This is a genomic window from [Pseudopropionibacterium] massiliense (genome assembly GCF_900607225.1).
In the GTDB taxonomy this organism is placed as follows: Bacteria; Actinomycetota; Actinomycetes; order Propionibacteriales; family Propionibacteriaceae; genus Arachnia; species Arachnia massiliensis.
In genome coordinates this window covers 595,636-645,986 of the sequence record NZ_LR027842.1, presented here as the reverse complement: position 1 = coordinate 645,986, position 50,351 = coordinate 595,636, and the positions used below count along the sequence as shown (strand labels likewise).

The following is a 50,351-nucleotide window of genomic DNA, read 5'->3' as shown; positions in this document are numbered from 1 at the left end:
GAAGGACCGGGTGGGGCTGGCACAATGGGTGGCCCACGATCCGAGGAGGAACCCATGGCAGCGGACAGCTCTTTCGACGTCGTCAGCAAGGTTGATCGCCAAGAGGTGGACAACGCGCTGAACCAGGCCGCCAAGGAGGTGTCGCAGCGCTTCGACTTCAAGAACACCGACTCCTCCATCCGCTGGTCCGGGGAGGCCATCGAGATCGAGTCGAGCGGGGAGGAGCGCGCGAAGGCGGTGCTGGACGTGTTCCAGTCGAAGCTGATCAAGCGCGGGGTGTCGTTGAAGGCCCTCGACGCCGGTGAACCCCGCATCTCCGGGAAGAAGTGGAAGATCACCTGCACCACCAAGCAGGGCATCAAGCAGGAGGACGCGAAGAAGATCTCCAAGCTGGTGCGCGACGAGGGCCCCAAGGGCGTGAAGGTGCAGATCCAGGGCGACGAACTGCGGGTCAGCTCGAAGTCACGCGACCACCTCCAGGAGGTCCAGCGCCTCATCAAGGAGGCCGACTACGACTTCGCCGTCCAGTTCGTGAACTACCGCTGAACCAGCGGGGTCGCCAGCTCGGCCGCCAGCGACGACGCCAGGTCGCCCCAGTCCTGGACGGCGAAGGCGTCCAGGCCCTGCCAGGCCGCGGCCGTCCTCAGCAGTTCCGCGATCCGGGGCGCGGCATCGCGCGGGGCGTGGGTCTCCGACCACGCCGACTGGACGCGCAGCACCCCGTTCCTGCGGTCGTTCTTGAGGTCGACGCGGGCCGCGAGGCGATCCCCCAGCAGCACCGGCAGCGAGTAGTAGCCGAACCGGCGTTCGCGGGCGGGGGTGTAGATTTCGATCCGGTAGTGGAAACCGTGGATCCGTTCCGCGCGGGGCCGGTGCCACACCACCGGGTCGAAGGGGGTCAGCAGCGCGTCCCGGTGCACCCGGGAGGGCACCGCCGCGTCCCGGTGCAGCCAGGCGGAAACCGGCGCGCCGCCACGCGAGTTCCAGCCCTCGACCACCACCGGCAGCAGCTCCCCCGCCGCCTGGAGTTCCGCGACGGCCGGTCTGGTCTCGGCGGGGCGCAGCCGGAAGTAGTCGGCCAGGTCGTCGAGGGTCGCCACCCCGAGCGCGACCGCTGCGCGCCGCACCAGCTCCATCCGCGCCTCGTCCTCGGGCATCCCGGTCCCGATCAGATGCCCGGGCAGCACCTGTTCCGGCAGGGCGTAGCGGCGTTCGAACCCGACCCGGCCCGCCGTCGCCAGCTCCCCGAAGAGGAACTGGTACTCCAGCAGCCGTTTCACCCTCGACAGCCCCCACCACGGCCCGGTGCGACGGTTGTGCTCGTGGTCGATGTCGCTGGCCCGCAGCGGCCCGCGTTCCGCGATCTGGGCCAGGAGCCAGGCCCGCAGCCGCGGATTGTCGCGGTAGATCTCGCGATCACCGTGGCGGGCGCGCATCCGGGCCCGGCGGAACTCGAACAACGGGTGATCCTCGACCGGCACCAGGGCAGCCTCGTGGGCCCAGCACTCCGTCAGGACGGGAGGATCCCCGGTCAGGGCGTCGAGCCGGGTCCTGTCGTAGAGGCCACACCGGGAGAACACCGGCAAGTAGTGGCTGCGTTCGAAGACGTTCACCGAGTCCAGTTGCAGCACCCGCAGCCCGCGCACCACCCTCTCGATGCCCGCCCGCGACGGCGCGGAGGCCGGTCTGCGGCCCGTGAACCCCTGGGCCGCCAGTGAGACGCGCCTCGCCTGGGCGGCACTCAGGGAATCGGTCATGCAGGCATCCTCCCACGAGTGGATGACCTGTCTCCCCCACCGCGTTCCCGTCCGCCCCGCAGGTGCTCCACGCGCTCAACCGGGTTCCCGCGCCACTGGCGCTCGCGGCTCCTGCCGGGCTCAGGGCCTCGCGATCGCCAGGAACAACGGGAAGTCCAGGCGCTGGCCGCCGGCCACCTTCTTGTTGGCCACCCCGGCGTCGTGGAAGCTGATGTCGCGGTATCCCGCATCCTCCAGCCAGCCGCGCAGCTCGTCACACCGGAAGCCGTGGTGGCCGTGGAAATCGACGGATGTCGAGTGGTAGAGGCCGTCCGCGTCGTGGTCGAGGTCGGCGATCGCCACCACACCCCCGGGAACCACGAAGCGGCGCAGCGTCCTCAGCAGGGCCGGAACGTCGTCGACGTGGTGGAAGAACAGCTGCGCCAGCACCAGCTCGTAGGGTCCGCCCGGGATCCCCTCGGACAGATCGGCCACAGCGGTGTTCCAGTCCTTCAAACCGGCTGCCGCCAGGGCCTTCGAGGCGGCCTCGACCATCGCCGGCGAGGCGTCCAGCAGGGTGGTGGGTCCGAGCACGTCGGCCAGGCAGCGCGACAGCAACCCCGTCCCGGCACCGAGCTCCACGGTGACCGGCCGCCCGGTCAGGGGCAGGTTCGTCCTGATCGTTTCCGCCACCTGACGGGCCCGGGCCAGGCGCGCCGGGTCGTCGTCCCAGGACGCGGCCCGCGAGTCGAAGTTCTCAACCATGCCCCGAGCCTATGCCCTGTTGCGAAAGTCGCGCCCCGGTCTTCCGGCCCTTCAGGCCCTCGCGAAGGCCAGGAACATGGGGAAGTCCTGGCGTTCGCCGTCGACCTCCTTGCCGACCACCCCTGCGTCGTGGAAGCAGGCGTCGCGGTATCCCGCCTCCTCCAACCGGCCACGCAGCTCGCCGCGGCAGAAACCGTGGTGGCCGTGGAAATCGACGGCCGTGGCGTGGGAGCGCTTCGCGGCGTCGTGGTCGAGGTCGGCGATCACCACCACCCCTCCGGGGGTCATCGCCCGGCGCAGCGCCCTCAGCAGAGCCGGCACGTCGTCGACGTGGTGGAGGAACATCTGCGCCAGCGCCAGCTCGTAGGGTCCGCCCGGGATTCCCTCGGACAGGTCGGCCACAGCGGCGCTCCAGTCCCCCAGCCCCTCGGATGCCAAGGCCTTCGACGCGACCTCGACCATCGCCGGGGAAGCGTCCAGCAGGGTGGTGGGCCCGAGCACGTCGTGCAGGCAGCGGGCCAGCATACCCGTCCCGGAGCCCAGCTCGACGGTCACCGGATGCCCGTCGAGGGGCACCACCGAACGCACCACGGCAGCGACCCTGCGGACCCTGGCCATCCGCTCCAGGTCGTCGTCCCAGGTGGCGGCCCGTTCGTCAAAATCTTCGCCCATGGCCTGAGCCTACCGGGCGGGTTCGGCGGCCCGCTTCGGGATCAGGTGAACAACCGCGACGACCACCGCTCCGACCGCGAGGCCGAGCACCGCGGAGCAGGCGGTCTCCACCACCCATTCCAGCGTCTCGCCGGCCACCGGAACCGACACGGTGGCGTGGGCCAGGCCGTGAACCAGCCCCAGGGGCGCACCCCAGCCGAGCTTGGCGGCACCGTCGAGGAGGATGTGCCCACCTACCCACAGCATGGCGGCGATCCCGATCACGGACAGTGCGGCCAGCAGCTTCGGCATGGCGGCCACCAGGAGGCCGCCGAGCGCACGACCCGCCCCCTCGCCCTCCTTCAGTTTCAGGCCGACATCGTCCATCTTCACGATCAGCGCCACCACACCGTAGACCAGCGCCGTGATCAGGACCCCGACCAGCGCCAACGTGATCGCGCGGCGCCAGAAACCCTCCTCGGCGAGGGAGTTCAGGGAGATCACCATGATCTCCGCGGACAGGATGAAGTCGGTGGTGACGGCCCCGCGCACCAGGGTGTTCTCGTCCTTCTCGCCGCGATCCGCGGCCGGTTCTTCCTCGCTGTGGTGCCCGGAGACGGCCTCCCAGACCTTCTCGGCGCCCTCGAAACACAGATAGGTGCCGCCGAGCATCAGGATCGGGGTCAGGATCCAGGGAATGAACTGGCTCAGGGCCAGCGCCACCACCAGGATGATCGCCTTGTTCCGCAGCGATCCTTTTGCGATCCGCCAGATGATCGGCAGCTCCCGGGCCGGGCTCAGGCCTGTGACGTAGCGGGGGGTGACGGCGGCGTCGTCGATCACGACCGCCATTGCCTTGGTGCTGGTTGCGCTGGTCAGTTTCGCGATCATCGCCACGTCGTCCAGCAGCGCGGCCAGGCCTCCGGCCATGTGTTTCCTCCAACTTTTCGGGTCGCCAAAGAAGGTAGCATCCCAGCCATTCATGCCCGCCGGCATTAGCATGCGACGCCATGAGCAACCTGCGTCTGATCTCCCACAACGTCAACGGCATCCGCGCCGCCCTGCGCCGGGGCCTGCACGAGTTGTGGCGACGCGAGAAGGCCGACGTCCTGTGTCTGCAGGAGGTGCGCTGCCGCCTCAGGGACCTGCCCGCCGGCGCCTTCACCGGGCATCACGTCGCCTGGTCCATCGGCGAGCTGGCGGGTCGCAACGGCGTGGCTGTCCTGACCAGTGACGCGCCGGAGCGGATCGCCACCCTCGACGGCACCGCGGTGATCGTCGCGCCTGACGGCACACCCACCGAGTCGGAGGTGGAACGGGTGGGCAACCGCGACCTGGCGGCCTTCGCCGGTGAGGGCCGCTACGTGGAGGTGGACCTGGCCGGGCTGCCCATCCGCGTCGCCTCCCTCTACCTGCCCAAGGGCGCCGTCCCGGAACACCACGCCCGGAAACCCGAGGAGGCCGACACCCCGAAGTACGAACGGAAGATGAAATTCCTCTCGGGTCTGGCACGTCACCTGACCCAGGCCCGCAGGTCGGCAGCGCAGGCCGGGCGCGAGTACGTGATAGTCGGGGATTTCAACATCGCCAACACCCGGCACGACCTCAAGAACTGGCGTTCCAACCAGCGCACCGACGGTTTCCTGCCCGAGGAACGCGACTGGTTCACCGCCCAGCTCGGTCCCCGCAGGCTGGTCGACGTGGTGCGTTCCATGCACCCGGACCAGGACGGCCCCTACTCGTGGTGGTCGTGGCGGGGCCAGGCGTTCGCGAACGACGCGGGCTGGCGCATCGACTACCACCTGGCGACGCCGAAGCTGGCGCGGGCGGCGGTCAGGGCCGAATCGCTGCGCGAGGCCGACTACGATTCCCGGGTCAGCGACCACTGCCCGGTCGCCGTGGACTACGACGCGGCCAGGCTCTCCTGAGGGGCCTTGGCGTCCCATCTCTGGGTGAGTTCGTGGGCCTTCACGGACTCCCAGACCGCCCAGATCAGCAGCAACGCGACCAGCCAGGTGCCGTTGCGGACCGCGAAGACCATGGCCTCGTAGGCCAGCAGGACCGCGGAAATGATGATGGCGATCCGGAGCCGGCGGGTGTTGGGGCGGGTCATGGGGAACAACACCCCGCCCCACAGCAGGTACCATGAGTGGAGGGCCGGGAGGGTGAACGCCGACAGCAGCAGTCCCCACCCGGTGAAGTTGAGGGGGCGGCGTCCGAGGTGCCTAAGGGCCAGCCACACGATCCCGATGGCGCACACCAGGAGCCCGAGGGAACGCATCACGGTCACGGCCATCTTGCCACCCTGGTCGATGCCCACCTGGTTCAGGAGGTACTCGACGGCCTCCCCCAGCAGGTTGAACGGTGAGGCGCTGGTCACCTTGCCGGGAACGTCGACCGCGTTCACCCATCCGAATCCGAGCCCGGTCACGACACTCAGCAGCGCGAACACCGCCACCGAGATCGCCAGCGAGGCCAGGGCCCGGGCCGCTGCGGCGGCCAAGGGACGCAGTCTCCACGACGTCCAGGGGTGGGTGATGAACGGCAGGGCCACCGCGACGAAGACCGCGGGTTGTTTGATGGCCGCCCCCATCCCGACCGCGACCGCCCCCCACCACCAGGTGCGCCACTTGGTGGTGATCCAGATCCCCATCATCGCCAGCCCCATCATGAGGGCGTCGTTGTGTGCACCACCCACGAAGTCGATGATGACGATGGGATTGGCCAGGACGAACCAGCTGGCAGCAGCCGGGTTGATGCCGAAGCGTCCCGCGATCCGCGGCACGCACCAGCCGATCATCCCCACCCCGATCAGCGCGGGCAGCCGCATGATCACCGTCGACCAGTAGGGATCGAACCCGACCAGCACTATCAGCCAGTGGTTCATCCTGAGCGCCAGGGGTCCGTAGGGGGCGGGTGTGTCGCGCCACACCCAGGCAACCTGGTCGGCGAACTGTCCGGGCAGGATCCCGGGACCCACCAGGTAGGGGTTGAGGTTGTTGTTCAGCAGCCACCCCTGGGCCGCGTAGGAGTAGGCGTCGTGGCTGAAGATCGGCGGGGCGACCAGCATGGGGGCGGCGACGATCGCGAGCATCGCCCAGTGGCGCAGCTGCGGCTGCCCCCGCGACTCCCGCCGCGCGGGACGCACCCTCAGCCAGAACTCGAGCATCAGGGCCAGGCCGGCCATGGTGATGACGGTGCCGATCCACGTCCACTCAACGCCGGCCAGTCCGTACGACGCCATCGCCCGGGTCAGGGGGGAGACCCGCGGCAGGTATGCGGGGGTCAGCGATCCCAGCACCAGCAGCACCGAACCCAGACAACCCACCAGCACCGCACGCGCGCTGAAGGCGTCCCTGAACGCCTTCAACCCTCGTGACGCCGCGGCCAGCACCACCGGCATCAACGCTTCTCCCGCTGCCGCGTCCGGTGGGCGAGACGATCAGCGCGGATGCCCGGTGCGCGGGATGTCACGCTCCTCCCGCGCGGCGCGTCGAGGGGACGCACCGGCGATTCACGAGGGAAGTCGTTCGTCCGGGTCATGGAAGGCATACTACGGGGCGGCGACATCAAGAGGGTTCCTCGTTCCCGGAGCCCCGCCCGTACGGGTTGGTTCCGTTCGGGCTGAGAAGCAACAGGATGTGCCGCTATACACTTGCCCGGAGCTTTGAGACTGAGAGGGTTGTTCGTGGCTGAGACGCGGTCGCTGGATCGGGTGGTGATCCGATTCGCCGGGGATTCCGGCGACGGAATGCAGTTGACGGGGGATCGTTTCACTGCCGAATCGGCCTCGCTCGGCAACGACATCGCCACCCTGCCCAACTATCCCGCGGAGATCCGCGCCCCGCAGGGCACCCTCCCCGGGGTTTCCTCCTTCCAGGTGCACTTCGCCGACTACGACATCGTCACCCCCGGCGACCGGCCCGACGTGCTGGTGGCCATGAACCCGGCTGCGCTGAAGGCCAACCTCGGCGATCTGCCCAAGGGCGGGGTGATCATCGTCGACGAGGGCGATTTCACGAAACGCAACCTGGCGAAGGTCGGATGGGACGCGAATCCGCTGACCGACGGTTCCCTGGCCGACTGGAAGGTTCATTCCCTGGACCTGACGGGCATGGCGACAGCAGCGGCGAAACCCTTCGGGCTGGGCCGCAAGGACGCGGGCCGCACGAAGAACATGTTCGCCCTGGGGCTGTTGTGCTGGTTGTACTCCCGCGACACCTCCGGGACCATCGACTTCCTGAAGACCAAGTTCGCGTCAAAACCCGAGATCCGCGACGCGAACCTGGCGGCCTTCCGGGCTGGGCACGCCTACGGGGAGACCACCGAGGTCTTCGAGCACCGCTACCACGTGGCCTCTGCCCCCATGAAACCCGGCCGCTACCGCCAGATCACCGGGAACCTCGCCACCGCTTACGGTTTGATGGCGGGCGCCGACCGCGCCGGGATGCAGCTGTTCCTGGGTTCCTACCCGATCACCCCCGCCTCCGACATCCTCCACGAACTGAGCCGCCGCAAGGACGTCGGCGTGGTCACGGTGCAGGCGGAGGACGAGATCGCGGGCATCTGTTCCGCGCTGGGCGCCTCCTACGCGGGCCTGCTCGGGGTGACCACCACATCGGGTCCCGGCATGGCCCTGAAGATGGAGGCCGTCGGCCTGGGTGTGATGACCGAACTGCCCCTGGTGATCGTCGACGTGCAGCGCGCTGGGCCGTCGACGGGCATGCCTACCAAAACCGAGCAGGCCGACCTGTTCCAGGCGGTCATGGGTCGCAACGGTGAATCGCCGGTGGCGGTGCTGGCGGCCCGCTCCCCCGCAGACTGTTTCGCCATCGCCGTCGAGGCCTGCCGGATCGCGGTGAAGTACCGCACCCCGGTGATCGTGCTCACCGACGGCTACCTGGGCAACGGGGCGGAGCCGTGGCGGATCCCGGATCTCGACGACATCAACCCGATCGTCCCCGGTTACGCCACCGAACCGAACGCGACCGATCCGAAGGGGAAACCCGTTTTCCATCCGTATCTGCGCGACGAGAACCTGGCGCGCGCCTTCGCGGTGCCCGGCACCCCGGGGCTGGAGCACCGCATCGGAGGGTTGGAGAAGAACTCCGCCACGGGGGCGATCTCCTACGTTCCCGACAATCACGACCTGATGGTGCGCACCAGGCAGGCGAAGATCGACGGCATCGTCCGCGACATCCCCGACGTCGAGGTCCACGACCCCTCGGGACGGGCCCGGCTGCTGGTGCTGGGGTGGGGTTCCACCTACGGGCCCATCACGGCCGCCGCGCGCCGGGTGCGGCTGGGTGGCCGCGAGGTGGCGACGGCGCACCTGCGTCACCTCAACCCGATGCCCGCCAACCTGGGGGAGGTGCTGCGCGGCTACGACAGGGTGCTGGTGCCCGAGATGAACCTGGGGCAGCTGGCCTTCCTGCTGCGCGCCCGATACCTGGTGGACGTCCAGAGTTATTCACGGGTGCGGGGGCTGCCCATCTCGGTGGGTGAGCTGGAGGCCGACCTGACCGCCGAGATCGACTCGCTGGAGGTGGAGTGATGCACGGGCTCGCCGGGATTCCCCTCGCGCAGGCACCGCAGACCCGGAAGGACTACACCAGCGACCAGGAGGTGCGTTGGTGTCCCGGCTGCGGCGACTACGTGATCCTGTCCACCTTCCAGGCCATGATGGCCGACCTCGGCATCGCCCGGGAGAACACCGTCGTGGTCTCCGGCATCGGGTGCTCGTCGCGGTTTCCCTACTACGTGGACTGCTACGGGATGCATTCCATCCACGGCCGTGCCACCGCCATCGCCACCGGGGTAGCGGCGGCCCGCGAGGACCTCAACGTGTGGGTGATCACGGGCGACGGTGATGCGCTTTCGATCGGCGGCAACCATCTCATTCACGCGCTGCGGCGCAACGTGAACATCAACATCCTGCTGTTCAACAACCGCATCTACGGACTGACGAAAGGGCAGTACTCCCCCACCTCGGAGCAGGGCAAACTGACCAAGTCCACGCCCTACGGCTCCTTGGACGTGCCGTTCAACCCGGTGGCGTTGGCGCTCGGCGCGGAGGCGTCGTTCGTGGCGCGCGCCGTCGACTCCGATCGCGCGCAGCTGACGGAGGTCATGAACGCGGCGGCCCGGCATCGCGGCGCCGCCCTGATCGAGATCTACCAGAACTGCCCGATCTTCAACGACGAGGCCTTCGACGCCCTGAAGGGCCCGGAGTCGGCGAACGCACTGATCCGGCTCCGCGACGGCGAACCCGTGGTTTTCGGCACCGAGGAGCAGTTCTGCGTGGTCCGGGAACCCGACGGGGGACTGCGGGTCACCGAAACCGCCACCGCCGCCCCGGAGAGGATCGTCGTCCACGACGCGGGACGACGGGACCCGTCGCAGGCCTTCGCCCTGGCGCAGCTCACCGACCACGGCGTGATGCACCGCGCCCCGGTCGGGATCTTCCGGCAGGTGGAGCGTCCCGCCTACGACGACCTGCTGCGCGCGCAGGTGGCCGAGGCCCGCGCGGAAAATCCGCACGACGCACTGCAGGCCGCCATGTCGGGAAAGACCTTCTGGGAAATCGCCTGAAAACCCATTGAAAGGGCGTGGCCCGGCGATCCCACGAATCACCGGGCCCACTGTGAGGGAAGTTGTTCTACCTCTCTTCCCAGACCACCTTGGGATCCTCCTCGGCAACGTTGAGTGTCGCCTTCGGGAATCTCGATCCCTTGCCGAATCCCCAGAGATCGCACGGCCCTGTTCCGCTCGAATCAGTGCAGGTGGCAGACAGGCTTATGCTTCCCAGGTCCCTGGAGGAGATGATCGTCGGCACCGACGAACCGGGTTCAGGAACGACATTCTCCAGTTTGGAGGCATTCTCGGCATCCTGGGTGCGCGTGATGCTGCCTTCAGCGATGGTGCCGCCGCTCCGCAGTGTGCCGCTGATGGCCATGTTGCAGCCTGGATCGAGGTTCTTGGACTCCAAGCACGCCTTTGCCTCCGGGATGACCTTCTCACGGAACAGATCGATACCGGCCTGGCTCACCTTGAGCTTGAGGTCCGGCGATGACGTGTGGGCTGTCCCGCTGGTGACGATGACGGTGGCATCTCCATCGACTTCAAGGTATTTGTTGACGGAAGCGACGACGTAGCTGCCGGGGAACACCGGCCGGCTCGTCTCGCCGCTCTTGACGGCCACCCCGTTCACGGTGATGTCGATCCCCTTGAGAGAATAGAGTCCCAGACTGGGAGGCGACGTGAACATCTTGCCGGATTTGGGGTTAATCGTGTACTCGTCGCTGGCCGACTCACTGCCCACCTTGTAGGTGACGGGAACTTTGTAGGAGCTGTATTCATTCGTGGCTTCACCGACCGTTATCTCGGTGATCGGGGCCCGGGTCAACGAGTCCTTCAAAACCTCATCGGTAAGCAACGATGTGTCGGTGGAGGAGGACCCCAGAAGCTTCTTGGCGTCCTCGGCACGTCCCTCGGAGATCGCGGTGAGGTAGTTCGTGGCAATGGTTTTGGCGGCTTCAGCAGGGTCCTGGGGCAGGCCGGCGCCTTCCCCCTCGGCAGTGCTCCTGTTGGAGAAAACCCCTGAGAAAACCAGCACCAGTGCCACGACCACCACCACGGCAGCAGCGCCCAGGCCGATCCACAGCGGCGTCCTCGACTTCTTCGTGGAGCCTCCGATCCCCTGCTGAACACGGCCGGTCAGATATGGTGGTTGCTGCTGCCCCGGGCCGTACCCGGTTCCTTGCGGCGGAGGCCCTTGGTAGGGGCCCTGAGCTCCCTGATGGGGATTCTGCGGGCCTTGATACGGAGCGTTCGGGTCTCCTGGCACGCGCGAGCCCTGGGGTTGCCCTCCTCCCGGAGGAATGAACTGCGGCGCGTCCGTCTGCGCCGCAGATTGTGGGAGCGCTGAGTCCTGCGGCTGCTGTGGAACTTCCTGCGATTGCTGTGGAGCGGGGTTTTCCGACTCACCTGATTGGCCGGGAGCACCGGGATCATGCGGCGTTGACATCTGATTCTTTCCTCACCCGTTTCCCGAGCAGCTCAGCTCAAGAGAACCGGGACAACATCGAACTCGGTCGTGAGCCCAGGTTGTGCACGGACCCACTCCCACACGCTACAACAAACAGCCCTCTCACAGGAGACGCTCGAGAAATGGCCCCCGGATTTCCCGTACGGTTTCCCACCTCGCCCGCGTAGGGTCAACTGTGCATCTGATCGGCTCGTCAGTGGCAGCGCCGACCCGCGGATGCCCGACGATGGCCGCATCACGCGCGCAGATCCCTTCGCCTGCGCTGGTTGCAGTTCAGCGGATACTGGAAACGGAGGAAATGTGTGGAGGGACCAGACTCATCCAGCCAAGGCCCCTCCGCAAGGACGCACCCCCGCGTCGCGTACGCCGCGGTCCCGGTACCGGTCACTGTCTGCTCTCCGGCGCCGACGGCACCGGAGAGCAGACGGGAACACCAGCACCGGCCCCCGGCACGCTGCCGTTCAGGTTCCTTACCGCAGGATCACCGGTTTCCGTGTGAAACATCGGCAACCCAAGGACAGCCGAGGCGGCGCGCATGGCCGTCACCCCCATGGCGGCCATGCGCGCACTTCGCGCGTCGACGTGTCTCCCCATCCCGGAATCCCCTGAACTCACTCGTGTGAATCGACAGCGCATTGAAGCTATCAGGAAAATCTGTCCTCTGAAAGGACGACAGCAACCGCGCACTTGCCGAACGGCCACGCGGTGGGGAGGGGCGGGATTCCTTGGGCAGAACTGAATCCCGCTCCTCTTCAGGGGGCGCGGTGCGTCTTTGCAACGCTCGCCGCCGGGGGAAGCGGCTGTTTACCCCCAGGGCGCGCGAAGCGCCCCGTTTCAATGGCTCACGGGGAGCCGAGGTCACGTGTTCACGTCATTTTGCGGCGACGTGCTTGGTGAATCGTGATTGTATGCGGTTTTCCGCCTCACACCGGAAGCGCATCACGGTGACCGCGTGTCGAGGCGTCAGAGCACCATCGGACACGGACCGCCTCCTTGGGCAGGTCAGGAGACCTCGTTGATACACCGAGAGCGACACGGTGAATCCGCTGCTGTATTGCGTGCGGAAATGCACACGTTTTACCGATCTCTTCACATTCAGCACTCGGTTGAGCATTCTCCGGGAATTCAATTTCGATTCGGGGAGGCCGTCCGGGGGTCCTTGACCACTTCCCCCGGCACACCGGAGGATGGCGTCATGCGCAGTCCGCGGGAACCGAACCGTGAAGTCACGCTTCGTACCGATTGGTCTCATTCTCGCCTCTCGCGTTTTCCGGCGAGGTCTCCGGCATGCCTGCCCACCAGCGCTCCGGCAATCGCGACCACGCACAACAACCCCACCACGAGTCCGAGCGGAGCCGGCTCCTCAGCCCCGGCTCCCGGGGATTCCGTACTGCTCTGACCCTGCTGGTTGGCGACGAGTGTCTGGGGAAGCGCTGCCCGGGCGATGACCGCGGAACGCGCGCCATGCCCGGTCGAAGGAGAGAGCTCACGCGCTTCGTCCACACCACCCGGCCGTGCATCACGCGTTTGACGCGAGACCGAGGAAAGACGCGTCGTGAAAGACGGAAATTGAGAAAACCGTTTTTCGGAGCACCTTCTTCCTCCATCGGCAGGGACTGCGTTTTTGTCTCTTGAGATCCCCACGGAGCCCACGACGTTCTCGAGACACGATGCTCTCCGGACGCCGCAGGAATCGGTCCGATCGTTCAGCACGGACGACTGCTTCCGGAAAGGATTGGCCTCGCGATCGCCCACGGCGGTGAATCGTCCGCATGCGGGGATTCGGCTCACGCCTTCGTGCATGATTCGCTTTCCATCTTCCACAGGATTCGAGTGGAGCCCCCATCCGCCTCCCGCAAAGCTGGTTCCTCCCTGACGATCCATTCCTCCGAGGACCGCCCACGTTCCGACGGCCAGAATTGCAACCAAGGCGCCGATCACGATTGCTCCCAGAAGACCACCGGTTTCGCAGAGCTTGCGCCCACCCCCGACCTTCAACTCACCCCCACCTCTCCAAAGAGTTGATTCTTTGAACAACACCCAACCTAACAGAAGTTACCTCTTTCCGCGCGGGCAACGCTTGAAAACTCTGGCCGTTCGTCCAGGAAATCCCGTGTTTTCGGACCGAAAGTCAACCTGCGAGGCCGGCGGCAATGAACAAAAACTCTGTTCACAGGGGCTCACGCAGGAATTGAGGCATATTCACGCCCCCCCCTGAAGCTGGTTGAGCCGGACCGCGACGAAGGAGCGGTCCGGCTCAACACCACCCGGCAGCCACACAACAGGGTCCGCTCCAATTCCCCGGAAACCGCCACAAGGGGTTCGACACGGGCAGCTCACGGAGCGAGCGACCGGTCCAACCGGCTTCCACCACAACCCCTCACATCCACCCCGGACCAGAGGATTGTGGCAGCGGGTGCCCCACCTGTGGGCAAGCCTCATCGAGTGGAGCATTCACGACGACATGCACCAACGCACATGGATATCGACGGATGGCCAGACTTCTTGGATGGACCCCACCCGTGGCCACGACTTTCAGGCATCGCAGGTCCTTGTGGCGGGGTCGGGAGGAACCTGCCCCGGTTCGGCCCCTGGTTACTTTTGGTACCGGAAGCGACAGCTTGAGCGGCCCGGGGCACGCCGCGGTGATGCTTGCTCACGCGGGTACGTCCTGGCCGGCGAACTCCTGGAGCAGGGCGAGGGCGGCAGCTGCCATGGAGGAACATCGTTGTTCGCAGCTGCGCTACGGGGTCCGACCCGACCGGGTCGGACCCCGTAGGTTTCGCGGGAATGCTCCGCGTCTCAGGCGCCGGTCCTGGGCAGGCCGGGCCTGACCGGCGTCGGAACCGGAACCGGAACCGTCGGGGTCACCGTCACCCCCGGAACCGGAACAGACGACGACGGCACAGGAGACGGCGACGGATCAGGCGTCAAGGACACCGACGCGTGAAAGAACCATCACCATTGGCCACCCACCCCTCAGGCAGATTCCCACCATCGATGGTTCTCCCCGCAGCCGGGGTGGCGGTGACCTTCACCGTCACCTGTTTCCCGTCCTTGGTGATCTCCGGCGCGGAGTACGTGATCCCGTCGGTGGGAGCGACCTCAACCGTGGGCTCCGACGGTTCCGTCGCACCCGGCGCACACACCCCCGGCGTCACCTCAACCCTGCTCAACGCCGGCTTGGCATCCGAAACGAGAGTATTGGTCAACCTCACGACGAGCGTCGTGGAACCCTCGACGCGCACCTGTGCGCTGGTGGCGTCAGGAACCCCGTCACTCACGCCGTCTCCGGCGAACACGGGATCACCGAAAGTCACCCCCGCAACAGCCGGAACCTTCTCCGTCAACGTCACCACGGTCCCGTTGGGGATGTTGTACAACGACTCGAGCGTACCGTCAGCCCTCAAGGCCAGGGTGCCGGTCCTCACCCGCCCCTTGACGGTGTAGCTGTAGTCCACCGGAAACACGGTATCCGCCGGCACCGCGCCGGCCACGTCATTGACCACGGCCTTCCCCACACTCACGTGTCCGACGGTGTCGTTGCCTCCGGCGCCGGTTCCGCCGCCTGCTGCTTCCCTGACGGCCGCTGCTTCGTAGGAGTTGCCATTGATCGTGACGGTGTTCGGGTACTGGGCGCCGACGAGGATCTCCTCGCCAACGGAAAGGCTGTACTCGAGCAGGTACATGTCGTCCTCGGAGAATTCCTCGGCCTTGGTGTAGGTGAGCTGTATCCGGCTGGTGTCGTCGATGTTCGCGATCACATCCGGATAGTTGCCACCATCGTTGCTGTAGAGCACGGTGCGGCAGTCCGCACGCGAGGTCTCGTTCCAGCACAAGGGGTTGTGGTTGGGAATCCGGTAGAGGGTGACCTCGGCCGGCTTCACGGTCAGGGTCGACCCCGGCACGGTGAACGTGTCATCAATCGTCAGGGTGTTGCCACTCAGTTCCTGCCCGGGAATACGAATCTTCCAGGCCAGGGTGTCGTAGGGATCCCCGAGGAAGAAACCAGCTTTTGAAATGTCATCGGGAACATACGGGGAATAGCCGATGTCGGTTTGCCCGTTCGGGAGCGCGACCTCGATCGGGGTTCCTCCGTTGATGAGCAGCGTGGCGGTGTCTCCCGTGTGGGTTGCCGCCACCCTGGTGTTGATGAAGAACTCGCCACCCACGTCGACCTTGCCGACGACATTGCTGTTCAGGGTGCAGGACACCTCGGACCTGGAGACCACGCAAGTCCCGTAGTCGATGGGATTCTGTGCCGAGCCGACCAGTTCGAAGGTGCCGCTGGTTCCCTCGAAGGCGGCAGGAAGACCGATCGTGAACGTGTCACCCTCCTGGCCGCTGTAGTCATCGATGGCCCAGCGTCCGCTGAGCTCCACGTCATTCCAGACATAGGTGGGTCCAGCAGGTGACGATTTGTCCGCCAGTTTCACACTTCCCGGAACGATCGGATTGATCTCGGCGGCATGAGCCACCTGCACCCCCTGCACCAGTCCCGACAACCCGAGCATCACGGCGACCACCAAGGACATCAGCCGCCCTCTGCTCAACGGAATCGTTTTCCGTCTCACAGCGCATTCCCCCATTCTTCTCAACCAACCGGTCTCGGGAAAGGCCCAGGAACGACCGGCACGAACACTGCGCCAGCCTAGCGACCGAACAAATTTCTCTCATCTCTCCTTTCGACAATTCACACACGGCAGACCCGGGAATAACCTCCGGGCCTCGATTCCAAGGAATCGGGGCCCGGAGATCGTCACACCAGCGGGGCGTCAGGCCCCGGTCCTCGGCAACCCCGGCCTGATCGGCGTCGGAAGCGACCCGACCGGGGTCGGGGTCACCACCACATGCGGGCTCGGAGAAACCGAGGGCGACGGGGTGACCGACGGCGACGGGCTCGGGTCCGGGGTGGGAGCGGCCGGAACCTCGCAGACGGGGGTCTCGGTTCTACCGGTGAAGACGGCGGTCCGCGCGTCGATCCGTTTCCAGCCCTCCGGCATCGAGCCACCGAACTCGTGGCCGTCCCGGGCGGTGGCGGTGACGACGACGGTGACCTGGCCGTTGCTGCTGGTGACCCGGGGTTCGCCGTAGTCGATCTCGTCGGTGTCCTCGATCCCGGTCACCGACGGCGGCACCGGGGTCGTGGAGTCGACGGGGCAGGCCTGCGCACCTACGGACGGGATCACGGGGGTGATGGTCTTCACGCAGCTCGGCTGGGTGATGGTGGTGGTGAAGGTGTAGGTGCCGTCACCGTTGGCCTTCCAGCCCTCCGGCAGGTGCTGGTCGTCGATCTCCCTGCCCGCCGCGGGGGTGGCGGTGACCTCGACGGTCACCTCGTCGCCGGAGGTGGTGAGCCTCGGGGTGGAGTAGGTGATGCCGTCGGTCTCACCGACCTTGACGGTGGGTTCGGAGGGTTCACTGGAGCCCGGTTTGCAGACCCCGGGGGCGACCTCGACGGTGGCCAGTTTCGGGTTCACGTGGTTGGTGAGGGACACCTCAACGGTCTTGAGGCCCTCGACGGTGACCTGGGCGCTGTTGGCGTCGGGAACCCCGTCCTTGACGCCCTCACCCGAGAACACCGGGTCTCCGTAGTCGATGTCGCCGCCGGAGGGCACCTTCTCGGTCAGGGTGACCACGGTGCCGTTCGGGACGTTGTTGAGGGTTTCGAGGGTGCCGTCGGCCTTGACGGCCAGCTCGCCGCTGCGCGCCTGGCCCTTGTACTGGTAGGACCAGGCCACCGGGTAGGTGGTGTCGGCGGAAACCTGGCCGCCCACGACCGTCTTCTTCACGGCGAGATGCCCGACGGCCTCCCCGGAACCGGTGCCACCACCCGAGACCTCCTTGACAGCGGTGGCGGTGCGGTGTTCGGCGTCGACGGTGGCCTTGTTGGTGTACTGCGCCCCCGCGGGAATCGGCCCTTCGGCCCTCAGACGCAGGTCGAACACGTAGAGCCGGTCGGCCTCGAATTTCTTGCCCCTGTTGTCGATGATGGCGGTGGCGACGTCCCGGGAATCGTCAACGGAGACCTCGAGCGAGGGCGAGGTGGATGCGTCCATGTACTGGTGGCACCCGTCGGTGTAGCTCTCGTTCCAGCACTTCGGGGTGTTGGGAACCCAGTAGACGGACGGGCTGCCATCGACGACGGTCAGCGCACTCCCGGCCACCGCGTAGTTGTCCGTGATGACCATGCGGGAACGATCGGCAACCCGGGAACCGGGAACCACGATCCGCCAGTGGACGACGCTCAGGTCGTCGCTCGGAAACCAGCCGGACTTGTTGATCTCGGTGGGAACCTCGGGGCTGTAGCCGATGTTCCTCTGCCCGCCGGGCAGCGGCACCTCGAGTGGGCCGCTGCTGAGGGGGAAAGTGACCCTGTCGGTGTTGACCAGGGCAACCACCTGCGCGCTCACCCACAGTGAGCCCCCGACGTCGTTCTTGCCCTCAACGTTCTCGTTGAAGGTGCAGACCACCTCGGTTTCCCTCACCTCACAGGTGCCGTAGGTCAGCGGGTCACCCTCGGCGCCCTTGAGCTCGAAGCTTCCGGTGGAGCCTCCGATCTCCCTGGGCAGTCCGAGCTTGAAGGTGTCCCCCGCCTTCCCGCTCTGGTCGGGAATCCGCCACGTGGCGTCGATCCTCACGCCGCTCCACAGGTAGGTCGCGGAATCGTCAGCGTCAACCCTCGAGAGCCGGATGCTTCCCCGATCAATGGCGTCCACCTCGGCGGCCCGCGCCACGGGACTCGCAACAACCAGACCGGCGATGCCGATCAGGAATGCGAGCAGGAGCACCATCGGCCTCCACCCGCTGCGAGGTCTGATCCTCTTCAACACGTCTTTTCCCTCCCAATCCATACATGTGGTTCTTGTCGTCCGATCGGCTGACCGTTCGGAGGCTGACGAACGTTAACACAGATTGCTTGAAAGATGCACCATTCGGCCAGTCGCACTCGCCGCCATACCCCAACTTTCGTCCCGGGACCCGCCTTTCGGTCATCGACCGGATCTGCCGTTCAGCGACTCCTTCGTCCGTGCGCCATTCCCCGGGAACCCCCGGGCGGGCTGGTGAAAAGCGGAGGCCGGCCACGACCGGAAAAGGCCGTGCGGAGGTTTCGGTGAGACCTGTTCACAGGTGGATGGACCGCTCTCCTTCGTCTTCGTCGCGGTCCGGCTGGGCCAGCTTCAGGGGCCGTGAACAGGCCTCGGTGCACCAGGTGAGGCACGAGCACCTGGAAGCAGCCGACTCACGGCGACTCCCGGATTCCGACCGCAAACCCGCGGCGGATTCAGGGGTATCCGCGCGCACGTCCGGGACGCGCCGATCATGAGCGCTCGCGAAACGATTCAGCGAAATCTGACGAACATGGTTTTCGCGAGCTCCACGTGAAGGTGGGGCCGAGCGAGAGGCTTCCGAAAACCGTTCAACCGGGTTGTGCGATTTGGTACAGTCACTGAACGCCCAGCACCACGAGAACCCCACCGAGGATTCACCCACACATGACACGCATGCCCACCTATGATCTGCGGGGCCGGACCGCCGTGGTCACCGGAGCCACCGGCACCCACGGATCGGCCATCGTCCGCACCCTCGTCGAGTCGGGGGTCCGGACCGCCCTGATCGCCCGGAACCGCCGCCGCATCGAGCGTCTGCGCGCCCACCTGCCCGACGACGTCCCCACGCTGGCCTGCCCGGCGGACATCACCAGCGCCTACGAGATCGTCGAGGCGCGGGACAGGATCCTGGAAGAACTCGGAGCCCCCGACCTGGTGGTCGTGGCAGCGGGCGTGCGTCGCGCGGCCCCCTTCGAGGAGGCCATCCCCGCCGACTGGACCGCGATGCTGGCCACCAACCTGCGGGGCATGCTGCAGACCGTGCAGATCTTCGCCCCCGACGTGCTGGCCGCGGGCGAACGCGGCGAGCGCGCCGACATAGTCCTGCTCGGCAGTGCCCCGGCCAGGGAACGCCAACACGCCTACTCGGTGTTCTCCTCCATCGGGGCCTCGATCGGCCAGTTCTCCCGGCACCTGCGGGCCGAGTACGGCCCCCGGGGGTGCGCGTCCACCACCTGGCCACCATCTACACCGCCGGGAGTTTCTTCGCCGACAGCAACTTCGGCTCTGACCGCTCCACGAGCGACCACCACGACGTGCTCCAGGTGGATCCGGATTCCATCGCGACGATCGACACGGAGCGGATAGGCGCCGAGGTCGGCTTCATGGTCTCCCTTCCCCCGCACGTGAACATGGCGAGCGCCACCCTCCTGCCCCTCGGGAGCCGTTGATGAGGACGATTCACCGCCTCCGTGAGGCCTTCCACGCCTTCGTGCGCCGGGAGACCTCCGGTGCACTGCTGCTGCTCGTCGCCACCGCCGTGGCCCTGCTGTGGGCCAATCTCGGGGGCCATTCCTACGAGGAGTTCTGGCACACCTATTTCACGCTGCAGTTCAACGACACCGGGTTCGGGATCAGCCTGTCGCTCCAGCACTGGATCAACGACGGCATCATGATGATGTTCTTCTTCCTGGTCAGCCTGGAGGTCAAACACGACTTCGTGATAGGCGAGCTGCGGGAGTGGCGGCGGGCCAGCGTTCCCGTGGTCGCGGCCATCGCAGGCCTGGCCGTACCCGCCCTGATCTTCGTCGCCTTCAACGCCGGCACCGAGAGCGCGGGCGCCTGGGGTGTGGTGATCTCCACCGACACCGCTTTCGTGATGGGCATCCTCGCGGTCTTCGGCAACCGGCTTCCGCTGCAGCTGCGCGCCTTCCTGGTGACCCTCGCGGTCGTCGACGACGTCGGTGCCCTGCTCGTGATCGCCACCGTCTACACCACCAGGATCGACTTCGCCCCTCTCGTGGTCGTGGCCGTGATCGCCGCCGGGCTGTACCTGCTGCAACGGGCCCGGGTGAACCGCACCCTCGTCTACATCGCGGCGGGGGCGACGCTGTGGCTGGCCTTCTGGCTCTCGGGTGTGCACGCGACCATCGCCGGTGTGGTGCTGGGTCTGCTGCTGCCGGTCTTCCCCCCGGAACGCAGCGAGGTGCTCCGCGCGGAGGAACTGACCCAGGTCTTCCGCCGCACACCCATCGCGGCCACCGGCAGCGCTGCTGTGCGGGGAATCCGCGGCTCCGTCTCCATCAACGAACGCCTCCAGTTGGCGCTGGCGCCGATCGTGAACCTGATCGTGGTGCCGCTGTTCGCCCTGGCCAACGCCGGTGTGGAGATCAGCGGGGAGACCCTGCGGCAGGCATTCACCTCGCCGCTGACGTGGGGCATCATCGCCGGCCTGGTTCTCGGCAAGTACATCGGCGTGTTCGGCGCCACGTTCCTCGCCACGAGACTCCACATCGGGGAGCTCGCGCCCGGGCTCGGCCACCGGCACATCAGCGCCGGGGCGATGCTCACCGGCATCGGTTTCACCATCTCCCTGTTCATCATCGACCTGGCCATCACGGACCCGGTCCTGCAGTCCGATGCCCGGATCGGTGTGCTCACCGCCTCACTGCTGGCCGCGCTCCTGGGCCTGCTCTCGCTGTCCGTCACCGCCCGCTACGACGCCAGGCACGCGCCGGCGCGGAAACGCCTGAACCGACCCGTCGAACCCGGACGGGATCACATCGAGGGCCCGGTGAACGCCCCGCTCACCCTCGTCGAGTACGCCAGCCTGGGCGGCATCGACGACGCCAGCGTGGAGGACGTGGTGCAGGAGGTGCGCCGCCACTTCGGCTCCGACCTGCGTTTCGTCTACCGCCACAACACCCTCGACGATCACGCCGCCGAACAGGCCGCTATGGCGATCGAGGCCGTCAACGCGCAGAGCCGCGAGCTGTTCCCGCTGATGCGGCAGGAACTCAACCGGCTGTGCATGGACGAGGAACTCGACCGCCATCTCCTTCGCCGGGCCGCAGTCGACGTGGGCGCGAACCTGTCGGCACTGGAGGAGGCCGTGCGCCAGCAGCTGCACGCGGGCCGGGTCCACGACGACACGGACGACGCGAAGACCCTCGGGCTCGACAGATCGCCGATGTTCTTCGTCAACGACGAGATCTACGAGGGCCCCGTCGAGGCCGAGGACATCATCGCAGCCCTTGAGGCCACCCGACCCGCCCCGGAGGACCAGAACCGGGTGACAGGAGCAAACGCATGACGCAACGAACCATCGTGGTGGCGGGAGGCGCCTCCGGCATCGGACTGGCGACCGCCCAGCGTGCCGTCGCCGACGGGTGGCGCACCATCATCGTCGACATCCAGGACCCCCTCGAACCGGTGGCCGCCCGGTTGGTGAAGTGCGACCTGCTCGACGCGGACGCCGCCCGCACCGCCCTTGAGGGAATCGTCCGCGACGAGGAGCGCGTGGATGCCCTGGTGGCCAGCGCCGGCGGTCAGATGGGTGGCGCGCTGGCAGCCTACGACGTCGAGGAGTGGACGCAGAGGTTCACCGCCAACACCCTTCCCGTGCTGCGTTCCATACGTTCCCTGCTGCCCGCGCTGCAGGCCGCGGCCGCCGCCAACGGGGTGGCGGACATCATCGTGGTCGGGTCGATCGCAGGCGACACCGCCTTCGACTACGCGACGATCTACGGCGCCGCCGCTGCGGGTCGCGACGCCCTCGGCGAGCAGCTGCGGGTGGAGCTGCGCACGGAGCAGATCCGGGCCCGCACGATATCCATGGGCTTCGTCCTGTCGCCCATGACCGCAGGGCTCGACATTCCGGCGGTCACCGACCAGATGGCGGAGGAGCCCCTCCTGCCCGAGGACATCGCGACGATCGTGCACCACGGGCTGAACCTGCCCCCGGACGTGAACGTCCACGACATCGTCGTGGTGCCGACCAGCCAGGAATGGGCCTGAGCTCTCCCGGGGCCACCGCCCTTGGACGAGGGGCGCGGCCGACAACTCAGGCGGAGCGTTCCACCAGGTCGTCGCAGACCCGGAGCAGCAGCTGTTTGGCCTCCCCCTCGGGAAGCGGCGCCAGGTGTCCTCTGGCCAGGTCGGCGTGGCGGCGGACCTCGGCCCGTGCTTTCTCGACGACGGGATGGGCGCGCAGCGCCGCCAACGCCTCCGCGAGGGCCGCATCGTCGCCCAGATCCCCTGAGAGGAGGTCCTTGAGGGGCTGGTCGGCGGGGTCGCGGGAGGCCTCCAGCAGCAGCGTCGGCAGCGTCGGCACGCCCTCGCGCAGGTCCGTTCCCGGGGTTTTGCCGGTGACGTCGCTGGTGATGTCGATGATGTCGTCGCTCAGCTGGAACACCAACCCGATCTCCTCGCCGTAGGCTGCCAGCGCTTCCCGGATCCACTGCGGGGCCCCGGCGATCATCGCCCCGAACAACGCGGAGGCGGCGATCAGCGAGCCCGTCTTGTCGGCGATCACCTGCAGGTAGTGGTCCAGTGCCACCTCCCCCGTCTCCGGGCCGCGGGTCTCGGCGATCTGTCCCTGCACCAGCCGGGTGAAGGTCTCAGCCTGGAGCCGCACGTAGTCGGGGCCGAGATCCGCCACCAGGATCGAGGCCTTCGCGAACAGGTAGTCGCCGATCAGGATCGCGATGGAATTGCCCCACCGGGAGTTCGCGGACGGCGCGGACCGGCGCACCTCGGCCTCGTCCATGACGTCGTCGTGATAGAGGCTCGCGACGTGGGTCAGCTCCATCACGAGAGCGGCCTTGAGCAGCATCTCCTCGTCCACCTCGCCGCCGAACTCCGATGCGAGATACACCAGCTGGGGCCGGAACCGTTTCCCCCCGGCAGCTATCAGGTGGCTGGCGGCTTCGGTGACGAACGGGGAGTCGGCCACGGCGACCTGCCGTAGCCGCTCCTCGAAGCGGATCGAGAGGGCTTCGATGTCGAGGGTCAAGGTGACTCCAGGGGTCAGCGGATGAACTGAGCGGCTCCAGCCGCCAGATCAAGAATGCTACCCGGAACCAAACCGAGAACGATCGTCGCCACAGCGGACACGGCGACAACGCCCCAGGTCCAGCCGGAGGCACCGGCCACCCTGCCCTGTTCGCCGCGTTCGGGTTCCCGGAACCACATCGCCACCACGACCTTCAGGTAGAAGAAGGCAGCCACGAGGCTCGCGATCACCGCGACCAGCACCAGCCAGCCGTACCCGCCCCGCCAGGCGGCGGCGAAGACCACCAGCTTGCCGACGAAACCCGCGGTCAGCGGGATACCGGCGAAGCTGAGCAGGAACAGGGTCATGACCCCGGCGACGAACGGGCTGGTCCGTCCCAGCCCCCGCCAGGCGGCGATCCCGTTCGCCTCTCCCCCGGCCCGCCGCACCATTGTGATGATCCCGAACCCACCGAGGGTCGCGAACCCGTAGGCCAGCAGGTAGAAGGAGATGGACCCGACCGACGAGACACCACCGTCGGCCGTGGCGCCCACGGCGGCGACGAAACCCGCCAGGATGAAACCGGCGTGGGCGATCGAGGAGTAGGCCAGCAGGCGTTTGATGTCCTGCTGCACCAGGCCCACCAGCGCGCCGACCGCCATGGTCGCGACCGCGACGGTGGCGATGATCGGCTGCCAGTCCCAGCGCGCCCCGCCGAGGGCGACGTAGAACACCCGCAGCAGCGCGGCCACGGCCGCCGTCTTGGTGGCGATCGCCATGAAACCGGTGACGGGGGTCGGGGCGCCGGTGTAGACGTCCGGGGTCCAGGTGTGGAACGGCACCGCCCCCACCTTGAACAGCAACCCGACGGCCAGCATCACCAGGCCGGTCAGCAGCAGCACCCGCGGAGACTCGTCGGCGACGATGGCCTGCGCCACACCGGCGTAGGTGAAGGTACCCGCGTAGCCGTACAGCAGTGCCACGCCGAACAGGAAGAACGCGGAGCTGAACGCACCGAGGAGGAAGTACTTCAGCGCGGCCTCCTGGCTCAGCCAGCGGCGTCGCCGCGCCATCCCGGAGAGCAGGTACAGCGGCAGGGAGAAGATCTCCAGGGCGACGAACAGCGTCAGCAGGTCGTTGGCGGCCGCGAACAGCAGCATCCCGAACAGCGCGAACAGGATCAACGGGAAGATCTCGGTGTGCTCGCGATGCTGGCGTTCCGCCTCCCGTTCCAGCGGCGATCCCGGAACGGTGGCGGCGGATGCGGCGAAGGCCGACACCCCGCCCGCGACGGCGCGTTCGGCGAACAACGCCACCCCGCCCAGGCCGACCAGCAGCAGCAGCGACCAGAAGAAGTACGTCGGCCCGTCCACGGCGACGCTTCCGGGTGCGACGATCTTGAAGTCCTCGCCCACCCAGTTGTACACGGTGAATCCCAGGGCGGTGAGGACCGTCAGCATCGCAAGCCCCGTCTGCGCGGGGTAGCGGTACTCGCGGGGAAGCACGGCCTCGAGGAGCACCCCCAGGGTGGCGCCGACCAGCAGCGCGATCAGGGGTGCCTCGAGCATCCACTCCATGGCCGGAACGGTGATCTCAAGCGGGCTCATCAGTTCTCCTGGATCGTGGGGGCGGGATCGGTCTCGCCGACGGTCTGCATCACGTTCCGTGCCGCGTCATCGGCCACCTGGAGCAGGGGCCTCGGGAAGAAACCGAAGAAGATCAGCAGCACCAGCAGCGGCGCCACCGCGAGGCGTTCGCGCAGGTTCAGGTCCGTGGAGACGTGTTTGCGCACGTCGTCGGGCACGGGACCGGTCATGGTTCTCTTGTAGACGGTGAGAACGTAGGCCGCGGCCAGCACCATCCCGAGGGTGAGCACCGCGGTGTGCACCGGGTAGCGCTGCCAGGAACCGGCCAGCACCAGGAACTCGGAGACGAAGCTGGACATGCCGGGCAGGGCGAGCACCGACAGGCCCGAGAGCAGCAGGAAACCGGCCAGCACGGGGGCGGTTTTCTGCACCCCGCCGTAGGCCTCGATGGCGGCGGTGCCGCGGCGTTTCACGAGGAAACCGATGACCAGGAACATCGCGGCCGTGGAGAAGCCGTGGTTCAGCATGTAGAAGATCGACCCGGTCAGCGACTGCGTGGTCAGCGCGAAGACCCCGAACACCATGAAACCGAAGTGGCTGACGGAGGTGTAGGACACGAACCGCAGCAGGTCGGGACTGCCGAGCGCCATCAGGGCGCCGTAGAACATCGAGACCACGGCCCACACCAGGATGACCGGCGTGGCCCAGTGCGAGGCCTCGGGGAAGATCGTCAGGCAGATCTTGATCATCCCGAAGGTGCCGATCTTGTCGAGGATGCCCACCAGCATCGTCGACGATCCGGCGGTGGCCTGCTCAGCGGTGTCCGGCAGCCAGGTGTGCAGGCCGGCCATCGGCGCCTTCACAGCGAATGCGAAGAAGAAGGCCGCGAACAGCCAGTGGCCGATGCCGCCGCCCAGGTCGAGGGCGATCAGGTCGCGGATCAGGAAGCTGGGCTCCCCCGCCCCCGCGGAGACCGCGTACAACCCGGCGACGCCGACCAGCATCACCAGCCCACCGGCCAGCGAAAACAGCAGGAACTTCACGGCAGCCGCGGCCCGTTCCGGTCCGCCGAAACCCGAGATCATGAAGTACATCGGGATCAGCGTGGCCTCGAACATCACGTAGAACAGCAGCACGTCGCTGGCCAGGAACACCAGCAGGGAGAGCCCCTCCAGTGCCAGGGCGAGGGCGAAGAAGGTCCGCGTCGACCAGCGGGCACCCTCCGCGTCGCCGACGTGCCACTCGGCGATCAGCACCAGCGGGGTGAGGATCACGGTCAGCAGCACCATGACGGCGCTCATGGGGTCCAGTTCCAGGGCGTAGGAGGCACCGATCACCCGGATCCACGGCAGCGTCTCCGACAGGTGGGTGCCGAGCCCCAGGACGAAGGCGAGGACACCGAGGACGGTGGTGGCGAAGGCGAAACACAGGCCGGTGACGCGGGCGGCGGTGCCGCGCACGCACGTCAGGACCAGGGCGCCGAGCAGCGGCAGCAGCGCGAGGATGCTCAGGAGGGGAATCGAGTCGTTGATCACGTGAGTTCTTCCTTCCTCAGACCAGCTGCCCGAAGACCACGATGGCCCCGAGGATCACGACGCCGATCACCAGCGTCAGGCCGTAGGTGCGGGAATAGCCGTTCTGTGTCTTCCGCAGCAGGCCGGCCAGGCCCCTCGCCCCGTACCCGGAGCCCCGGACGAGGCCGTCGACCACGCCCTGGTCCGCGAGGCTCAGCGCGGTCGCGAAGCCGGTGACGGGCCAGATCACCGCGTAGGTGTTGATGGCGTCCCCGTAGAGGTCGTTGCGGCCGATCAGCACCAGCGGGTTGCGGGTACGCGGGGCCTGCTTCGGGACCGAACCGCTGTGCAGCCACCAGCCGAGCGCGACACCCGCGGCCACGACCACGAGCGTGACCGCACCGATCCAGCTGAAGGCCAGCCGGCCGGTCTCGTGGGGATGCGACCCGGTGGCCGGGGCCAGCCAGCCCTGGATCCAGTTGTTCATCACCAGGCCGGCTCCCAGCGAGGCGATGGCCAGGATCACCAGCGGAACGGTCATCACGGCCGGGGACTCGTGCGGGTGCACGCCCTCCTCCCAGCGGCTGCGTCCCAGGAAGGTCATCATCATCAGGCGCGTCATGTAGTACGCGGTGATTCCCGCGCCGACGAGCGCCAGGACACCCAGCACGATGTTGCGTTCGAAGGCGGCCTCGATGATGTGGTCCTTGGAGTAGTAGCCGGCGGTGAACGGGAAACCGATGATGGCCAGATACCCCATCGCAAAGGTCAGGAAGGTCCATCGCATCGCCCTGGCGAGGGCCCCGAAGTTGCGCATGTTCACGTCGTCGTCCATGCCGTGCATCACGGATCCGGCGCCGAGGAACATGTTCGCCTTGAAGAAGCCGTGGGTGATCAGGTGGAAGATCGCGAAGGCCGCGCCCACCGGTCCGAGGCCCGCGGCCAGCATCATGTAGCCGATCTGCGACATGGTGGAGCCGGCCAGGACCTTCTTGATGTCGTCCTTGGCGGTGCCGATCCAGGCGCCGGCGAGCAGCGTCACGACACCCACGATCGCCACCGCGAGGGTCGCGGCCTCGCTGATCTCGTAGATCGCGTGGCTGCGCACCACCAGGTAGACGCCCGCCGTGACCATCGTGGCCGCGTGGATCAGGGCGGACACGGGGGTGGGGCCCTCCATGGCGTCGAGCAGCCACGACTGCAACGGCACCTGGGCCGACTTGCCGCACGCAGCGAGCAGCAGCAGGAACCCGAGCAGCGTCGCGGTGGCGACGTCGACCCGCGGCATGCCCGCGTTGACCACCGAGAAGGCGGTGCTGCCGAACAGCGACAGCATCGTGAAGATGGCCATCGACATTCCCAGGTCACCGACGCGGTTGACGACGAACGCCTTGCGGCCCGCGGCGGCCGCGGAGGGTTTGTGCTGCCAGAAGGAGATCAGCAGGTAGGAGGCCAGGCCGACGCCCTCCCAGCCGAGGAACAGCACCAGGTAGCTGTCGGCCAGCACCAGCGTGAGCATCGCCGCGATGAACAGGTTCAGGTAGGCGAAGAACCTGCGGCGCCGCTCGTCGTGGGTCATGTAACCGATCGAGTAGATGTGGATCAGCGACCCGACGCCGGTGATGAGCAGCACGAACAGGATCGACAGCTGGTCGATCAGCATCCCGAAACCGAGGTTCCAGGATCCGGTGGTGATCCAGTCGTAGAGGTGGACGGTGACGGCCCGCTGTCCCTCGTCGGCGCTCAGCATCGAGCTGAACAGCAGCACACCGATGGTGAACGACGCCAGGCAGCAGGCGGTCGCCAGCCAGTGCCCCCACGAATCGGAGAAACGCCCGAGGACCAGCAGCAAACCCGCCCCGGCCAAAGGAATCGCGATCAGGAGCCAGGCGAGGCTGAACAGCCCCGTGGCAGGTACCGTCGCCATGGTTTCCAACAACAGCACGGCAACCCCCTCAGAACTTCAGCAGGTTCGCGTCGTCGACGGAGGCCGACCGACGGGCGCGATAGACGGCGACGATGATGGCCAGGCCGACCACGACCTCGGCGGCGGCCACCACCATGACGAAGAAGGACGCCACCTGACCGTCGAGTCCGCCGTGCTGGCGGGCGAAGGTCACGAACACCAGGTTCGCGGCGTTGAGCATCAGCTCCACGCTCATGAAGGCGATGATCGCGTTGCGGCGCAGCAGGAATCCGAGCGCGCCGACGGCGAACAGCAGCGCCGCCAGCAGCAGGTAGGCCTCGGTGCTCACTTGGCCTCTCCTTCCAGTTCAGCGGCAACCTTCTCGACGTCACCGAAGGTGGTGGTCGTCGGGTTGCGCAGGTCGTCGACCGCCACCACCGCGCCACGGGTGGTCAGGGTGCGGCTCACCGACTTCTCGGCGACGGTGCCGTCGGGAAGCAGCGCGGGCGCGTGAATGGCGTTGGAGCGGGCGTAGACGCCGGAGTTCGGATCCGGACCCGGGTGCACACCACCGACCGCGTAGCGTTCGACGCGGGCCTCCATGTGCTCGGCCTGGCGCCTCGGCTCGCGGAGCCGGTCGCCGTGGGCCAGCACCATGGCGCCCACCGCCGCGGTGATGAGCAGCGCCGAGGTGGCCTCCAGCAGCACCACGTACCGGGAGAACAGCAGCGCCGCCACGCCCTGGGCGTTTCCGCCCTGGACCTCGTTGGCCTGCGCCAGCCCCACGGGGCCGCCGACGAAGACCGCCTGCCCGACGGCGAACACCAGCAGACCGGCCAGGCCGAGCACCGCCAGGATGCCCGCCACCCGCTGGCCCCTGAGGGTTTCCACCACGGAGTCGCGGCTGTCGACGCCGATCAGCATCACCACGAACAGGAACAGCATCAGGATGGCGCCCGTGTAGACGATGATCTGCACCACGAACAGGAACGGGGCGTCCTGGGCGGCGTAGAGGACCGCGAGCCCCACCATCACCCCGGCCATGCAGAGGGCGGAGTGGACGGGTTTGCGGGCGACGACGATGCCGATGGCGAGCAGCACCATGATCGGCGCACACACCACGAAGGCGACGACCTCACCCGTCAGCGGGGGAAGGGGAATCATTTCACCGCTCCTTGCTCGGGTGCCGTTCGGGTGTCGGGCTGGCCGGTGGGCGGCAGCCCCAGGAAGTAGTCCTTCTCGTCGTCGCCGAGGCGGCGCGGATGCGGTGGCTGCTCCATGCCCGCCACCAGCGGCGCGAGGAGGTCCTGCTTCTCGTAGATCAGCTTCCCGCGGGTCTTGTCGGCGAGCTTGAACTCGTTGGTCATGGTCAGCGCGCGCGTGGGGCAGGCCTCGATGCACATCCCGCAGAAGATGCAGCGCAGGTAGTTGATCTGGTAGACGTGCCCGAACCGCTCCCCCGGCGAGAACCGTTGCTCGTCGGTGTTGTCGGCGCCCTCGACGTAGATGGCGTCGGCGGGGCAGGCCCAGGCGCACAGTTCACAGCCGACGCACTTCTCCAGCCCGTCGGGCCAGCGGTTGAGCTGGTGCCGGCCGTGGAAGCGCGGCAGCGTCACCTTCTCCCTGCCCTTCTGCGGGTAGCCCTGCGTGAAGGTCTTGCGGAAGATGGTGTGGAGGGTGATGCCGAACCCGGCCCACGGATCGAAGATTCCCATTACTTCTCCTCGTTCTCGGTCGGCGCAACGGTCTCAGAGCGGATCACCCCGGCCAGCTCGGGCAGCACCTGCCCGGGCCTGGGCGGCACCGGATAGCCGCCCGCGAAGGCGTCGAAGGGCGCGTCCGGGTCCACCGGGGGCACCCGTTCGGGTTCCTTCCTCCTCGGCGCGAAGGCCACCAGGATCGCCACGAGCGCGACGGCCAGGGCGAGGGTGTATCGCGGCGCGAGCGCGATCATCACGATCCACAGCAGGGAGATCGGGATCAGCCGTTTCCAGCCCAGGTCCATGAACTGGTCGTAGCGGAACCGGGGCAGGGTGCCGCGCAGCCACACGAACACGGAGAACAGCAGCTGCACCTTGATGACGAACCAGATCGGACCGAACCACGCGTTGTTGAGGGGTTCGATGAGGTTGAGCGGCCAGAAGGGCAGGTAGCCTCCCAGGAACAGGGTCGTGCACACCGCGGAGACCGTCGCCATGTTGATGTACTCCGCCAGAAAGAACATGGCGTAGCGGAAACCGGAGTACTCGGTCAGGTAGCCGGAGACCAGCTCGGACTCGCACTCGGGCAGGTCGAAGGGGGCGCGGTTGGTCTCGCCCACCATCGCGATGCCGTAGATCACGAACGACGGCGCCAGCAGCAGCGCGTACCAACCCATCACCCCGATGTTGGCCTCACCCTCCACGAAGGGCAGCCGGAAGATGATGGGGGTGCGCTGCGCCTCGACGATGCCGTGGGTGGACATGGTGCCCGCCTGCAGGAACACCCCGACGATGGACAGCCCCATCGCGATCTCGTAGGAGATCATCTGCGCGGAGCTGCGCATCGCACCCAGGAAGGCGTAGGTGGAACTCGACGCCCACCCGGCCAGCACGATGCCGTAGATGCCGATGGAGGCGATGGCCAGCACGAACAGCACCGCCACCGGCAGGTCGGTGACCTGAAGGCGGGTGGGGACCCCGAAGATCTCCACCTGACCGCCGAACGGGATCACCGTCCACGTGGTGAAGGCCGCCATGCCGGTGAGGATCGGGGCCAGGTTGAACACCCACTTGTCGGTGTGTCTCGGCCGGAAATCCTCCTTGACGAGCAGCTTCATGCCGTCGGCGAGCGCCTGCCCCAGCCCGAAAGGTCCGTTCATGATCGGTCCGAGGCGGTGCTGCATCTTGCCGACGAGGCGCCGCTCGTACCAGACGTTGAAGATCGTCCACACCAGCAGGATCACGAACAGGGCGAGGACCTTGATGGCGATGAGCCACCACGGATCCTGGAAGAACACGTTCATTCCTGATCTCCTTCATCGCTGGAGGCGGGCGCCACGGTCACGATGGAACCGGGCACCACGCCGAGACGGCCGGGTTCCCCGGGATTCATCGGCACCCACACCACGTCGTCGACCATCTCCGTGAGCTGGACGGGCAGCAGCTGCGAGGACCCGGGGGCCTCGACGCGACACAGCTCGCCGATCCCGAAAGCTGCGGCCGTCGCCGGCGACATCCGGGCGACGGCGGGCCGGGCGGTCCGGCGCAGCGCGATCTCGAAGTCGATGCCGCTGGTGGCGTCGAGGGCCTCCCGCCAGGACGCGACCACGACCCCTCCCTGCGTCACACCGGCGTCGAGTTTGCGTGGGACGGCGACCCGTTCGCCCTCCCATTCACCGAGCTCCTGGAAATCGGCCCAGGCGGCAGCGGAGGTGCGGAACCCGAGGTCGGATCCCATGGCGTCGGCCAGGGCCGCGAGGATCCGCAGGTCGCTCATGGGGTGCTTCGTGCCCTCGTTGACCAGGGCGACGGGCCGGATGCGCTGCTCCCAGTTCAGGAAGTGCCCGGCCTGTTCCTCCATCAGGCAGGCGGGGAAGACCACGTCGGCCACCTCGGTCACGGCGTTGGCCCGGGTGGAGACGTGCACCACGAAGCTCTTGCGCAGCGCGTGCAGGGCGGAGTCCGCCTCCGGCATGTCGTAGGGGTCGACGCCGGCCACGAGGAACGCCTTCAAGTAGCCCTCCTGCGCCGAGGCGAACTGCTCGACGGCGCTCAGTCCCGGTTCGGTCGGCAGGGTTCCGACTCCCCAGGCAGCGGCCATGTCGACCCGGGCCTCCGCCGACGCGACGGGACGACCGCCCGGCAGCAGACCCGGCAGGCAGCCCGTCGCGATGGCGCCCATGTCGCCCGCGCGACGCGGCATCCACGCCAGTCGGGCCCCGCTGCGGATCGCCTTGGAGGACACCTCGGACAGCAGGCCCGGCTGGCAGGCGGCCCGCTCGCCGACGAGGATGATGGTGCCCTCCCCCAGCTCCATGGCCTCCAGGGTCTGCGCCTCGGCTCCCGGGGCGACGGGAATCAGCGTCGCGGAGAGTTTCTGGGTTCCCCGGGACGCGAACGGCGCGAGCGTGGTGACCTTGAGGCCGTGCTTGCGCACCGCCTTGCGCAGCCGCAGGAACACCACGGAGGTCTCGTCCTCGGGCTCGTAGCTGACCAGCACCACGTGCCGGGCGGCCTCGAGATCCGCGTAGGTGACGTCCATGCCACGTCCCGCGACCCGGGAGGCCAGGAACTCGGCCTCCTCCTCGGATGCGGCCCGGGAACGGAAGTCGATGTTGTTGGTGCCGAGCACGGTGCGCGCGAACCGCGAGTAGGCGTAGGCGTTCTCGACGGTCAACCGGCCGCCCGGCAGCACACCGACCGCGGTTCCCGCGGCCTTCAACCCGGCGACGGCGGCGTCGATGGCCTCGGGCCAGCTCGCGACCTGCAGGACCCCGTTGCGCCTGACCAGCGGCCGGGTCAGGCGGTCCTCGCCGCGTCCCGAGACGAACCCGAAACGTCCCTTGTCGCAGAGCCATTCCTCGTTCACCTCGGGGGCGTCACCCGCCTGGTGGCGCTTGACCTGGTGGTGCCGGTGGTCGGCGCGGATCTCGCAGCCGCCCGCGCAGTGGTCGCAGGAGGTGGTGGTCGACTTCAGGTCGAAGGGCCGCGCCTGGAAGCGGTAGGCCGCCGAGGTGAGCGCACCCACCGGGCAGATCTGCACGACGTTGCCGGAGAAGTACGAGTCGTAGGGGTCCTGTTCGTAGAAGCCGACCTGCTGCAGCGCGCCGCGTTCCACCAGCGCGATGAATGGGTCGCCGGAGATCTGCTCCGAGAACCGGGTGCAGCGGGCACACAGCACGCAGCGTTCGCGGTCGAGGAGGATCTGTGCGGAGACGTTGACCGGTTTCGGGTAGGTGCGTTTCGCCCCGCCGTAACGCGACTCGCCGCGCCCGTTGCTGAGGGCCTGGTTCTGCAGGGGGCACTCGCCGCCCTTGTCACAGATGGGGCAGTCGAGCGGGTGGTTGATCAGCAGCAGCTCCAGGATTCCCTCCTGGGCGCGTTCCGCCACGGGTGAGCTGACCTGGGTGCGCACCACCATGCCCTCGGCCACCGGCATGGTGCAGGACGCCTGGGGTTTGGGGAAACCACGCCCGTTGCCCGCGTCGGGGATCTCGACGAGGCACTGGCGGCAGGCCCCGACGGGGTCCAGCAGCGGATGGTCGCAGAACCGGGGAATGGCGGTGCCGATCATCTCGGCGGCCCGGATGATGAGGGTTCCCTTCGGGACGCTGACCGGGACGTCGTCGATGGTGAGGGTGACGAGATCCGGTTTCGGCTCCACCTTGGCTGCGGTGTCGGTTGGCTGGCTCACCGGGGGTCTCCTTCCGTGGCGAACAACGCGCTGCGCTCGTAGGGGAAAAGTTCCCAGGCGGGCGTGTGGTAGCCCTGTTCGAACTCGGGACGGAAGCGGCGCACCGCGCTGGTCACGCAGGCGACGGCGCCGTCGGCCAGGGCGCAGAACGAGCGGCCTCCGATGCTGGTGCAGACGTCGAGGAGCTTGTCCACGTCACCCTTCTCGGCGGTGCCGGCCTCGAACTTCATCAGCAGCTGCACCAGCCACCACGACCCCTCGCGGCAGGGGGTGCACTTGCCACACGACTCGTGTTTGTAGAACTCCACCCACCGCAGGGTGGTGCGCACCACGGAGGTGGTCTCGTCGAAGACCTGGAGCGCCTTGGTGCCGAGCATCGTGCCCGCCGAGGCCATGCCCTCGTAGTCGAGGGGCAGATCGAGGTGTTCGGGCGTGAGGATCGGGGTGGAGGAACCCCCCGGGGTGAAGAATTTCAGCTCGTGACCCGCGCGGATGCCTCCCGACAGATCCAGCAGCTGCCGCAGCGTGATGCCCATGGGGGCCTCGAACTGGCCCGGCCGGGCGACGTGCCCGGACAGCGAGTAGATCGTCATGCCCTTCGACTTCTCCGTGCCCATCGCCTGGAACCAGGCGGCCCCGTTGTTGACGATCGAGGGCACCGAGGAGATGGACTCCACGTTGTTGATGACCGTCGGGGAGGCGTACAGGCCCGCGACCGCCGGGAACGGCGGACGCAGCCTCGGCTGGCCGCGCCTGCCCTCCAGGGAGTCGAGCAGCGCGGTCTCCTCGCCGCAGATGTAGGCCCCGGCGCCGGCGTGGACGATCACGTCGAGGTCGTAACCGGATCCCAGCACGTTCCTTCCCGCGTAGCCGGCCTGGTAGGCCTCCTTGACGGCCTGCTGGAGCCGCCGGATCACGTGCAGCACCTCACCGCGGCAGTAGATGAACGCCTGGTGGGAGCCGATGGCGTAGGAGGCGATGAGCACGCCCTCGACGAGGGTGTGGGGGGAGGCCATCAGCAGCGGCATGTCCTTGCAGGTGCCGGGCTCCGATTCGTCGGCGTTGACCACGAGGTACTTCGGGTTGGGGTTGTCCTGGGGCACGAAGCTCCACTTCATGCCCGTCGGGAAACCCGCCCCGCCCCGGCCGCGCAGACCCGCGTCCTTGACCAGGGCGACCACCTCGGCCTGGGTCATGCCGAGCAGCGCCCTGCGCAGCGCCCGGTAGCCGCCCGTGGCCTCGTAGCGCGAGAGCTTCCAGGACTTGTCCTGACCCCACTGGTCACTGAGGACCGGGGCGAGCAGGTCGCTCACTTCGTCTCCTCCTCGGGTGCGGCAGGCAGGTTGTCGGGGTCGGGGGCGCTCCAGCCCCTCTCGGCGGCAATCCGCCTGCCGAGGGTGGATGCGTGCCCGGCGGAGGGACCCTCGTCGGCGCGTCCGTCGGGGAACCCGGCGAGCACCCGTTCGGCCTTCTTCCAGGACGTGATGGTGGCCCCGCGCGGGGAGACCACCTCCTCGCCGTTCATGAGCGCGTCGATCAGTTCGTCGAGTTTCTCCGGGGTCATGTCGTCGAAGAACTCCCAGTTGACCATCGCCACGGGCGCGTAGTCGCAGGCGGCGTTGCACTCGAGGCGTTCGAGGGAGACCCGCCCGCACGGGGTGGTCTGGCCCTCGTCGATGCCCAGCCGCTGCTTGGCGCGTTCCAGGAGGATGTCGCCGCCCATGACCGCACACAGGGCCGTGGTGCACACCCCCAGGTGGTGGTGCCCGGCGGGCCTGCGTTTGAACATGGTGTAGAAGGTGGCCACCCCGGAGACCTGAGCCGTGGTGATCCCGAGGATCTCGGCGCACAGCTCGATGCCGCGCGGGCTGATGCGGCCGTCGTAGGACTGCACCAGGTGCAGCATCGGCAGCAGCGCGGAACGCGGGTGCGGGTAACGCCCCGCCAGTTCGTTCAGCTCGGCGATCGCCGTCTCGTCGAGGTTGGTGGACTGGTCCGAGTGGTCCACCGAACCGGAATCGGGAAAATCGCTGACGAAATGACCGCTCATCGGTCCACACCTCCAAGAACGGGGTCGATGCTGGCCACGGCCACCACGACGTCGGAGATCATCCCGCCCTCGCACATCAGCGGCACGGACTGGAGATGGTTGAACCCCGGGTCGCGGAAGTGGGCGCGGTAGGGGCGGGTGCCGCCGTCGGAGACCAGGGTGCAGCCCAGCTCGCCCTTGGGCGACTCGACGGCCTGGTAGACCTGCCCGACGGGCACCTTGAATCCCTCGGTGACGATCTTGAAGTGATGGATGAGGGCCTCCATCGACTCGCCCATGATGTGTTTGACGTGTTCGTGGCTGTTGCCCTGCCCGTCGGGTCCGAGGGCCAGCGACGCCGGCCAGGCGATCTTCGCGTCGCCCACCATGACGGGCTGGCCCTGGGTGCGTTCGAGACGTTCCAGGCACTGCTCCACGATCCGCAGCGACTGCCAGGTCTCCTCCAGGCGGATGCGGAACCTGCCGTAGGCGTCCTGGGTGTCCCAGGTGACCACGTCGAAGTCGTAGGTCTCGTAGCCGCAGTAGGGCTGCGCCCGGCGCAGGTCCCACTCGTAGCCGGTGGAGCGCAGGATCGGGCCGGTGACGCCCATCATCATGCAGGCGGTGAGATCCATCTTCGCGAGGTTCTGCATGCGCAGCTTGAAGATCGGGTTCTCGTTGCAGAAGGTCGCGTACTCGGGCAGGTGCTTCCTCAGCCACGCGATGACGGTGCGCAGGTGCTCCAGGCCGCCGTCCTGGAGGTCACCCGCAACCCCGCCGGGACGGATGTAGGCGTGGTTCATACGCAGGCCGGTCAGCCCCTCCAGGAAGTCGAGGATCATCTCGCGTTCGCGGAAGGCGATGGTCATCACCGTCAGGGCGCCGATCTCCATGCCGCCCGTGCCCATCGCCACCAGGTGGGATGCGATGCGGTTCAGTTCCATCACCAGCACCCGCAGCACGGAGGCGCGCTCCGGGACGTCGTCGGTGATACCGAGCAGTTTCTCCACGGCCAGGCAGTAGACGGCCTCGTTGAACAGCGGCGCGACGTAGTCCATGCGGGTGCAGAACGCCACCCCCTGGGTCCACGTCTTGAACTCCATGTTCTTCTCGATGCCGGTGTGCAGGAAACCGATGGCGGGCCGGATGTGGGTGACGGTCTCGCCGTCCATCTCCAGGATGAGACGCAGCACCCCGTGGGTGGAGGGGTGCTGGGGGCCCATGTTGACCACGATCGTCTCGTCCCCGCGTTCGGCCTGCTCCGCGGCGATCTGCGCCCAGTCGCCTCCCTGGGCCAGGTAGACCCGGTCGGCCTCGGGTTCGCCGGTGGCGGCGAAGATGTCGTTGCTCATCAGTTGTACCTCCTCCGGTGATCGGGGGCGGGCACGGTGGCGCCCTTGTACTGGATGTCGATGCCGCCCAGCGGGTAGTCCTTGCGCTGCGGATGCCCCACCCAGTCGTCGGGCATGAGGATGCGTGTCAGCGACGGGTGGCCGTCGAACAGGATCCCGAACATGTCCCAGGTCTCGCGTTCGTGCCAGTCGGCCATCGGGTAGGTGGCCACCACCGAGGGGACGTGCGGGTCCTCCTCGGGGGCCGTCACCTCGAGGCGGACACGCCGGTTGTGGGTGATCGAGAGCAGGTGGTAGACCACGTGCAGCTCCGCGCCGGTCTGCTGCGGGTAGTGCACCCCGCTGACGGACACGCAGATCTCGAAACGCAGGTGTGCGTCGTCGCGGAAGGCCTTCACGGTCTCGCGGAGGTGTTCGCGGGGCACGAAGATGGTCAGCTCGCCGCGGTCGAACAGCACCAGGCCACCGGCCAGGGCGGGCACGAGCTGCCCGGCGCGGGCGACGATCGTGTCGAAGGGTTCGCCGAAGGGCCCCTGGGTCCGGCCGGGCATGGAGATCTGCCGCTGGATGCGACCGTACCCGGAGGTGTCGCCGGAGCCGCGGCTCCACATGCCCGCCTTCGTCTCGAACACCGGCGCCCTGGGTGTGTCCTGCTGCGGGGTGATCTCGCCGGGGGTCTCGGTCATCGCATGAGTCCCTTCAGCTCGTGGGTCGCGGGCGCGGCCAGGGCGGCCTCCTCGCGGGCAGCGATGGCGGCGGCCTCGTTGGGGCCGATCGGGCGCGAGGAAACCTCCTGGCGGAGCTTGAACATGGCGTCGATCAGCATGTCGGGTCGGGGCGGACAGCCGGGCACGTAGATGTCGACGGGCACGATGTGGTCGCAGCCCTGGACGATGGCGTAGTTGTTGAACATCCCCCCCGAGGAGGCGCAGGCACCCATCGAGATCACCCACTTGGGGTTCGGCATCTGGTCGTAGACCTGCCGCACGATGGGCGCCATCTTCTGCGACAACCGCCCGGAGACGATCATCAGGTCGGCCTGGCGCGGCGATGCGCGGAAGACCTCCTGCCCCCAGCGCGCCGAGTCGAAGCGGGGGGTGGCGTAGGCCATCATCTCGATGGCGCAGCAGGCCAGGCCCATGGTCACGGGCCAGAAAGACGCCTTGCGCACCCAGCCGAAGATTCCCTCGACCGTGGTGAGCAGGATTCCGGAGGGAAGTTTCTCCTCGATACCCATCTGTGGTCCTCCTGTTCAGTCCCAGTCCAGGCCGCCGCGGCGTTTGACGTAGAAGTAGGCCACCAGCACCGTCGCGATGAAGCTGAGGATCGCGATGATCCCGAAGAGCCCGAGCTGGTGATAGGTGACGGCCCACGGGTAGAGGAAGACGATCTCGATGTCGAAGACGATGAACAGCATTGCGATCACGTAGTACTTCACGGGGAACCGTCCTCCGCCGACGGGCTGCGGGGTGGGTTGGATGCCGCACTCGTAGGAGTCGTACTTGGCGCGGTTCCTGCGGCCGGGCCCGATGAGGACGCTCAGGGTCATGGACACGGCCACGAACACCGTGGCCAGCACCACCATCCCGACGATTGGAATGTAGAGGTTCACTGCGTTTCCTTCCCTTCCAGCTGTCTGCTCACGCCGCCGGCGCCACCCGGCACAGGGCGTTGATGATGCGATCCATGGCATCCCCGTCGTGGCTGTCGGTCAGGTTCGCCAGCAGCTTCATGACGAAACGCATCAGGGTCTTGCGGGGCAGCCCGTAGGTGGTGCACAGGTGCATCACGCGCGGGTCGCCGATCAGTTTCACGAAGATGGTTCCCAGCCGGTAGTAGCCGCCGAGACGGGCCTTGAGCTGGGTGCGGTAGCCGTGCAGGGCGCGTTCGGCGGACTCGGTGCCGACCCCGCGGGCCTGTGCCTGGGCGATGGCGTCGGCGGCCAGTTCCGCGGATTCCATGGCGTAGGCGATCCCCTCGCCGTTGAACGGGTTGACCATGCCACCCGAGTCGCCGACCAGCAGCAGGCCGCGACCGTAGACGGGCTGCCGGTTGAAGGCCATCGGGAGCGCCGCCCCCTGGATCTTCCCGAGCCGGTTCTCCTCCCGGAAGCCCCACTCCTCGGGGGTGTTGGCGAGCCAGCGCTTCATCAGCTCCCGGTAGTCGGTCCTCTGGAAGGACCTGGACGTGTTGAGGACCCCGAGGCCGACGTTGCAGGTGCCGTCACCCATCCCGAAGATCCAGCCGTAGCCGGGCATGAGGGTGGATTCGCGGGGTTTGCCGTCCCACAGCTCCAACCACGAGTCGAGGTAGTCGTCGTTGCTGCGCGGGGAACGGTAGTAGGTGCGGTAGGCCACCCCCATCGGGCGGTCGGAACGCTTGTTCAACCCCATGGAGACCGCCAGGCGCGAGGAGTTGCCGTCGGCGGCCACCACCAGCGGGGCGCGGTACTCGTCGCCGTCCCGGGTCCTCACCCCGGTGATGCGACCGGTGCGGTCGTCCAGGACCGCCTCGGTCACGTTGGCCCCCTGGACCAGCCGGGCCCCGCATCCGACGGCGTGCCTGGCCATCAGGTCGTCGAAGTCGGCGCGTTTCCGCACCAGCCCGTAGGAGGGGAAGTCGGCGAGCTTCGGCCAGTCCAGCTGGAAGGGCTCCACCCGCCCGCCGTAGACGCGCAGTCCCTTGTTGTGAAGCCATCCGGCCTCCTCGGAGGTGTCGATGCCGAGGCGCACCAGGGCCCGGGTGGTTCGCGGGGTGAACCCGTCGCCGCACACCTTCTCGCGCGGGAAGTGGCTCTTCTCCAGCAGCAGGACGCCCACTCCCCGCCGCGCCAGATTTGCCGCTGCCGCGGATCCGCCGGGGCCCGCACCGACGACGATGACGTCGGCTTCCTCCTTTGGCATTCGACTCTCCTCGTCTTGCATATCAGGAACCCGGCTCCCAGATTGCCGCGAACCGGACTTCAGGCCTCAGTCTATGGGGTGACCTCTCCTTCTCACCAACCACCCGGACCCCCCTGGCAAATCGGCTCTGACTAGGGAAAACGCACCGCTTTTTGGTGACGGAAAGCGTTCGTTATTCACGTCCGTGCGACTGGGTGTCGCACGCGTGGTGGTTGATCGCCGGCCGGCCCATCTGGCCTCCGTGAGCCAGCCTCAGCTATCGTTCCCCGGGTGAGCCTTGACTTCGCGACGAAACGGTTGCGCGCCACGACCGTCTCCATCGACGATCCGGGGGACCTCGCGCACTTTCTCACCCCCGAACGGGCCACGGCCTTCCTGAGAAGGGGCGAGGGATTCATCACGCTGGGCGAGGTGGCCCGCTTCGAGACCGACTTCCCCGATGCCGCCGACGTCTGGTGGAGCGAGGTCAGCGCGCACATAGACCACGACTCGGAGCTCCCCGGGGTCTGGGGCACCGGCCCCCTGGCGGTCGGCTCCTTCGCCTTCGACCCGGACCGCTCCCGCGTCCGTTCCGTGCTGATCGTCCCGGAGACCATCATCGGCAGGCGCGACGGGCAGGCCTGGATGACCAGGATCAGCGAGGGCCGCCTCAGCCTGGAGCCGCCAGGCAGGGGCGACCCGGTCACGCCCCTCGGGGACACCCGGCTGGTCCCCGACGGCCTGTCAGGTCACGACTGGGCGGGAATCGTCGCAAAGGCCGTGGAACGCATCCGCGCCCAGGAGATCAGCAAGGTCGTCCTGGCACGCTCCCTGAAGGCCGTCGCGGACGCCCCCATCGATCCGCGTCACGTGCTGCGCAGGCTCCTGCAGGCCTACCCGATGGCCTGGAGCTATCTCGTGGACGGCATGGTCGGCGCCACACCGGAGCTGCTGATCCGCCGTCACCGCACCCTGGTGACGTCCCGCGTCCTGGCGGGCACGGTCTCCCTGGACCCCGGGCACACCGATCCCCTCCACCGGGCCGAGCAGCTCGCGGGTTCCGGCAAGGACGTCGCGGAGCACGAGTTCGCCGTCGCGTCCGTGGCCGAGGCGCTGGAGCCCTACTGCGCCGCCATGAACGTGCCGGAGGCCCCCTCCGTGCTGACCCTCCCGAACGTCATGCACCTGGCCACCGACATCACGGGCGTGGCGGAGCCCGGCATCAGTTCCCTGGCGCTGGCGGGCGCACTGCACCCGTCGGCGGCCGTCTGCGGCACCCCGACCTTCTTCGCCGGGGAGATCATCGCCGAGCTGGAATCCATGGACCGGGGACGTTACGCCGGCCCCATCGGTTGGGTGGACTCCGACGGCGACGGCGAGTGGGTCATCGCCCTGCGCGGCGGGTTCATCAACCCCTCCCACCCCGACGAGATCCGCCTGTTCGCGGGAGCCGGAATCGTCGCGGACTCGGATCCTCACGCGGAACTCGCCGAGACCGAGGCCAAATTCCTCCCGATGCTCCACGCCCTCGGCCTGGCCTGAGGCTCATCCCGAACCCACACCTCCACACCTGACGGCCGCCCCACCCCGCCCCTCCGCCCGGCAGCGCAGGCGCTCGCCCGCAGGACAGGCTTGCCTGCGGGAGGACCAACGAATCCGGCGGGAACCACACGCGAACCCACCCGGTGAGAGCGAGGCAAGCCTTTCCTCGTTCCATGTCTCTCACGAGGGGTTTTCCCACGCGCCCCACCCGGCACTCGGAATTCATTTCACAAGCCCATTGTTTTCGAAACACAAAGGGGTGTCAAAGCTTGGGAAATACGCGTCGTCTTTGTGCATTTACCCAAGTCAGCAAAGGGTTCTCTTGCTTGCAGGGGCCTGGAAGCGGACCTAACGTATTTCCCGTCAGATGCACCACAGACGAAAGGTCCTCGAAATGCCCACCATCACCCCCGTCAAGTCCTGCAACACCACCACCTGCGCTTTCAACAACAAGGGCTGCACCGCCTTCGCGATCACCGTCGACGGCACCTCGGCCTGCACCACTTTCATCACCCTCGACGCCCGCGGTGGCCTGCCCACCGCCGAGGGACGCGTCGGCGCCTGCCAGCACCTCGAGTGCGCCCACAACAAGGACCTGCTCTGCAGCGCCCCCGGCGTCACCGTGGTCGACGGCGTCTGCACCTCCTACGAGGCCCGCTGACTCCCCTGAACGGCCCACAGGGCCGCCACGTCTGAAAGCAAGCTCAGGCCCCGCTTCCGCGGGGCCTGAGTGCTCTCGGGGCCAGCCGTCAGATGCACCGCTGGGGGCGCACCGGCCCCGAGTCATCAACGAGACGCGCCACCTGCTGCGTCAGCGCCGACAGCGTCGCGGGACGCTCCTCGAAGCGCGCGAAGACCGTCGCGGTCTCGTGATCCCCGACGTGCATCAACGTGACTCCCGACCGGTCGACGTCGATGCAGAAAACCTTGTCGAGCACGTGCCCGCACAGCCCGGGGCCGCTCGGGCGGAGGCTGGCCTGCCCCGGCAGGTCGCCGTTGATCACGGCCCGGCACACCTGCCGGAGAGCGACACATCCCTGCGCGGCCACGACGTCGTGCGCCTCGAAGTCGTCGCACCAGACCTCGGGCACCTCGGATCGGGTCTCCTGGACGTCCTCCCACGGGATCGGGGTCACACCGCTGTGGTCGTGCACCAGGATCCGATCCGTGACCACCAATCCGATCCGGGTACCGCCGATCCGCGCCAGCTCAGCGATCCGCTCCGGAAGCTGATCCTCGGCGAGCAGACGGTTCACGGCCGTGTTCGGCAACAGCACGAGCTCACCCAGGAGGTGCGCGGAGGCCGCTATCACGGAGAGCATCACGTCGTGGCTGTGTCGGACCAGGTCCATCCGCACCACGGTTCCGACCCCTGCGGGCAGGGTGGACAGCAGGCAGTCCTCGTCGGGCCTGACCGCCACCACGATGTCCCCCTGGGCGGTCAGCCCATGGGCCACGAAATCGTACTGGCTGCCGATCCGCCAGGCCACCAGCGTGCAGGCCGCACCGCCGTTCAGCATCCGCCCCGCCAGGGAGCGCGCGCTCTCACGACACACGTCCTGGGAAGCCTCCGGTGAAGTGGTCATCCGTGCCCGCCTTCCAGCTTGATTAACGTCAGCCTAGCGCACCGAAAACCGGGAAGGAATGCCTGTCCTGCCGTGCATGCGGCGGGGTCAGCGTTTCCGCTGCACCCTCACCTTCTGGGCGCCCCCGCGACGACCGGGGCCTCCGGACCTCTGCTCCTCCAGAAGGCGCTGCTGCTCCTCGCGTTCGTCCATCAGGGCCTGCTGATCGAATCCGGAACGCAGAACCAGCCAGGCGACCACTGCGATGCCCAGCGAGATCCAGGAGGGCCAGCCGAGAACGAGCGGCAGGGTGACCAGAGCGACGATGTCGATGCCGCGGATGAAGGAGAACATCATGCCCGGCGGCATGGCACCGATGCCGACCGAGACCATGGGACCGCCGTAGTTCGGGGGCTTCGCACACACCCAGCGGAAGGCCGCCAGCAGACCACCCGCAGCGGTGATGAGGGAGGCCGAGAACCCGGCGACCACATCGAGCTCACCACCGTCGAAGACCCCACCGAAGGCGGGTGTCGTCGCGACCGCCCAGAGCAGCGCCAGCAGGGCGGGAACCGTCATGGCGGCCTGCCTGACCTCCCCCGGGGAGAACGGGAAGCAGCGTTGGAGACCCTTGGTGCGGGTCAGCACCCGCAGGGTGTTGCAGAAACCGATCAGGGCGGTCATCAGCACCAGGGCGGAGATCGACGGGTTGAGCACCTCGATGCCGAGGGCGTGGACGGCGTAGGGCACGGCCATCGAGGCCAACCAGAACACCAGCGGCCTGGGGGTGCGCCACAGCCGCTGCAGGTCGCGCAGCACGATGGCCCACACGCCACGTCCCGACCCGCGGGTCGGACGGACGTGCCCCCGACGCCGCGCCTGGTCCTCGACCAGGATGTCGCGGACCAGGGCGAAGTCGAGGGCGAACGCGGCACCCTGCATGCCCGCGATCAGTGACGAGCCCGCGGTGAGTCGTTGGCGGCGCATGTGCCGCAGCCGGAGCCAGGCGGGCACGATGGAGATCAGGCCCAGCAGCAGGCCGCCGCCCGCCACCACCCAGGCGAAATCGACGCTCAGCGCGGCCACGAGACCGATGGGCGCCATTCCGGCGGAGATCGCGACCAGGAGGAGCAGGGCCCCGAAGGCGATGATCCCGATCAGCCACAGCAGCGCGGTCGTGATCCAACGTCGTTCCGCGCCCTGCTCGGCGGCCGCGAAGGCCACCAGACCGAAACATCCGAGGCCGGAGGCCAGGGCCCAGGTGAGAATCTCCGTGGCGTCACCGCCGACGAGTGCCGCCACGAGCGCCCCGAGCCCTGCGCCGACGATCAGGGCCACGAGCACCGAGGCGACGAGGCGTCCGGTGAGCACCCTGCGCCGGTCGACGTTGCCGTCCATGATCCAGAAACCCTCGGCGGCCGAGGCCACGATGGGACCGAACATGCGGGCCGCCACGAGCGCGAGCGCCAGGAAACCGGCGACGGCGGCCCAGGGCAGCAGGCCACGCGCCGCCAGGCAGGACTCGGCCGTGCAGCCCGCCACGCTGCGCTGGGCCTGCATGATGGAGCTGATCACCATGGCACCGATCAGGACGAGCGCGAAGACCATCACGTAGGCGTCCTGGATGGCCTGGAAGAGGTTGCGATCCGCCCTGCCCCGTCGCCAGTCGCGCACGAGGAGACGCAGCTGTTTCTCGTCGACCTCGCCGATGGCCCCGAACCGCTCGTCGCTCATCGACGCTCCCCCAACCTCACCTCACGGGCGCCGATGGCGGCCAGCAGGCTCGGTTCGTGGCTGGCCAGCACGATCGCCAGGCCATCACCGAGCTCCGCCCTGAGACGTTTCCCGAGCCATTCGACACCCTCGACGTCGAGCCGCTGCTCGGGTTCGTCGAGGACCAGCAGGCGTCGGGGCCTGACGAAAGCGGTGGCCAGCGCCAGGCGGCGCCGCTGACCGGAGGACAGTGTCGAGGGCAGCTGCCCCGCCTGGGGGACGAGCTGCACCTCGTCGAGGATCTCGTCGACCAGGTCGTCGGGGTCGGCGATCCCGTGGGCCCGTGCCAGCAGGTCGAGGTGCTCCACGACCGACAGGTCGGGGAAGAAATCGAGATCGTCGATGACGGTGGCGACATTGCGGCGGATCTCCGGGCTGGTTTCCTTCATCTTCACGCCCAGCACCTCGACGGTGCCCTCGTCCGGGCGGTCGGCCCCGACCAGACATCTGAGCACCGTCGACTTGCCCGCGCCGTTGCGCCCGGTGAGCGCGACGGCCTCCCCGGCGGCCACCTTGAGGTCGAAACCCTCCACGATGGTCACGGGCCCGTAGGCCTTCTTCAGTTTGTCAACCTTGAGAACGATGTCCTTCTTCGCCACGGCGACCATTGTGACGCATCCTCACCGAAGCCCGGGGGCACACGACACTATGCGACGGTTCGGACCTTCTCTGTCGCAATTCCCCCATTTATGTGTAGGATGCAGGAAATTACCAACGGAGGTAGCCCGTATGAGCGGAATCGCCCATGTCCATCCCGAAGCCACACTGCATCCCGGCAAACTCGACCTGCTCGCCCAATGGCTTCCCGACCAGTGGTGGTTCGACGGTGACCCCTCGGATCTGGAGGTCGTCGCCAGGTTCCGATTCGTCGATCCCGACGACGTGGTGGGCCTCGACTGCATGCTGGTGCGTTCCACGGACGCCGTCTACCACATCCCCGTCACGTGGCGTCCCCGACCGCTGGACGGCGGCGCGCTGATCGGGACCCTCCAGCACTCGGAGCTGGGAACCCGGTACTGCTACGACGCCCAGACCGACCCGGTCTACCTGGACGAGCTGGTGCGGGTGATCCGGGAGAAAGACTCGGACGCCGACATCATGGAGGTCGGGCAGAACACGCCACTCCCGAAGAACATCAAGGTTTTCGGCAGCGGCCTGGTGGCCGGGGAGACATCCGGGTATCCGCACGTGGTGCACAAACTCAACCGCGCCCCGATCAACGACGTCGTGGGCCAGCTGATGGGCCAGTGGCGCCACCACGGAACCGATCGCGTCGATCTGTTGGCCGTTCTGCACTGAAATCCGTCGTGGGCTGGCGATAAGGTGTGCGCATGCAGCAGACCCGAGCCGACCTCGACAAGAAACGCGCCGAGGTCTCGGCCATGTTCGACGGTGTCGCCGCGCGCTACGACCTGTTGAACTCGTTGTTGTCGTTGGGCAGGGACCGCGGCTGGCGCCGGGAGACCGTGGCGGCCGTCGCCGCCCGACCGGGGGAACGCATCCTGGATCTGGCGGCCGGCACCGGCACGTCGTCACTGCCCTTCCTGGAGGCGGGCGCGCACGTCTTCCCCACCGACCTGTCGATGGGCATGCTGAGGGTCGGCAAGCAGCAGCAGCCGAGGTTGTCCTTCGTGCGCGGCGACGCCCTGGCCCTGCCCTACGCCGATTCGGTCTTCGACGCCGTGACCATCAGCTACGGCCTGCGCAACGTGGAGGACACCGCCGCCGCGCTGCGGGAGCTGCTGCGGGTGACCCGCCCGGGCGGGCGACTGGTGATCGCGGAGTTCTCCACCCCGGTGAACCGGGCGCTGCGGTTCGCCTACGCCCACGGCGCGCTGCGGGCGCTGCCCTTGGCAGCCAGGGTTTCGAGCAATCCCGTCGCCTACGGATACCTGGCCGAGTCGATCCTCGCCTGGCCCGCACAGCAGGAGCTGGCTGATCTGATCTCGGAGTGCGGTTGGCGGGATGTCGAGTGGAAGAACCTGACGGGCGGCATCGTGGCTCTGCACCGGGCTTGGAAATGACTTTTCTGCTGGACCCGTACGCGGCGCGAAGCTGTCCCGTCAAAACCTTCAACGCCTTCGATCCCGGCACCCCGAAACCCGAGAAACCCCTCGACGAGTCGCTGCTGGAGGCGTTCTCGGGCGGCTCGGAGTTCCGCGAGTCCATGCTGGAGGCCCTGTGCAGGGGCAACGGGGTGATCGACCTGCGCGACGAGGGGCACACTCCCGCCGAGACGCTGGCCGCGATGGACGCCGGGACTCCCGTGATCGTCGGTGGCCGGTTGCCGGTGGACGTGGCGGGGCACCGCACCGGAAGCCCCGACGCCCTGGTGCGCGGCAGCGACCGTCCCGGGGGCCGTCCCGGGTACTGGCCGGTGCGCGTCAAGCCCTATCGGCTGCTGGAGGAGCAACGCAACGCCAAGGAGCTGCGCGCTTCCCGGCTCGCGTCCCCGACCGTTCTGGAACCGCTCCCGGGGTACCGGTTCCGGTCCTACCGGCAGGGGGTGCTGTTGGAGCTGGCCCACCACTGGAGGCTGCTCCAGGCCTGCGGCCGTTCAGCCGCCACACCCGTCGTCGGGTCGATCGGCTTCGACAACCACAACCGGGGCATGATCGTCTGGGTTCCCCTCGAGCTGCGTTTCCTGCGCACCTTCTCACGCACCTCCGCCAGCGGGCACAGGCTCCGTTCGGCGCTGGAACGCTACGACCACGAACACGGGTTCCGGGTGCACGTCGCGCAGCAGGCGATGACCCGCGAACCGGATGATCCCCGTCCCCCTGCGGTACGCCCCATCCGGGTTCCGGAGTGCGAGTGGTGCGCCTGGTGGGAGACGTGCCGTCCCCGCATGGATGACGACGACATCTCCCTGCGCATCTCCAAGACCCCGCTCGACGTCCGCGAGCTCCAGACCCTGATGGGCCTCGGCATCACGACGGTCTCACAGCTCGCCGATGCGGATGTCGAGGCCCTGTTGCCCGATTACCTGCCGCTCACCGCGCATCGCGACCGCTCCGAGGCGAGGTTGCGCACCGCGGCCCGGCGCGCCCGGATGCTGAAGCGGGGCGTCGCCCTGGAGAAGGTGTCGGTGGAGCCCATCGAGGCACCACGGGCGCCGATGGAGGTGGATCTGGACATCGAGACCGACGACGGTGACCGCACCTACCTGTGGGGTGTTCTGCTGACCGATCGCACCACCGGGAAGCAGAGGTATCAGCACTTCAGCGCCTTCAGCTACCTCTCCCCCAGCGGAGAACTGGATCTCGCGATCGATTTCGCCCGCTGGCTCCTGCGTCTGGTTGACAAACACCCCGATCTGCTCGTCTACCACTACTCCGACTACGAGGTGGTGCACCTGCGCCGCCTGGCCCAACGCAGCGGGCATCCCGACCTGTCGGCGGTCTGTGACCTCGTCAAGGACCACTTCGTGGACCTGTTCAGGCTGGTCCGCGACAACTTCGTCGCCGTGGACGGTCTGGGGTTGAAGGTGGTCGCGAGCAAGGGGGCAGGATTCTCGTGGCGCGACGAGGAACCGGGCGGACTGAACTCACAGTCCTGGTTCGCAACCGCCGTCGACGGCCTCAACACCGCGGAGCGAAAGGCCGCGCGCCGACGCGTGCTGGAGTACAACGAGGACGACGTGCGGGCCACCTGGCACGTCCGGGAATGGATGGAACGACTCGACGCGGAAGCCCGCGAGGATGCACGGGACACCTGACCGCCACCGGATGTCTCGGCCTGTGCACACTCCGGCCGGATCCCGTCAGGAAGCGGCTGCTAGGGTCTTGTCAAGGATCTGGTTGGCCACCCGGGAACCGAACAGATCGTTGTCCACGTGATTGCCGTCGGGCCGCATCAGGCTGCCGTCGACGGTGTCGTCGCACAACGGCCCGGGACCGACGCTCGGTGCGTCCCCGCAGAACAGGGAATCCCCGTCGATGGTGCGGATGTCATCGCGCTGCGCCGCCACCTCCGTTCCTTTCTCGGGGTGGAGCGCCGGGAGGGTTCAGCTGGCGGTGGACCTCATGTCATTCAGGATGGTCTGGACCGTTGCCTTGGCGTCGCCGAAACACATCACCGAGTTCTCGTGGAAGAACAGCGGGTTCTGCACGCCCGCGTAGCCGGCGTTCATGGAGCGCTTGAAGATCACCACCTGGCCGGCCTCCCACACCTTGAGCACGGGCATGCCGGAGATCGGGGAACCGGGTTCGTTCGCGGCCGGGTTGACCGTGTCGTTGGCCCCGATCACCAGCACCACGTCGGTGTCGGCGAAGTCGTCGTTGATCTCGTCCATCTCCAGGACGATGTCGTAGGGAACCTTCGCCTCGGCCAGCAGCACGTTCATGTGCCCGGGTAGCCTGCCCGCCACGGGGTGGATGGCGAACCTCACGTTGACGCCGCGTTCCCGCAGCCGCGCGATCAGCTCCGCGACGGGGTACTGGGCCTGGGCCACGGCCATCCCGTATCCGGGGGCGACCACGACGGAACGGGCCCCGGCCAGCATCTTCGCCACCTCCGAGATGGTCGCCTCCCGGTGCTCACCCAGCTCGCCGCTGTCCGCGACGGGGGCGTCGCCGAATCCTCCGAGGATCACGGAGACGAAGGAACGGTTCATGGCCCGGCACATGATGTAGGACAGGATCGCGCCGGAGGCGCCGACCAGGGCGCCCGTGATGATGAGGATGGTCTGGTCCAGCATGAATCCGCTGAAGGCCGCGGCCCACCCGGAGTAGGAGTTCAGCATCGAGACCACCACCGGCATGTCGGCTCCGCCGATGGCCGCCACCAGGTGGCAGCCCAGCGCCAGGGAGATCAGGGTCACCAGCAGCAGCGGGATCAGCGACAGCGTCGCGACGTACCACCAGCCGAGCCCGGCCACGGCGACCAGCGCCGCCAGGTTGAGCCAGTTCCTGCCGGGCAGCATCAACGGTTTCGAGGCGATGCGGCCGTTGAGCTTGCCCCAGGCCACCAGCGAACCGGTGAGGGTGACCGCACCGATGAAGATCCCGAGCACCACCTCGACGGCGTGCAGCACGTCGGTGTGGGTGGCGGAGAGGTGCACGTTGAAGCCGACGAGCACGGCGGCGGCCCCGACGAAGCTGTGGAGCAGGGCGATGAGTTCCGGCATCCCGGTCATCTCCACCCTGCGGGCCTTCCACGTGCCGATGACGGCGCCGATGGCGATCGCCCCGTACAGCAGGGCCGCGGAGGTCCAGTCGAAACTCGTCCCCTCGCCGGGCTGGGCGATGGCGTAGTTGGTGGCCACGAGGGCGAGGACCATGCCGAGGATGCCGAACGCGTTGCCCTTCTTCGCGGTCTCGTGCTTGCTGAGGCCGGCCAGGGCGAGGATGAACATCAGACCGGCGGCGATGTAGGTGGCGTTGACGAGGTTGTTCAGCACGGCTCAGCCCTTCCGGAACATGTTCAGCATGCGGTGGGTGACCGTGAACCCGCCGAAGACGTTGATGGAGGCGATCAGCACCGCAACGAAGGCGATGATCCTCACCACCCAGTTGTCGCTGGGCAGCTGCGTCATGGCGCCGACCACGATGATGCCGCTGATGGCGTTGGTGACGCTCATCAACGGTGTGTGGAGGGCGTGGGTGACGTTCCAGACCACGTAGTAGCCCACGACGATCGCCAGCACGAAAACGGCCATCAGGGCCACCAGCGGCGGCGGGGCGAGGGTCAGCAGCGCGATCAGCGCCACCGCCCCGGCCCCCGCCCAGGCCACCTGGTACCACCAGGGGCGCGGGGGTCTCGCGGGCGTGGCGGGCGTCGATGGC

At 67.7% G+C, this 50,351-nt stretch carries 43 protein-coding genes; 12 read left to right on the top strand and 31 right to left on the bottom strand.

The features are described 5' to 3' along the window. Positions 1 to 54 precede the first annotated feature (54 nt). Entirely contained in the window at positions 55 to 546 is a 492-nt protein-coding gene (locus E0E39_RS02685) for a YajQ family cyclic di-GMP-binding protein (RefSeq protein WP_130873361.1), read from the top strand. Here E0E39_RS02685 and E0E39_RS02680 read toward each other — a convergent pair. The 4 genes from E0E39_RS02680 to E0E39_RS02665 form a co-directional block, all read right to left on the bottom strand. Continuing rightward, entirely contained in the window at positions 537 to 1,757 is a 1,221-nt protein-coding gene (locus E0E39_RS02680) for a winged helix-turn-helix domain-containing protein (protein WP_130873360.1), read from the bottom strand. The genes E0E39_RS02685 and E0E39_RS02680 overlap by 10 nt on opposite strands. Before the next feature lie 120 nt (positions 1,758 to 1,877). Beyond that, complete coding sequence (locus tag E0E39_RS02675) at positions 1,878 to 2,501, bottom strand: class I SAM-dependent DNA methyltransferase (protein ID WP_130873359.1); 624 nt, start codon at positions 2,499 to 2,501, stop codon at positions 1,878 to 1,880. Between the two features lie 51 nt (positions 2,502 to 2,552). Continuing rightward, positions 2,553 to 3,173, bottom strand: a complete 621-nt coding sequence (locus E0E39_RS02670) for a class I SAM-dependent methyltransferase (RefSeq protein ID WP_130873358.1) — start codon at positions 3,171 to 3,173, stop codon at positions 2,553 to 2,555. A gap of 9 nt (positions 3,174 to 3,182) precedes the next feature. Continuing rightward, positions 3,183 to 4,082: a DUF808 domain-containing protein gene (locus E0E39_RS02665; RefSeq protein WP_130873357.1), complete on the bottom strand. Its 900-nt coding sequence runs from the start codon at positions 4,080 to 4,082 to the stop codon at positions 3,183 to 3,185. A gap of 89 nt (positions 4,083 to 4,171) precedes the next feature. Between E0E39_RS02665 and E0E39_RS02660 the strand changes: the two genes are divergently transcribed. Next, positions 4,172 to 5,080 carry an exodeoxyribonuclease III gene (locus E0E39_RS02660; protein WP_165444847.1) on the top strand — a complete coding sequence of 303 codons (909 nt, stop codon included), beginning with the start codon at positions 4,172 to 4,174 and terminating at the stop codon, positions 5,078 to 5,080. Here the strand turns inward: E0E39_RS02660 and mptB are convergent. Together mptB and E0E39_RS15970 are read right to left on the bottom strand one after the other, a co-directional pair. Further along, on the bottom strand, positions 5,056 to 6,555 hold the full coding sequence (gene mptB / locus E0E39_RS02655; RefSeq protein WP_061787934.1) for a polyprenol phosphomannose-dependent alpha 1,6 mannosyltransferase MptB: 1,500 nt from the start codon (positions 6,553 to 6,555) through the stop codon (positions 5,056 to 5,058). The genes E0E39_RS02660 and mptB overlap by 25 nt on opposite strands. Continuing rightward, on the bottom strand, positions 6,555 to 6,695 hold the full coding sequence (locus E0E39_RS15970) for a hypothetical protein (RefSeq protein WP_157682476.1): 141 nt from the start codon (positions 6,693 to 6,695) through the stop codon (positions 6,555 to 6,557). Before E0E39_RS15970 ends, mptB begins: the two co-directional genes overlap by 1 nt. A 139-nt stretch (positions 6,696 to 6,834) precedes the next feature. Here E0E39_RS15970 and E0E39_RS02650 point away from each other — a divergent pair, with 139 nt between their 5' ends. Both E0E39_RS02650 and E0E39_RS02645 read left to right on the top strand, forming a co-directional pair. Continuing rightward, positions 6,835 to 8,706, top strand: a complete 1,872-nt coding sequence (locus tag E0E39_RS02650) for a 2-oxoacid:acceptor oxidoreductase subunit alpha (RefSeq protein ID WP_082793872.1) — start codon at positions 6,835 to 6,837, stop codon at positions 8,704 to 8,706. Continuing rightward, positions 8,706 to 9,743: a 2-oxoacid:ferredoxin oxidoreductase subunit beta gene (locus E0E39_RS02645; protein ID WP_061787936.1), complete on the top strand. Its 1,038-nt coding sequence runs from the start codon at positions 8,706 to 8,708 to the stop codon at positions 9,741 to 9,743. The genes E0E39_RS02650 and E0E39_RS02645 overlap by 1 nt, the downstream gene beginning before the upstream one ends. 67 nt (positions 9,744 to 9,810) lie before the next feature. Here the strand turns inward: E0E39_RS02645 and E0E39_RS02640 are convergent, their stop codons facing one another. The 3 genes from E0E39_RS02640 to E0E39_RS16540 all read right to left on the bottom strand — a co-directional run bounded on the left by E0E39_RS02640 (position 9,811) and on the right by E0E39_RS16540 (position 17,993). Next, complete coding sequence (locus E0E39_RS02640; RefSeq protein ID WP_130873355.1) at positions 9,811 to 11,178, bottom strand: hypothetical protein; 1,368 nt, start codon at positions 11,176 to 11,178, stop codon at positions 9,811 to 9,813. 2,951 nt (positions 11,179 to 14,129) lie between these two features. Continuing rightward, positions 14,130 to 15,734: a DUF5979 domain-containing protein gene (locus tag E0E39_RS02630; RefSeq protein WP_130873353.1), complete on the bottom strand. Its 1,605-nt coding sequence runs from the start codon at positions 15,732 to 15,734 to the stop codon at positions 14,130 to 14,132. A gap of 240 nt (positions 15,735 to 15,974) precedes the next feature. Then, a complete protein-coding gene (locus E0E39_RS16540; RefSeq protein ID WP_130873352.1) occupies positions 15,975 to 17,993 on the bottom strand; it encodes an Ig-like domain-containing protein in 2,019 nt (672 codons plus the stop codon). Positions 17,994 to 18,695: 702 nt separating this feature from the next. On the opposite strand from E0E39_RS16540, the gene E0E39_RS02620 reads away from it, so the two are divergent. The 3 genes from E0E39_RS02620 to E0E39_RS02610 all read left to right on the top strand — a co-directional run bounded on the left by E0E39_RS02620 (position 18,696) and on the right by E0E39_RS02610 (position 22,046). After that, positions 18,696 to 19,397, top strand: a complete 702-nt coding sequence (locus E0E39_RS02620; RefSeq protein ID WP_207302391.1) for an SDR family oxidoreductase — start codon at positions 18,696 to 18,698, stop codon at positions 19,395 to 19,397. 82 nt (positions 19,398 to 19,479) lie between these two features. Beyond that, entirely contained in the window at positions 19,480 to 21,342 is a 1,863-nt protein-coding gene (nhaA, locus tag E0E39_RS02615) for a Na+/H+ antiporter NhaA (protein WP_130873351.1), read from the top strand. After that, positions 21,339 to 22,046 carry an SDR family oxidoreductase gene (locus E0E39_RS02610; protein WP_130873350.1) on the top strand — a complete coding sequence of 236 codons (708 nt, stop codon included), beginning with the start codon at positions 21,339 to 21,341 and terminating at the stop codon, positions 22,044 to 22,046. Before nhaA ends, E0E39_RS02610 begins: the two co-directional genes overlap by 4 nt. A gap of 46 nt (positions 22,047 to 22,092) precedes the next feature. On the opposite strand, the gene E0E39_RS02605 is transcribed toward E0E39_RS02610, so the two are convergent. Genes E0E39_RS02605 through E0E39_RS02530 form a run of 16 tightly spaced genes read right to left on the bottom strand, consistent with a single transcriptional unit; the run spans position 22,093 to position 39,706 of the window. Beyond that, positions 22,093 to 23,043: a polyprenyl synthetase family protein gene (locus tag E0E39_RS02605; protein WP_130873349.1), complete on the bottom strand. Its 951-nt coding sequence runs from the start codon at positions 23,041 to 23,043 to the stop codon at positions 22,093 to 22,095. Positions 23,044 to 23,057: 14 nt separating this feature from the next. Further along, on the bottom strand, positions 23,058 to 24,629 hold the full coding sequence (nuoN, locus tag E0E39_RS02600; RefSeq protein ID WP_130873348.1) for an NADH-quinone oxidoreductase subunit NuoN: 1,572 nt from the start codon (positions 24,627 to 24,629) through the stop codon (positions 23,058 to 23,060). Beyond that, positions 24,629 to 26,143 (bottom strand): NADH-quinone oxidoreductase subunit M, encoded by a 1,515-nt coding sequence (locus tag E0E39_RS02595; RefSeq protein ID WP_130873347.1) that lies wholly within the window; start codon positions 26,141 to 26,143, stop codon positions 24,629 to 24,631. Before E0E39_RS02595 ends, nuoN begins: the two co-directional genes overlap by 1 nt. Before the next feature lie 16 nt (positions 26,144 to 26,159). After that, positions 26,160 to 28,049: an NADH-quinone oxidoreductase subunit L gene (nuoL, locus tag E0E39_RS02590; RefSeq protein ID WP_130875609.1), complete on the bottom strand. Its 1,890-nt coding sequence runs from the start codon at positions 28,047 to 28,049 to the stop codon at positions 26,160 to 26,162. A gap of 28 nt (positions 28,050 to 28,077) precedes the next feature. After that, a complete protein-coding gene (gene nuoK / locus E0E39_RS02585; protein WP_130873346.1) occupies positions 28,078 to 28,377 on the bottom strand; it encodes an NADH-quinone oxidoreductase subunit NuoK in 300 nt (99 codons plus the stop codon). Continuing rightward, on the bottom strand, positions 28,374 to 29,192 hold the full coding sequence (locus E0E39_RS02580; RefSeq protein ID WP_130873345.1) for an NADH-quinone oxidoreductase subunit J: 819 nt from the start codon (positions 29,190 to 29,192) through the stop codon (positions 28,374 to 28,376). Before E0E39_RS02580 ends, nuoK begins: the two co-directional genes overlap by 4 nt. Beyond that, a complete protein-coding gene (gene nuoI, locus E0E39_RS02575; protein ID WP_130873344.1) occupies positions 29,189 to 29,743 on the bottom strand; it encodes an NADH-quinone oxidoreductase subunit NuoI in 555 nt (184 codons plus the stop codon). The genes E0E39_RS02580 and nuoI overlap by 4 nt, the downstream gene beginning before the upstream one ends. Beyond that, complete coding sequence (gene nuoH, locus E0E39_RS02570; RefSeq protein ID WP_130873343.1) at positions 29,743 to 31,032, bottom strand: NADH-quinone oxidoreductase subunit NuoH; 1,290 nt, start codon at positions 31,030 to 31,032, stop codon at positions 29,743 to 29,745. Before nuoH ends, nuoI begins: the two co-directional genes overlap by 1 nt. After that, positions 31,029 to 33,422 (bottom strand): NADH-quinone oxidoreductase subunit G, encoded by a 2,394-nt coding sequence (locus E0E39_RS02565; protein ID WP_130873342.1) that lies wholly within the window; start codon positions 33,420 to 33,422, stop codon positions 31,029 to 31,031. The genes nuoH and E0E39_RS02565 overlap by 4 nt, the downstream gene beginning before the upstream one ends. Beyond that, positions 33,419 to 34,735, bottom strand: a complete 1,317-nt coding sequence (nuoF, locus tag E0E39_RS02560) for an NADH-quinone oxidoreductase subunit NuoF (RefSeq protein ID WP_130873341.1) — start codon at positions 34,733 to 34,735, stop codon at positions 33,419 to 33,421. Before nuoF ends, E0E39_RS02565 begins: the two co-directional genes overlap by 4 nt. Beyond that, the gene (nuoE, locus tag E0E39_RS02555; protein ID WP_130873340.1) at positions 34,732 to 35,472 is read right to left on the bottom strand and encodes an NADH-quinone oxidoreductase subunit NuoE; all 741 of its coding nucleotides are present in this window, start codon (positions 35,470 to 35,472) and stop codon (positions 34,732 to 34,734) included. Before nuoE ends, nuoF begins: the two co-directional genes overlap by 4 nt. Next, on the bottom strand, positions 35,469 to 36,803 hold the full coding sequence (locus tag E0E39_RS02550; protein ID WP_130873339.1) for an NADH-quinone oxidoreductase subunit D: 1,335 nt from the start codon (positions 36,801 to 36,803) through the stop codon (positions 35,469 to 35,471). Before E0E39_RS02550 ends, nuoE begins: the two co-directional genes overlap by 4 nt. Then, positions 36,803 to 37,489: an NADH-quinone oxidoreductase subunit C gene (locus E0E39_RS02545; RefSeq protein WP_130873338.1), complete on the bottom strand. Its 687-nt coding sequence runs from the start codon at positions 37,487 to 37,489 to the stop codon at positions 36,803 to 36,805. The genes E0E39_RS02550 and E0E39_RS02545 overlap by 1 nt, the downstream gene beginning before the upstream one ends. Next, positions 37,486 to 38,040, bottom strand: a complete 555-nt coding sequence (locus tag E0E39_RS02540) for a NuoB/complex I 20 kDa subunit family protein (RefSeq protein WP_126379071.1) — start codon at positions 38,038 to 38,040, stop codon at positions 37,486 to 37,488. Before E0E39_RS02540 ends, E0E39_RS02545 begins: the two co-directional genes overlap by 4 nt. Positions 38,041 to 38,055: 15 nt before the next feature. Beyond that, a complete protein-coding gene (locus tag E0E39_RS02535; RefSeq protein WP_130873337.1) occupies positions 38,056 to 38,415 on the bottom strand; it encodes an NADH-quinone oxidoreductase subunit A in 360 nt (119 codons plus the stop codon). A 28-nt stretch (positions 38,416 to 38,443) separates the two neighbouring features. After that, on the bottom strand, positions 38,444 to 39,706 hold the full coding sequence (locus E0E39_RS02530) for a geranylgeranyl reductase family protein (protein ID WP_130873336.1): 1,263 nt from the start codon (positions 39,704 to 39,706) through the stop codon (positions 38,444 to 38,446). A 270-nt stretch (positions 39,707 to 39,976) separates the two neighbouring features. Here E0E39_RS02530 and E0E39_RS02525 point away from each other — a divergent pair, with 270 nt between their 5' ends. Both E0E39_RS02525 and E0E39_RS02520 read left to right on the top strand, forming a co-directional pair. Then, the gene (locus E0E39_RS02525) at positions 39,977 to 41,227 is read left to right on the top strand and encodes an isochorismate synthase (protein WP_130873335.1); all 1,251 of its coding nucleotides are present in this window, start codon (positions 39,977 to 39,979) and stop codon (positions 41,225 to 41,227) included. A 394-nt stretch (positions 41,228 to 41,621) separates the two neighbouring features. Next, the gene (locus E0E39_RS02520; RefSeq protein ID WP_130873334.1) at positions 41,622 to 41,888 is read left to right on the top strand and encodes a DUF1540 domain-containing protein; all 267 of its coding nucleotides are present in this window, start codon (positions 41,622 to 41,624) and stop codon (positions 41,886 to 41,888) included. An 88-nt stretch (positions 41,889 to 41,976) separates the two neighbouring features. On the opposite strand, the gene E0E39_RS02515 is transcribed toward E0E39_RS02520, so the two are convergent. From E0E39_RS02515 to E0E39_RS02505, 3 genes are all read right to left on the bottom strand, one after another. Next, on the bottom strand, positions 41,977 to 42,813 hold the full coding sequence (locus E0E39_RS02515; RefSeq protein WP_130873333.1) for a hypothetical protein: 837 nt from the start codon (positions 42,811 to 42,813) through the stop codon (positions 41,977 to 41,979). Positions 42,814 to 42,900: 87 nt separating this feature from the next. Then, positions 42,901 to 44,526: a DUF6297 family protein gene (locus E0E39_RS02510; protein ID WP_130873332.1), complete on the bottom strand. Its 1,626-nt coding sequence runs from the start codon at positions 44,524 to 44,526 to the stop codon at positions 42,901 to 42,903. Continuing rightward, entirely contained in the window at positions 44,523 to 45,173 is a 651-nt protein-coding gene (locus E0E39_RS02505) for an ABC transporter ATP-binding protein (RefSeq protein WP_130873331.1), read from the bottom strand. The genes E0E39_RS02510 and E0E39_RS02505 overlap by 4 nt, the downstream gene beginning before the upstream one ends. A 121-nt stretch (positions 45,174 to 45,294) precedes the next feature. Here E0E39_RS02505 and E0E39_RS02500 point away from each other — a divergent pair, with 121 nt between their 5' ends. From E0E39_RS02500 to E0E39_RS02490, 3 genes are read left to right on the top strand one after another with little or no spacing between them, the layout of a single operon-like run. Beyond that, complete coding sequence (locus E0E39_RS02500; RefSeq protein ID WP_130873330.1) at positions 45,295 to 45,864, top strand: maltokinase N-terminal cap-like domain-containing protein; 570 nt, start codon at positions 45,295 to 45,297, stop codon at positions 45,862 to 45,864. A gap of 32 nt (positions 45,865 to 45,896) precedes the next feature. Then, complete coding sequence (locus E0E39_RS02495) at positions 45,897 to 46,589, top strand: demethylmenaquinone methyltransferase (protein ID WP_130873329.1); 693 nt, start codon at positions 45,897 to 45,899, stop codon at positions 46,587 to 46,589. Beyond that, positions 46,586 to 48,283, top strand: a complete 1,698-nt coding sequence (locus tag E0E39_RS02490; protein WP_130873328.1) for a TM0106 family RecB-like putative nuclease — start codon at positions 46,586 to 46,588, stop codon at positions 48,281 to 48,283. The genes E0E39_RS02495 and E0E39_RS02490 overlap by 4 nt, the downstream gene beginning before the upstream one ends. Before the next feature lie 45 nt (positions 48,284 to 48,328). Here E0E39_RS02490 and E0E39_RS02485 read toward each other — a convergent pair whose 3' ends face one another. From E0E39_RS02485 to E0E39_RS02475, 3 genes are all read right to left on the bottom strand, one after another. Next, positions 48,329 to 48,535: a hypothetical protein gene (locus E0E39_RS02485; RefSeq protein WP_130873327.1), complete on the bottom strand. Its 207-nt coding sequence runs from the start codon at positions 48,533 to 48,535 to the stop codon at positions 48,329 to 48,331. Positions 48,536 to 48,571: 36 nt separating this feature from the next. Beyond that, complete coding sequence (locus E0E39_RS02480; RefSeq protein ID WP_245988396.1) at positions 48,572 to 49,921, bottom strand: NAD(P)(+) transhydrogenase (Re/Si-specific) subunit beta; 1,350 nt, start codon at positions 49,919 to 49,921, stop codon at positions 48,572 to 48,574. Between the two features lie 48 nt (positions 49,922 to 49,969). After that, positions 49,970 to 50,351 (bottom strand): proton-translocating transhydrogenase family protein (locus E0E39_RS02475; RefSeq protein ID WP_245988174.1); only part of this gene is annotated, 382 nt, incomplete at its 5' end.

Excerpts from the sequence above, each read along its gene's own strand:
- E0E39_RS02610 (WP_130873350.1), top strand. The coding sequence starts at position 21,339 with ATGACGCAACGAACCATCGTGGTGGCGGGAGGCGCCTCCGGCATCGGA.
- nuoL (WP_130875609.1), bottom strand. The coding sequence starts at position 28,049 with ATGGCGACGGTACCTGCCACGGGGCTGTTCAGCCTCGCCTGGCTCCTG.
- nuoN (WP_130873348.1), bottom strand. The coding sequence starts at position 24,629 with ATGAGCCCGCTTGAGATCACCGTTCCGGCCATGGAGTGGATGCTCGAG.
- nuoE (WP_130873340.1), bottom strand. The coding sequence starts at position 35,472 with ATGAGCGGTCATTTCGTCAGCGATTTTCCCGATTCCGGTTCGGTGGAC.
- E0E39_RS02520 (WP_130873334.1), top strand. The coding sequence starts at position 41,622 with ATGCCCACCATCACCCCCGTCAAGTCCTGCAACACCACCACCTGCGCT.
- E0E39_RS02545 (WP_130873338.1), bottom strand. The coding sequence starts at position 37,489 with ATGACCGAGACCCCCGGCGAGATCACCCCGCAGCAGGACACACCCAGG.
- E0E39_RS02505 (WP_130873331.1), bottom strand. The coding sequence starts at position 45,173 with ATGGTCGCCGTGGCGAAGAAGGACATCGTTCTCAAGGTTGACAAACTG.
- E0E39_RS02480 (WP_245988396.1), bottom strand. The coding sequence starts at position 49,921 with ATGTTCATCCTCGCCCTGGCCGGCCTCAGCAAGCACGAGACCGCGAAG.
- mptB (WP_061787934.1), bottom strand. The coding sequence starts at position 6,555 with ATGCCGGTGGTGCTGGCCGCGGCGTCACGAGGGTTGAAGGCGTTCAGG.
- nuoH (WP_130873343.1), bottom strand. The coding sequence starts at position 31,032 with ATGAACGTGTTCTTCCAGGATCCGTGGTGGCTCATCGCCATCAAGGTC.
- E0E39_RS16540 (WP_130873352.1), bottom strand. The coding sequence starts at position 17,993 with ATGGTGCTCCTGCTCGCATTCCTGATCGGCATCGCCGGTCTGGTTGTT.
- E0E39_RS02490 (WP_130873328.1), top strand. The coding sequence starts at position 46,586 with ATGACTTTTCTGCTGGACCCGTACGCGGCGCGAAGCTGTCCCGTCAAA.
- E0E39_RS02675 (WP_130873359.1), bottom strand. The coding sequence starts at position 2,501 with ATGGTTGAGAACTTCGACTCGCGGGCCGCGTCCTGGGACGACGACCCG.
- E0E39_RS02495 (WP_130873329.1), top strand. The coding sequence starts at position 45,897 with ATGCAGCAGACCCGAGCCGACCTCGACAAGAAACGCGCCGAGGTCTCG.
- E0E39_RS02630 (WP_130873353.1), bottom strand. The coding sequence starts at position 15,734 with ATGTCCTTGGTGGTCGCCGTGATGCTCGGGTTGTCGGGACTGGTGCAG.
- E0E39_RS02580 (WP_130873345.1), bottom strand. The coding sequence starts at position 29,192 with ATGATTCCCCTTCCCCCGCTGACGGGTGAGGTCGTCGCCTTCGTGGTG.
- E0E39_RS02685 (WP_130873361.1), top strand. The coding sequence starts at position 55 with ATGGCAGCGGACAGCTCTTTCGACGTCGTCAGCAAGGTTGATCGCCAA.
- E0E39_RS02515 (WP_130873333.1), bottom strand. The coding sequence starts at position 42,813 with ATGACCACTTCACCGGAGGCTTCCCAGGACGTGTGTCGTGAGAGCGCG.
- E0E39_RS02530 (WP_130873336.1), bottom strand. The coding sequence starts at position 39,706 with ATGCCAAAGGAGGAAGCCGACGTCATCGTCGTCGGTGCGGGCCCCGGC.
- nuoI (WP_130873344.1), bottom strand. The coding sequence starts at position 29,743 with ATGGGAATCTTCGATCCGTGGGCCGGGTTCGGCATCACCCTCCACACC.
- nhaA (WP_130873351.1), top strand. The coding sequence starts at position 19,480 with ATGAGGACGATTCACCGCCTCCGTGAGGCCTTCCACGCCTTCGTGCGC.
- E0E39_RS02540 (WP_126379071.1), bottom strand. The coding sequence starts at position 38,040 with ATGGGTATCGAGGAGAAACTTCCCTCCGGAATCCTGCTCACCACGGTC.
- E0E39_RS02500 (WP_130873330.1), top strand. The coding sequence starts at position 45,295 with ATGAGCGGAATCGCCCATGTCCATCCCGAAGCCACACTGCATCCCGGC.
- E0E39_RS02510 (WP_130873332.1), bottom strand. The coding sequence starts at position 44,526 with ATGAGCGACGAGCGGTTCGGGGCCATCGGCGAGGTCGACGAGAAACAG.
- E0E39_RS02680 (WP_130873360.1), bottom strand. The coding sequence starts at position 1,757 with ATGACCGATTCCCTGAGTGCCGCCCAGGCGAGGCGCGTCTCACTGGCG.
- E0E39_RS02640 (WP_130873355.1), bottom strand. The coding sequence starts at position 11,178 with ATGTCAACGCCGCATGATCCCGGTGCTCCCGGCCAATCAGGTGAGTCG.
- E0E39_RS02620 (WP_207302391.1), top strand. The coding sequence starts at position 18,696 with ATGACACGCATGCCCACCTATGATCTGCGGGGCCGGACCGCCGTGGTC.
- E0E39_RS02670 (WP_130873358.1), bottom strand. The coding sequence starts at position 3,173 with ATGGGCGAAGATTTTGACGAACGGGCCGCCACCTGGGACGACGACCTG.
- E0E39_RS02550 (WP_130873339.1), bottom strand. The coding sequence starts at position 36,803 with ATGAGCAACGACATCTTCGCCGCCACCGGCGAACCCGAGGCCGACCGG.
- E0E39_RS02665 (WP_130873357.1), bottom strand. The coding sequence starts at position 4,082 with ATGGCCGGAGGCCTGGCCGCGCTGCTGGACGACGTGGCGATGATCGCG.
- E0E39_RS15970 (WP_157682476.1), bottom strand. The coding sequence starts at position 6,695 with ATGACCCGGACGAACGACTTCCCTCGTGAATCGCCGGTGCGTCCCCTC.
- E0E39_RS02645 (WP_061787936.1), top strand. The coding sequence starts at position 8,706 with ATGCACGGGCTCGCCGGGATTCCCCTCGCGCAGGCACCGCAGACCCGG.